At 62.5% G+C, this 55,376-nt stretch carries 50 protein-coding genes, 4 tRNA genes, 1 pseudogene and 1 riboswitch (1 of these 56 running past the window's edge); of the genes and pseudogenes, 27 read left to right on the top strand and 28 right to left on the bottom strand.

Annotated features, from left to right (window positions below; translation table 11 throughout):
• A protein-coding gene (gene ribA / locus BN1120_RS14445) for a GTP cyclohydrolase II (RefSeq protein ID WP_010675003.1) crosses the window boundary here: on the bottom strand, positions 1-451 show its 5' portion. It extends 143 nt beyond the left edge of the window; only the first 451 of its 594 coding nucleotides appear in the window; it begins with the start codon at positions 449-451; its stop codon lies beyond the left edge, outside the window.
• A gap of 263 nt (positions 452-714) precedes the next feature.
• Between ribA and cmk the strand changes: the two genes are divergently transcribed.
• The 6 genes from cmk to pyrF all read left to right on the top strand — a co-directional run bounded on the left by cmk (position 715) and on the right by pyrF (position 5,985).
• Positions 715-1,407, top strand: coding sequence for a (d)CMP kinase (cmk, locus tag BN1120_RS14440; RefSeq protein WP_042016625.1), 693 nt, complete (start codon positions 715-717; stop codon positions 1,405-1,407).
• Positions 1,408-1,500: 93 nt separating this feature from the next.
• On the top strand, positions 1,501-3,171 hold the full coding sequence (gene rpsA, locus BN1120_RS14435) for a 30S ribosomal protein S1 (protein WP_010675001.1): 1,671 nt from the start codon (positions 1,501-1,503) through the stop codon (positions 3,169-3,171).
• Positions 3,172-3,263: 92 nt separating this feature from the next.
• Positions 3,264-3,548: an integration host factor subunit beta gene (gene ihfB, locus BN1120_RS14430; RefSeq protein ID WP_005299934.1), complete on the top strand. Its 285-nt coding sequence runs from the start codon at positions 3,264-3,266 to the stop codon at positions 3,546-3,548.
• A gap of 156 nt (positions 3,549-3,704) precedes the next feature.
• Entirely contained in the window at positions 3,705-3,989 is a 285-nt protein-coding gene (locus tag BN1120_RS14425; RefSeq protein WP_042016623.1) for a LapA family protein, read from the top strand.
• Positions 3,990-3,998: 9 nt separating this feature from the next.
• A complete protein-coding gene (gene lapB, locus BN1120_RS14420; protein ID WP_010674999.1) occupies positions 3,999-5,165 on the top strand; it encodes a lipopolysaccharide assembly protein LapB in 1,167 nt (388 codons plus the stop codon).
• Positions 5,166-5,286: 121 nt separating this feature from the next.
• The gene (pyrF, locus tag BN1120_RS14415; protein WP_042016621.1) at positions 5,287-5,985 is read left to right on the top strand and encodes an orotidine-5'-phosphate decarboxylase; all 699 of its coding nucleotides are present in this window, start codon (positions 5,287-5,289) and stop codon (positions 5,983-5,985) included.
• Between the two features lie 86 nt (positions 5,986-6,071).
• Here pyrF and rrtA read toward each other — a convergent pair whose 3' ends face one another.
• The gene (gene rrtA, locus BN1120_RS14410) at positions 6,072-6,650 is read right to left on the bottom strand and encodes a rhombosortase (protein WP_225159972.1); all 579 of its coding nucleotides are present in this window, start codon (positions 6,648-6,650) and stop codon (positions 6,072-6,074) included.
• Here rrtA and BN1120_RS14405 point away from each other — a divergent pair.
• The 5 genes from BN1120_RS14405 (at position 6,616) to BN1120_RS14385 (ending at position 9,524) form a co-directional block, all read left to right on the top strand.
• The gene (locus BN1120_RS14405; RefSeq protein WP_197713275.1) at positions 6,616-7,269 is read left to right on the top strand and encodes a tRNA-uridine aminocarboxypropyltransferase; all 654 of its coding nucleotides are present in this window, start codon (positions 6,616-6,618) and stop codon (positions 7,267-7,269) included. The two genes, rrtA and BN1120_RS14405, sit on opposite strands and share 35 nt — an antisense overlap.
• Before the next feature lie 22 nt (positions 7,270-7,291).
• Complete coding sequence (gene queC / locus BN1120_RS14400; RefSeq protein ID WP_042016620.1) at positions 7,292-7,999, top strand: 7-cyano-7-deazaguanine synthase QueC; 708 nt, start codon at positions 7,292-7,294, stop codon at positions 7,997-7,999.
• 61 nt (positions 8,000-8,060) lie between these two features.
• On the top strand, positions 8,061-8,732 hold the full coding sequence (queE, locus tag BN1120_RS14395) for a 7-carboxy-7-deazaguanine synthase QueE (protein ID WP_042016667.1): 672 nt from the start codon (positions 8,061-8,063) through the stop codon (positions 8,730-8,732).
• 1 nt (position 8,733) lies between these two features.
• Positions 8,734-8,964 (top strand): DUF3820 family protein, encoded by a 231-nt coding sequence (locus tag BN1120_RS14390; protein ID WP_042016618.1) that lies wholly within the window; start codon positions 8,734-8,736, stop codon positions 8,962-8,964.
• Positions 8,961-9,524: a cob(I)yrinic acid a,c-diamide adenosyltransferase gene (locus BN1120_RS14385; RefSeq protein WP_041211547.1), complete on the top strand. Its 564-nt coding sequence runs from the start codon at positions 8,961-8,963 to the stop codon at positions 9,522-9,524. Before BN1120_RS14390 ends, BN1120_RS14385 begins: the two co-directional genes overlap by 4 nt.
• Before the next feature lie 79 nt (positions 9,525-9,603).
• Here the strand turns inward: BN1120_RS14385 and BN1120_RS14380 are convergent, their stop codons facing one another.
• A complete protein-coding gene (locus BN1120_RS14380) occupies positions 9,604-10,002 on the bottom strand; it encodes an H-NS family histone-like protein (protein WP_041215041.1) in 399 nt (132 codons plus the stop codon).
• A gap of 317 nt (positions 10,003-10,319) precedes the next feature.
• A riboswitch (Lysine riboswitch) is annotated at positions 10,320-10,491 on the top strand.
• An 87-nt stretch (positions 10,492-10,578) separates the two neighbouring features.
• On the opposite strand from BN1120_RS14380, the gene BN1120_RS14375 reads away from it, so the two are divergent.
• The gene (locus tag BN1120_RS14375; RefSeq protein WP_042016617.1) at positions 10,579-12,159 is read left to right on the top strand and encodes a Na+/H+ antiporter NhaC family protein; all 1,581 of its coding nucleotides are present in this window, start codon (positions 10,579-10,581) and stop codon (positions 12,157-12,159) included.
• Between the two features lie 85 nt (positions 12,160-12,244).
• Positions 12,245-12,826, top strand: coding sequence for a thymidine kinase (locus BN1120_RS14370; protein WP_010674989.1), 582 nt, complete (start codon positions 12,245-12,247; stop codon positions 12,824-12,826).
• A gap of 70 nt (positions 12,827-12,896) precedes the next feature.
• Here the strand turns inward: BN1120_RS14370 and BN1120_RS14365 are convergent, their stop codons facing one another.
• The gene (locus BN1120_RS14365) at positions 12,897-14,234 is read right to left on the bottom strand and encodes a flavohemoglobin expression-modulating QEGLA motif protein (RefSeq protein ID WP_010674988.1); all 1,338 of its coding nucleotides are present in this window, start codon (positions 14,232-14,234) and stop codon (positions 12,897-12,899) included.
• Between the two features lie 155 nt (positions 14,235-14,389).
• Here BN1120_RS14365 and BN1120_RS14360 point away from each other — a divergent pair, with 155 nt between their 5' ends.
• Positions 14,390-14,845, top strand: coding sequence for a type III secretion system chaperone family protein (locus BN1120_RS14360; RefSeq protein ID WP_160839247.1), 456 nt, complete (start codon positions 14,390-14,392; stop codon positions 14,843-14,845).
• Between the two features lie 248 nt (positions 14,846-15,093).
• Positions 15,094-15,181 (top strand) — tRNA-Ser (locus tag BN1120_RS14355).
• Positions 15,182-15,397: 216 nt separating this feature from the next.
• On the opposite strand, the gene BN1120_RS14350 is transcribed toward BN1120_RS14355, so the two are convergent.
• Positions 15,398-15,913, bottom strand: coding sequence for a phosphoribosyltransferase (locus BN1120_RS14350; RefSeq protein ID WP_042016615.1), 516 nt, complete (start codon positions 15,911-15,913; stop codon positions 15,398-15,400).
• Positions 15,910-16,236, bottom strand: coding sequence for a hypothetical protein (locus BN1120_RS14345; protein ID WP_042016614.1), 327 nt, complete (start codon positions 16,234-16,236; stop codon positions 15,910-15,912). Before BN1120_RS14345 ends, BN1120_RS14350 begins: the two co-directional genes overlap by 4 nt.
• 271 nt (positions 16,237-16,507) lie before the next feature.
• On the opposite strand from BN1120_RS14345, the gene BN1120_RS21610 reads away from it, so the two are divergent.
• The 3 genes and pseudogenes from BN1120_RS21610 (at position 16,508) to BN1120_RS14335 (ending at position 18,031) form a co-directional block, all read left to right on the top strand.
• Positions 16,508-16,987, top strand: coding sequence for a hypothetical protein (locus tag BN1120_RS21610; RefSeq protein ID WP_197713276.1), 480 nt, complete (start codon positions 16,508-16,510; stop codon positions 16,985-16,987).
• A gap of 9 nt (positions 16,988-16,996) precedes the next feature.
• A pseudogene (locus BN1120_RS21980) lies at positions 16,997-17,110 on the top strand (HAD hydrolase family protein); the annotation flags it as partial.
• A 156-nt stretch (positions 17,111-17,266) separates the two neighbouring features.
• Positions 17,267-18,031, top strand: coding sequence for a DeoR/GlpR family DNA-binding transcription regulator (locus tag BN1120_RS14335; RefSeq protein ID WP_042016613.1), 765 nt, complete (start codon positions 17,267-17,269; stop codon positions 18,029-18,031).
• A gap of 114 nt (positions 18,032-18,145) precedes the next feature.
• On the opposite strand, the gene katG is transcribed toward BN1120_RS14335, so the two are convergent.
• The 4 genes from katG to BN1120_RS14315 all read right to left on the bottom strand — a co-directional run bounded on the left by katG (position 18,146) and on the right by BN1120_RS14315 (position 21,153).
• Positions 18,146-20,320 carry a catalase/peroxidase HPI gene (gene katG / locus BN1120_RS14330; RefSeq protein ID WP_042016611.1) on the bottom strand — a complete coding sequence of 725 codons (2,175 nt, stop codon included), beginning with the start codon at positions 20,318-20,320 and terminating at the stop codon, positions 18,146-18,148.
• 521 nt (positions 20,321-20,841) lie between these two features.
• Positions 20,842-20,917, bottom strand: a tRNA-His gene (locus BN1120_RS14325).
• 46 nt (positions 20,918-20,963) lie between these two features.
• Positions 20,964-21,040 (bottom strand) — tRNA-Arg (locus BN1120_RS14320).
• Positions 21,041-21,076: 36 nt separating this feature from the next.
• Positions 21,077-21,153: transfer RNA gene (locus BN1120_RS14315), tRNA-Pro, on the bottom strand.
• Positions 21,154-21,356: 203 nt separating this feature from the next.
• Here BN1120_RS14315 and folD point away from each other — a divergent pair.
• On the top strand, positions 21,357-22,214 hold the full coding sequence (gene folD, locus BN1120_RS14310; RefSeq protein ID WP_010674955.1) for a bifunctional methylenetetrahydrofolate dehydrogenase/methenyltetrahydrofolate cyclohydrolase FolD: 858 nt from the start codon (positions 21,357-21,359) through the stop codon (positions 22,212-22,214).
• 84 nt (positions 22,215-22,298) lie between these two features.
• Here folD and BN1120_RS14305 read toward each other — a convergent pair whose 3' ends face one another.
• The 3 genes from BN1120_RS14305 to BN1120_RS14295 all read right to left on the bottom strand — a co-directional run bounded on the left by BN1120_RS14305 (position 22,299) and on the right by BN1120_RS14295 (position 25,563).
• Positions 22,299-23,462: a trans-sulfuration enzyme family protein gene (locus BN1120_RS14305; protein WP_042016610.1), complete on the bottom strand. Its 1,164-nt coding sequence runs from the start codon at positions 23,460-23,462 to the stop codon at positions 22,299-22,301.
• A 92-nt stretch (positions 23,463-23,554) separates the two neighbouring features.
• A complete protein-coding gene (locus tag BN1120_RS14300; protein ID WP_042016608.1) occupies positions 23,555-24,577 on the bottom strand; it encodes an isopenicillin N synthase family dioxygenase in 1,023 nt (340 codons plus the stop codon).
• A 347-nt stretch (positions 24,578-24,924) separates the two neighbouring features.
• Positions 24,925-25,563, bottom strand: a complete 639-nt coding sequence (locus BN1120_RS14295; RefSeq protein ID WP_041211536.1) for an NAD(P)-dependent oxidoreductase — start codon at positions 25,561-25,563, stop codon at positions 24,925-24,927.
• A 100-nt stretch (positions 25,564-25,663) separates the two neighbouring features.
• Here BN1120_RS14295 and BN1120_RS14290 point away from each other — a divergent pair, with 100 nt between their 5' ends.
• The gene (locus tag BN1120_RS14290) at positions 25,664-26,563 is read left to right on the top strand and encodes a LysR family transcriptional regulator (protein ID WP_042016607.1); all 900 of its coding nucleotides are present in this window, start codon (positions 25,664-25,666) and stop codon (positions 26,561-26,563) included.
• Between the two features lie 116 nt (positions 26,564-26,679).
• Positions 26,680-27,579, top strand: coding sequence for an AraC family transcriptional regulator (locus tag BN1120_RS14285; RefSeq protein ID WP_042016665.1), 900 nt, complete (start codon positions 26,680-26,682; stop codon positions 27,577-27,579).
• On the opposite strand, the gene BN1120_RS14280 is transcribed toward BN1120_RS14285, so the two are convergent.
• Both BN1120_RS14280 and BN1120_RS14275 read right to left on the bottom strand, forming a co-directional pair.
• Positions 27,576-29,144 carry an EAL domain-containing protein gene (locus BN1120_RS14280; protein WP_042016606.1) on the bottom strand — a complete coding sequence of 523 codons (1,569 nt, stop codon included), beginning with the start codon at positions 29,142-29,144 and terminating at the stop codon, positions 27,576-27,578. The genes BN1120_RS14285 and BN1120_RS14280 overlap by 4 nt on opposite strands.
• A complete protein-coding gene (locus tag BN1120_RS14275; protein WP_042016605.1) occupies positions 29,134-30,657 on the bottom strand; it encodes a GGDEF domain-containing protein in 1,524 nt (507 codons plus the stop codon). Before BN1120_RS14275 ends, BN1120_RS14280 begins: the two co-directional genes overlap by 11 nt.
• A 426-nt stretch (positions 30,658-31,083) precedes the next feature.
• On the opposite strand from BN1120_RS14275, the gene BN1120_RS14270 reads away from it, so the two are divergent.
• Both BN1120_RS14270 and BN1120_RS14265 read left to right on the top strand, forming a co-directional pair.
• The gene (locus BN1120_RS14270; protein ID WP_042016604.1) at positions 31,084-33,228 is read left to right on the top strand and encodes a TonB-dependent siderophore receptor; all 2,145 of its coding nucleotides are present in this window, start codon (positions 31,084-31,086) and stop codon (positions 33,226-33,228) included.
• Between the two features lie 38 nt (positions 33,229-33,266).
• The gene (locus BN1120_RS14265) at positions 33,267-34,079 is read left to right on the top strand and encodes a siderophore ferric iron reductase (protein WP_042016602.1); all 813 of its coding nucleotides are present in this window, start codon (positions 33,267-33,269) and stop codon (positions 34,077-34,079) included.
• Between the two features lie 73 nt (positions 34,080-34,152).
• Here the strand turns inward: BN1120_RS14265 and BN1120_RS14260 are convergent, their stop codons facing one another.
• Positions 34,153-35,088 carry a LysR substrate-binding domain-containing protein gene (locus tag BN1120_RS14260; protein WP_042016600.1) on the bottom strand — a complete coding sequence of 312 codons (936 nt, stop codon included), beginning with the start codon at positions 35,086-35,088 and terminating at the stop codon, positions 34,153-34,155.
• Positions 35,089-35,249: 161 nt separating this feature from the next.
• On the opposite strand from BN1120_RS14260, the gene metE reads away from it, so the two are divergent.
• Positions 35,250-37,514 carry a 5-methyltetrahydropteroyltriglutamate--homocysteine S-methyltransferase gene (gene metE, locus BN1120_RS14255; protein WP_042016599.1) on the top strand — a complete coding sequence of 755 codons (2,265 nt, stop codon included), beginning with the start codon at positions 35,250-35,252 and terminating at the stop codon, positions 37,512-37,514.
• Positions 37,515-37,607: 93 nt separating this feature from the next.
• Here metE and BN1120_RS14250 read toward each other — a convergent pair whose 3' ends face one another.
• The gene (locus BN1120_RS14250) at positions 37,608-38,708 is read right to left on the bottom strand and encodes a glycosyltransferase family 9 protein (protein WP_042016598.1); all 1,101 of its coding nucleotides are present in this window, start codon (positions 38,706-38,708) and stop codon (positions 37,608-37,610) included.
• A gap of 177 nt (positions 38,709-38,885) precedes the next feature.
• Here BN1120_RS14250 and BN1120_RS14245 point away from each other — a divergent pair, with 177 nt between their 5' ends.
• Complete coding sequence (locus BN1120_RS14245) at positions 38,886-40,010, top strand: HPP family protein (RefSeq protein WP_042016596.1); 1,125 nt, start codon at positions 38,886-38,888, stop codon at positions 40,008-40,010.
• Between the two features lie 75 nt (positions 40,011-40,085).
• Here BN1120_RS14245 and BN1120_RS14240 read toward each other — a convergent pair whose 3' ends face one another.
• From BN1120_RS14240 to nrfA, 11 genes are all read right to left on the bottom strand, one after another.
• Positions 40,086-41,339, bottom strand: coding sequence for a D-amino acid dehydrogenase (locus BN1120_RS14240; protein ID WP_042016595.1), 1,254 nt, complete (start codon positions 41,337-41,339; stop codon positions 40,086-40,088).
• 153 nt (positions 41,340-41,492) lie between these two features.
• Positions 41,493-43,013 carry a cryptochrome/photolyase family protein gene (locus BN1120_RS14235; RefSeq protein ID WP_042016594.1) on the bottom strand — a complete coding sequence of 507 codons (1,521 nt, stop codon included), beginning with the start codon at positions 43,011-43,013 and terminating at the stop codon, positions 41,493-41,495.
• Entirely contained in the window at positions 43,013-43,153 is a 141-nt protein-coding gene (locus BN1120_RS20900; RefSeq protein ID WP_080768040.1) for a DUF2256 domain-containing protein, read from the bottom strand. Before BN1120_RS20900 ends, BN1120_RS14235 begins: the two co-directional genes overlap by 1 nt.
• Before the next feature lie 160 nt (positions 43,154-43,313).
• Positions 43,314-44,234, bottom strand: coding sequence for a serine hydrolase (locus BN1120_RS14230; RefSeq protein ID WP_029314613.1), 921 nt, complete (start codon positions 44,232-44,234; stop codon positions 43,314-43,316).
• Positions 44,235-44,584: 350 nt separating this feature from the next.
• Positions 44,585-45,775: a heme lyase NrfEFG subunit NrfF gene (gene nrfF / locus BN1120_RS14225; protein ID WP_042016592.1), complete on the bottom strand. Its 1,191-nt coding sequence runs from the start codon at positions 45,773-45,775 to the stop codon at positions 44,585-44,587.
• Positions 45,772-46,371 (bottom strand): DsbE family thiol:disulfide interchange protein, encoded by a 600-nt coding sequence (locus tag BN1120_RS14220; protein ID WP_042016591.1) that lies wholly within the window; start codon positions 46,369-46,371, stop codon positions 45,772-45,774. Before BN1120_RS14220 ends, nrfF begins: the two co-directional genes overlap by 4 nt.
• Entirely contained in the window at positions 46,368-48,329 is a 1,962-nt protein-coding gene (nrfE, locus tag BN1120_RS14215) for a heme lyase NrfEFG subunit NrfE (protein ID WP_042016590.1), read from the bottom strand. Before nrfE ends, BN1120_RS14220 begins: the two co-directional genes overlap by 4 nt.
• Before the next feature lie 172 nt (positions 48,330-48,501).
• A complete protein-coding gene (gene nrfD / locus BN1120_RS14210) occupies positions 48,502-49,455 on the bottom strand; it encodes a cytochrome c nitrite reductase subunit NrfD (protein WP_042016589.1) in 954 nt (317 codons plus the stop codon).
• 87 nt (positions 49,456-49,542) lie between these two features.
• Positions 49,543-50,217, bottom strand: coding sequence for a 4Fe-4S dicluster domain-containing protein (locus BN1120_RS14205; RefSeq protein ID WP_042016587.1), 675 nt, complete (start codon positions 50,215-50,217; stop codon positions 49,543-49,545).
• On the bottom strand, positions 50,214-50,828 hold the full coding sequence (nrfB, locus tag BN1120_RS14200; RefSeq protein ID WP_042016586.1) for a cytochrome c nitrite reductase pentaheme subunit: 615 nt from the start codon (positions 50,826-50,828) through the stop codon (positions 50,214-50,216). Before nrfB ends, BN1120_RS14205 begins: the two co-directional genes overlap by 4 nt.
• Before the next feature lie 51 nt (positions 50,829-50,879).
• Positions 50,880-52,322, bottom strand: a complete 1,443-nt coding sequence (gene nrfA, locus BN1120_RS14195; protein WP_042016585.1) for an ammonia-forming nitrite reductase cytochrome c552 subunit — start codon at positions 52,320-52,322, stop codon at positions 50,880-50,882.
• Positions 52,323-52,608: 286 nt separating this feature from the next.
• On the opposite strand from nrfA, the gene BN1120_RS21370 reads away from it, so the two are divergent.
• Both BN1120_RS21370 and BN1120_RS14190 read left to right on the top strand, forming a co-directional pair.
• Positions 52,609-52,965, top strand: a complete 357-nt coding sequence (locus BN1120_RS21370; RefSeq protein WP_145983745.1) for a hypothetical protein — start codon at positions 52,609-52,611, stop codon at positions 52,963-52,965.
• 93 nt (positions 52,966-53,058) lie between these two features.
• Positions 53,059-55,376: retention module-containing protein (locus BN1120_RS14190; protein ID WP_042016584.1), on the top strand; the 2,318-nt coding region annotated here is incomplete at its 3' end.

The raw sequence follows: 55,376 nt of genomic DNA, 5'->3' as shown, positions 1-55,376 counted from the left end.
TGGTCATCAGGCGCAGGGACTTGACCTCGAGCGCCTTGAGCATGTCGGCACAGATGGTGTAGTCGCGCATGTCGGCGGCAAAGCCAAGCGCCACGTTGGCCTCCACGGTATCGGCCCCCTGATCCTGCAGATGATAGGCCCGGATCTTGTTGAGCAAGCCGATGCCTCGCCCTTCCTGACGGACATACAGCAGGACGCCGCGGCCCGCCTTGGCGATGTTTTCCAGCGCGGCCTGCAATTGGAAGCCGCAGTCACAACGCAGACTGAACAGGGCATCCCCGGTCAGACACTCGGAATGAATGCGTCCCAGCACGGGTTCGCCGTCTGCGATATCGCCCATCACCAGCGCGGCATGATCCTTGCCCGTGCCGGTTTCCTGAAAACCAACCAGCGTGAAAGTGCCCCAGGGGGTCGGCAACTTGGATTTGGCCACGAGGGTAACGCTGCTCATATGGTTGCTCCTGACTACAGCTGCTTAAAAAAGGGCGGCCAGTTTAGCGCGCATTGTTCGGAACAACCATAAGAACAAAACCTTGCGTGAGAAGTGGGTTAACCCGATTGGTCAGAATAGGTGCAATCGCGACGACTTTTGCGCAATTGTGTGCCCTGACAACTGCCAGCGACGGCGCATTCGGGTATAATCGGCGCCCATTACCCCATCCCGACAGGGATGTGTGCAACCAGTCAAGATGCCGAGTGCGCAGGAGAAACGTTATGGCTCAGATGGCCCCAGTGATGACTATTGATGGCCCAAGTGGAGCAGGAAAAGGCACCTTGTGCCAGTTGCTGGCTGAAAAACTGGGCTGGCACCTGCTCGATTCCGGTGCCATCTACCGGGTGCTCTCCCTGGCAGCCCTGCATCACGATGTGGAGCTCGATTCCGAAGCCGCATTGGTTCCCCTGGCCGCCAATCTGGATGTGCAATTCCAGGTAGAAGGGGAGCTGGTCAAGGTGATCCTCGAAGGGGAGGATGTTTCCCGCACCATTCGTACTGAAGAAGTGGGCAACGCGGCCAGCAAAATCGCGGCGTTTCCTCGGGTACGTGAAGCCCTGCTGCGTCGTCAGCGTGCATTTCGCCAAGCCCCCGGTCTCATCGCCGACGGTCGCGACATGGGTACAGTGGTTTTCCCCGAGGCGAATGTGAAGATTTTCCTCGACGCCAGCGCCGAGGAGCGGGCCCAGCGCCGCTATAAGCAGTTGCAAGATAAGGGCTTTGATGTTAACTTTGAGCGTCTTTTAACCGAGATTCGGGAACGTGACGATCGCGACAGAAATCGCGCCGTCGCTCCCCTGAAACCCGCGGAAGATGCTCTTGTTGTAGACTCAACGTCCATGACCATAGATGAAGTGCTGGCAACGGTGCTTGCCTATGCAGAGCAACAACTTGGTGATGTCAGCGCAAACTGATGTCAGTCGTCTGCACCAAGGATGGCGCAGATAATTTAAAACAACCCCGCTTGTGCCGGATTGCAAGTGGATGTTTCATTTGTGACATAAACAATGATCGAATCTTTTGCTCAACTCTTTGAAGAGTCCCTGAACGCCGTTGAAACCCGTCAAGGTTCCATCGTCAAGGGCACTGTCGTTGCTATCGAGAACGGTTTCGTACTGGTTGATGCCGGTCTGAAATCCGAGTCTGCTATCCCGGCTGAAGAATTCAAGAACGCCATGGGCGAGCTGGAAATCAACGTAGGTGACTCCGTTGACGTGGCTCTGGACTCTATCGAAGATGGTTTCGGCGAAACCAAGCTGTCCCGCGAAAAAGCCAAGCGCCACGAAGCCTGGCTGCAGCTTGAAAAAGCTTACGAAGAGCAAGCTACCGTTATCGGTATCATCAACGGCAAGGTCAAGGGTGGTTTCACCGTTGAGCTGAACGGCATCCGTGCCTTCCTGCCGGGTTCTCTGGTTGACGTGCGTCCGATCCGTGACACCGCTCACCTGGAAAACAAAGAACTCGAGTTCAAAGTCATCAAGCTGGACCAGAAGCGCAACAACGTTGTTGTGTCCCGTCGTGCCGTGATCGAGACCGAGAACACCTCCGAGCGTGAAAGCCTGCTGGCCAACCTGCAAGAAGGTCAAGAAGTTAAGGGTATCGTCAAGAACCTGACCGACTACGGTGCATTCGTAGATCTGGGCGGTGTTGACGGCCTGCTGCACATCACCGACATGGCGTGGAAGCGCGTTAAGCATCCTTCCGAAATCGTCAACGTTGGCGACGAGATCGCTGTCAAGGTTCTGAAGTTCGACCGCGAGCGTACCCGTGTATCCCTGGGCCTGAAGCAGCTGGGCGAAGATCCCTGGGTTGCTATCGCCAAGCGTTACCCGGAGACCACCCGTCTGTCTGGCCGCGTGACCAACCTGACCGACTACGGCTGCTTCGTTGAAATCGAAGAAGGCGTTGAAGGCCTGGTACACGTATCCGAGATGGATTGGACCAACAAGAACATCCACCCGTCCAAGGTTGTCAACGTTGGCGACGTGGTTGACGTGATGGTTCTGGACATCGACGAAGAGCGTCGTCGTATCTCCCTGGGTCTGAAGCAGTGCAAATCCAACCCGTGGCAGCTGTTTGCCGAAACTCACGCCAAGGGCGACCGTGTTTCCGGCAAGATCAAGTCCATCACTGACTTCGGTATCTTCATCGGTCTGGATGGCGGCATCGACGGCCTGGTTCACCTGTCTGACATCTCCTGGAACAACCAGGGCGAAGAAGCCGTGCGTGAATTCAAGAAGGGCGACGAGATCGAAGCCGTTGTTCTGCAAGTGGACCCGGAGCGTGAGCGCATCTCCCTGGGCGTCAAGCAGATCGAAGAAGACCCGTTCAATAAGTACCTGTCTGACAACAAGAAAGGTGCTATTGTGAAGGGCAAGGTTACCGAGGTTGATGCCAAGGGTGCCGTGATCGAACTGGCTGACGGCGTAGAAGGCTACCTGCGTGCCTCCGACGCTGCTCGTGACCGCGTAGAAGACGCCACTCTGGTGCTGTCTGTTGGTGACGAAGTTGAAGCCAAATTCATGGGCGTTGATCGCAAGAACCGCACCGTGAGCCTGTCTGTCCGTGCCAAGGACGAGGCTGACGAGCGTGTTGCCATCGACAGCCTGAACCAACAAGAAGAAGTTGTGTTCAGCAATGCCATGATGGAAGCGTTCAAAGCCGCCAAGGGTGAGTAATCCTTGATGCAAGAAAAGGGCGGCATTGCGCCGCCCTTTTTTATCTTGGCAAAATGATTATTGCATGTGATCGGGGAAGGAGATTTAACCTTATGACCAAATCAGATCTCATCGAACAACTGGCAGCCAGCCGCATGCATATGCCGGCCAAGGATGTCGAAGCCGCAATCAAGGAGATCCTTGAGCAGATGGCATCGACCTTGCAAAACGGCGACCGGATTGAAATCCGAGGATTTGGCAGTTTCTCGCTGCACTATCGTGCGCCCCGCGTGGGTCGCAACCCCAAGACCGGGGACAAGGTTGAACTGACCGGGAAATATGTCCCGCACTTCAAACCTGGCAAAGAGTTGCGCGAACGCGTCAACATCATCGAATAATGCAGAAAACGGCATACCTGAGTATGCCTTTTTCATTTTTATGGCCTGGAGTCTGCCCGTTGTCGGGTTTCTCACACTCTTTTCCCATTCGCGCTAGAGTCTGCCTGTGATTTTAAGGATAATCAGTCACTCATTCGCTACAGACAGGGAGCTCCCATGAAGCGTATCTTGGCCCTCATTCCACTGGTGCTGGTGTTTGTCCTGACCCTTGCCATCGGTTCTCAAAATGGTCAGCTGGTGCAGTTCAACTACCTGATTGCTCAGGGGGAGTTCTCGCTCTCCATGTTGCTGGGGTTCTTCTTCGCCGGCGGTTTTCTGCTGGGCTGGCTGGTATTTGGTCTGCTGTTCCTGCGTCTCAAACTGCAAAATCGCACCCTGAACCGAACCATGCGTCGTCAATCTCGCGAGTTGGAGCTTGCCCGGTCGACAGCCAAGGAATAATGTCCCTCGATGCTTGAACTGCTTTTCCTGCTGTTGCCCATCGCCGCCGGTTATGGCTGGTACATGGGCCGCAGGAGTGTTCGCCAGGACACCCAGCAACAGAGTAACCAGTTTTCCCGCCAGTACGTGGCGGGCCTCAACTATTTGCTCTCTGACGAGTCGGACAAGGCGGTGGATCTCTTTATCCAGCTGCTGGAAGTCGACAGCGAAACCATCGAAACCCACCTCTCCCTCGGCAACCTGTTCCGTCAACGGGGCGAGGTCGATCGCGCCATCAAGATCCACCAGAACCTGGTCGCCCGTCAGCTGACCCGTGAGCAGCGTCAGCTTGCCTTGCAGGAGCTGGCCCGTGACTTTCTGGCTGCCGGCTTGCTCGATCGGGCCGAAGCACTCTGGAAAGAGCTGTGTGATGACAGCGATTTCGAAGAGACGGCTCTGGCACAGCTCCTGATCATTCATCAGCAGTTGCGTGACTGGGACAATGCCATCGCCGTGGCGGTGCGTCTGCAGAAATTCCAGGGCAAGAAGCTGGCCGAGCCCATTTCCCACTTCTATTGCGAACAGGCGGAGAGTGCCTTGCGCGATGGCGACAAGCCTGCGGGCATCGCCAAGCTCAAGCGTGCGCTCGGTGCCCACCCGGCCTGTGCCCGCGCCAGCCTGCGGCTGGCGGATCTGGCGATGGAGGAGGGCAGGTTCGAGGATGCGGCCAAGGAGCTCCTGCGGGTGTTCGAGCAGGACATCGACTTTGCCTCCGAAGCCATGCCGAAACTGCTCGAATGCTATCGCCAGCTTGGTCGCAGCCAGGAGCTGATCCCGCTGCTTGAAAAAGCGGTAGAGGATCATGCGGGGGTCAGCGTGACCCTGGCGCTGGCCAATCTGGTGGAGGCCCGCGATGGGTTGAGCCAGGCCCGGGCCCTGGTGCTGCGCCAACTGCGTCGCCACCCCTCCATGAAGGGCTTCTATCAGCTGGTCGGTTTCCAGTTGGCCAGTGCCGAGGAGGGGCCTGCCAAGGAGAGCCTGGAGTTGCTGCAACAGCTGGTCGGTGAGCAGATCAAGATCAAGTCGACCCACAAGTGCCGTCAGTGCGGCTTTGCCACCCATTCGCTGTTCTGGCAATGCCCTTCCTGCCGACAGTGGGGCACCATCAAGCCGATCCGAGGGCTGGATGGAGAGTAAACGCCAGCGAGGCCAACACGCCCGGGCAAGTACGGATACCCAAGAATTTCAGATGCCAGCGTGCAACCGGGCCCCGGCTCTGCTGCGCCTGGCTGTGGCATAACAATCCATAGGAAGTGACATGCAAGACCCCAAAGTACTGGTCGCGCTGGATTATCAGCACGAAGCCGACGCCTTTGCCTTCATTGAGCAGATCTCACCGGCCCAGTGCCGCCTCAAGGTAGGCAAGGAGATGTTTACCCTGTTTGGTCCCCAGTTCGTTCGCCAACTGGTGGCCAAGGGGTTCGACGTCTTCCTGGATCTGAAATTTCACGATATTCCCAACACCGTCGCCAAGGCGGTGGCGGCCAGTGCGGAGCTGGGCGTCTGGATGGTGAATGTCCATGCCAGCGGTGGCGAACGCATGATGCGTGCCGCCAGAGAGGCGTTGCTGCCATACGGCGACAAGGCGCCCCTGCTCATCGGGGTAACCGTGCTGACCAGCATGGAGCAGTCCGACATGGTGCCCCTGGGTCTGGATGTGACGCCGGCAGAACAGGTGATCCGCCTGGCCACCCTTGCCAAGACGGCCGGGCTGGATGGTGTGGTCTGCTCCGCGGAAGAGGCGAGTGCGCTGAAGGGGCTGCTGGGAGCCGAATTCAAGCTGGTGACGCCGGGCATTCGTCCGAGCGGATCGGCTGCCGGTGATCAGCGCCGCGTCATGACGCCGCTGGCAGCGGTGGAGGCGGGGGCGGATTATCTGGTGATCGGTCGTCCTATCACCCAGTCCTCGGATCCCGCCGCCGTGCTTGGGGCTATCAATGCCGAGCTTTGCCGGTAACGGCGTCATGGGCGAATGAGCGCAGGCCGGATCCCAGATCCGGCCTGCTGCATTTTGGCCGTGGGCTGGCTTTGCCTATGGGGAGCTCAGGAGTGGACGGTCTGGGCGTCCAGACGAATGGGGAAGAGGCCTAGCAGCAGGCCGGCGAGAGCGCCGATGAAGTGTGACTCGATGTGTACCCGGGCACCGATCAAGGCGGAGACAGGGCTCTCGCCGGCACTGTAAAAGTCCACACCGAGCTTGATGGCGACGCCCGCCAGCATCAGCCAGCCGGAGTGACGGCGAAAGCGGATGTCCTGCATGGCACCCCATACGAACAAGCCGTGCAGCAGGCCGGAGAGTCCCATGTACCACTGGGTTTGCGGGCAGCCCCACCAGATGCCGAGTCCGACCGCCGTCCCCAGCAGCAGCAGCAGCACGGGCAGGCGCCATCCCGTCAGGTACTCCTGAAACAGGCTGTAGAGCACGGCCAGACCGCTCAGGTTGAGCAGCAGATGCCATCCATTGGTGTGTGCCAGATTGCCTGTTATGATGCGCCACCCTTCGCCCTGGGCGATCAGGTCGCGATCGAAGGCGAGCTGATGATTTGGCACGGTGAAAAAGAGCAAGGCAGTGACGAGCGAAAGCGCGATGACCCAGAGCAGACCCGATTTTCCTGACAACATGAAGCAGCCCAACGACAAAGAGAGCCGATACTGTACACGCTGTACCCGGGCCCTCAAAGCGTGCCTGTGCGATTATATTCAGCGTGTGCCGAACCTGGCTGCGCTCCATATCCTGCAACACCCTGCCGAAGTAGGTCACCCCAAGGGGACGGCTGCGTTGCTGGCGGCGTCCCTGTCCGATGTGCGCATCCATGTGGGGGAGGACTTTTCCGACGATGAAGGGCTCAATGCCCTGCTTGCTGACCCCGCTGTCCAGTGCTATTTGCTGTGGCCCGATGAGGAGGCCCTGACCCTGATAGAGGCAAGGGAGCATCTCCTGAGGAGTGGGCGCACCGTGCGAGCCCACTTCATCCTCCTCGATGGCACCTGGCGCAAAGCCTATCGCATGTTGCACAGCTCGCCTGCACTGCTCGGGTTGCCGCGGATCACCCTCGGCGCCATTGCCGGGCAATATTCCATTCGCAAGAAGCCCTTTGAGGAGGCACTGTCCACCCTGGAAGCGGGCTACCATCTGTTGTCCCGGTGGGAAGGAGAGCCTGAGCGCTTCGCCCCGCTGATGACCCTGTTTACCCATTTGAACCGGCAGTGGCATGACTTTGCACAAGGCCGCCGCCGTTGAGTTGCCCAGAGGAGTGAAAAACATGAAAAAAGCCGTCGTGGTCTTCAGTGGCGGGCAGGACAGCACCACCTGTCTGGTGCAGGCACAGGCCCGCTATGACGAAGTGCATGCCATCACCTTCGATTACGGCCAGCGCCATCGGGCGGAGATTGACACCGCCCGCCATCTGGCGACGGCGCTCGGGATCGCCGCCCACAAGGTAATGGATGTGACCATGCTCGGGGAGCTGGCCATCTCTGCGTTGACCCGGGACGACATACCGGTGAGCTTCGAGCTTCAGGAGAACGGCCTGCCCAACACCTTCGTGCCGGGACGCAACATCCTGTTCCTGACCCTGGCGGCCATCTATGCCTATCAGGTGGGCGCCGAGGCCGTGATCACCGGGGTGTGCGAGACCGACTTTTCCGGCTATCCCGATTGCCGCGACGACTTCGTCAAGGCGCTCAATCAGGCGGTCTCCCTGGGGCTGGATCGCCCCATCTGCTTCGAAACCCCCCTGATGTGGCTCGACAAGGCCGAAACCTGGGCGCTGGCGGATCATTACGGTCACCTCGATACCGTGCGTCACCAGACGCTCACTTGCTACAACGGTGTCCAGGGAGATGGTTGCGGGGCCTGTCCGGCCTGCGAGCTGCGTCGCCGTGGCCTGGATCACTATCTGGCTGACAAGACCGGCATCCGTGCCAGACTGTACGAGAAGAGCGGACTGGGCGAGAAAAGCGGATCCTGAGCCTGTGCCTAGCCCGGGTTTGGGGTATAATCCGCCCCTTTTGCAGCAAGTCGTGACCAAGATGCACTACCCAATCAACGAGATCTTCCAGACCATCCAGGGGGAGGGGGTATTTACCGGCCTGCCCGCCATCTTCGTTCGCCTTCAGGGCTGCCCGGTGGGCTGCCCCTGGTGCGATACCCGCCACACCTGGGTGGTGGACCCCGAGCGTGAGGTGGCCCCTGGCGAGGTGCTCGATCGTTCCAATGAGTCCGACGGCTGGAGCAAGATGAGCACGAAAGATATTCTGGCCAGCTTTACCCGGCTCGGTTACCGGGCCCGTCACGTGGTGTTGACCGGTGGTGAGCCCTGCCTCTACGACTTGCGCGAGCTCTCTTCGGCCCTGGTGGCATCGGGTTATCAGGTGCAGATCGAAACCAGCGGGACCAGCGAGGTGCTGACCCATGAGCAGACCTGGGTGACTGTTTCCCCCAAGATCGGCATGAAGGGTGGGTTGCCGGTGCTGGTCTCTGCCCTCGAGCGGGCCAACGAGATCAAGCACCCGGTGGCCACCGAGCACCATATCGAGGAGCTGGATGCCCTGCTGGCCACCGCCCGGCTGCGCCCCGATGTGATGATTGCGCTGCAACCCATCAGCCAGAAAGCCAGGGCCACGGAGCTGGCCATGGCAACCTGCATCGCCCGTAACTGGCGACTCTCCATCCAGACCCATAAATACCTGAATATCGATTGATATGGATGGACTCAGCGATGAGCGCATCTTGCTGACGCTGGCCAGCAAGATGCCTTACGGGAAATACAAGGGGCGGCGCATCATCGATATTCCCGAGCCCTATCTGGTATGGCTGGCGCGAAGCGGTTTTCCGGCCGGTACCCTGGGCCAGTCTCTGGCACTGGCCTACGAGATAAAGCTCAATGGACTCGAGTCCATGATTATTCCCATTATTAACAGGATGTCAGAATGAGAATATATACAAGGCAAGGGGACAAGGGGCTCACGCGACTGGCCGATGGCACTTCCCTGGCCAAAGACGATAAACGTGTCGAGACCTATGGCGCCATCGACGAGCTGAATTCCCAAATAGGCTTGTTGATGGCTGAAATACCCGCCGGGGAGACGACTCTCCTGGCCGATCTCATATTGTTGCAGCAGGAGCTGTTTGATCTGGGGGGGGAGCTGGCATTTTCCAGTGAATCACAAACGGATACGCTGTGGCAGGTGAACGAGGCTTGGACGAACAGGCTCGAGCAACAGATCGATGCCTACAGTGCCGGGTTGCCGGTGCTGCGCAATTTTATTTTGCCGAGCGGTTCGCGGGCGGCGGCCCAGGCACATGTGGTGCGTACCCTGACCCGTCGCTGCGAGCGCCTGCTGCTTGGGTTGAGCCGCGTAGAGCGGGTGAATCCGGCCGTTTTGCCCTACCTCAACCGGCTGAGCGACTGGTTTTTCACCATCGCCAGATACCTGCTGGTATCGTCGGGTACCCCGGAGATCCTCTGGGTCAAGGCGGCTGACAGAGGCTGACCACCGCACGAAGCAGCAATAAAAAAACCTCGCCTTGCGAGGTTTTTTTATTGCTGTGGAAAGGGGTCTGATATTGCTGTCAGATAGCAAAGGCTTCCACGGATTTGCCTTCAGCAACGGCCTTGGCAATGACCGAGGGCATGCGGCCCTGACCGGTCCAGGTTTTTTCCACACCATTGTCCAGATAACGATATTTGGCGGGGCGGGGCGCACGTTTGCTGACCTTGGTATTCTCGGGCACCACGGTGTTGACCAATTCGGCGGGATCGATCCCTGCGGCCTTCAGCATTTCGGCATATTCGGCAATTTTCTTTTGATGTTCTTCACGGGCCTGGCGTTCGGCGGATTCATCTTGCCGACGTTCATCGACGATGGCGGAGAGCTTTTCCAAGCCTTCTTCCAGTTGTTCCAGCGTCAAATCGCGGCAAGCTGCACGCAGGCTACGGATATTCAACAGCACTTTCAGAAATTCGTTCATATTGGCTACCACGCGAGCAAAATATTAAGGGAAGAACTGGTTTTTCGATAATTTATAGGGGTGATTGGCACCAAGTCAAGCCTGCCAAAATAATTAATTAGGCTGATAAATTAAGTCTTGAAATAGGTATGAAGGATATTTTTATCCGTTTGATGGGCCAACATCTTCGAATGGATTCATGTCAGATGAAAATATCGCCAGCGGAGTCTTTGATGAACCATTTGACTACCTTTACAGATATGGGGGCCACAGAAACCTTGAAATTTAATCAAAAAACTTGCTATCACCCGGCGGCTCGATAAAATGTGCCGCGAATACCTTTAAGTAGAGGCGCGCTGCCTATGAGTAACCGAGCGGAGGGTGATGCCTGCGATGCTCGATGAAAGGAGTCGGCGCCGAAGTGACCAGGCCATCATACCGGGTTGCTGGTTCTGCATCTAATAGGTGCAGGACTGCCATAGTCATCCACTATGGAGCGCTACCTGAAGGGGCTGAGGAGTATACCCTCCCCATGGGTTTTGTTTCTTTGATCCTCTCGGTAGATCTCCACCTGTTGTCTTTAGGTGCAAAGAGATCATGGACATCGTTCATTACGCCGACTCCGGTTGGTCCGTCGTTCCCCCCCTGCTGGCCGTTGCGCTGGCGATCATCACTCGCCGCGTCCTGGTGTCGCTGGGGGTGGGCATAGTCGCAGGCAGCCTGCTGCTCAACCAGTTCTCTCCCCTTGCGTCCCTGCATTACATGCTCGACACCGTGCTCAGGATCTTCTGGGTCGACGGTGCGCTCAACCGTGACAACGTCAACATGATCCTCTTCATGTTGCTGCTGGGCGGCCTCATCAGCCTGATGAGCGTCTCCGGTGCGACCCGGGCGTTTGCCGAGTGGGCGGAGCGCCGCGCCAAGACCCGCAAGGGTGCCAAGTCCCTGACCGGTCTGATGGTGTTCGCCTTCTTCATCGATGACTTCTTCCACAGCCTGTCGGTGGGGGCCATCTGCCGTCCGGTGACCGATCGCTTCCAGATCTCCCGCGCCAAGCTGGCTTATCTGCTGGACTCCACCGCCGCGCCGGTCTGCGTGCTGATGCCGATCTCCTCCTGGGGGGCCTACATCATCGCCCTCGTCGGCGGCATCATGGCGGCTCATGGTCTGACCGACCAGAGCCCCATCTCCGCCTTCGTCGAAATGATCCCCATGAACCTCTATGCGGTGTTCACCCTGATCATGGTGCTGGTGGTGATCGCCTTCCAGCTCGACATAGGCCCCATGCGTCAGCATGAGCAGTGGGCATTGGAGGGCAAGCTGTGGGACGAGTCCAAGGGGCGCCCCATCGGGCTCGACATGGAGAGCCCGGAGGAGAGCAATGGCGGCATGATTGACATGGTGCTGCCCATCCTGACCCTCACCCTGACCACCGTCTATTTCATGATTGACTCCGGGGCTGCGGTGCTGGCCGACAAGGGGCTGCCGTTCAGCGTGCTCGGCTCCTTCGAGAACACCAATGTCGGCTCCTCCCTGGTCTATGGCGCCCTGTGCAGCCTGGTGGTCTCCATCGGTCTGGCCATGCGCCTCAAGCTCGGTGCAAGCAACTGGATGAAGGCGGCTCCGCAGGGGATCATGGCCATGCTGCCCGCCATCAACATCCTGCTGTTCGCCTGGACCATCGGCGCCGTGGTGCGCGATGTGGAAACCGGTAAATACCTGGCCTCCCTGGCCAATGGCAATCTGCCGGTGGAAGTGCTGCCCGCCGTGGTCTTCGTGCTCTCCTGCGCCATGGCGTTTGCCACCGGCACCAGCTGGGGCACCTTCGGCATCATGCTGCCGCTCGCCGGCGACATGGCGGCCGCCAGCGACATCAGTCTGATGCTGCCCATGCTGGCCGCCGTACTGGCAGGGTCCGTGTTCGGAGATCACAGCTCCCCCATCTCCAGCACCAGCATCCTGTCTGCCACCGGGGCCGGTTGCCATCACATCGATCACGTGATGACCCAGCTGCCCTATGCCCTGGCCATCGCCTTTGGCGCTGCGCTCGGCTACCTGGTGATGGGGCTGATGCACTCCGCGCTGGCCGGTTTCACCGTGAGCGGGCTCTGGTTCCTGATCTTCTCCGGTTACCATTTGCGCAAAGCCCGGGCGTATAGCGCCGTGGCAGTCGCATAAGAGAACAAGGGGCCTGCGGGCCCCTTGGTTTTGGCAGGGGCTTTGGTTAGCATGCGCCCCATCACTCCCGTTTCGGAACCCCATCATGGCTTCACTGCACTACAAATTTGCCACCATGAACTCAGGCAAATCGACCCAGCTCATCCAGGCCCACTTCAACTATCTGGAGCGTGGCATGTATCCGCTGGCCATGACGCCCGCCATCGACGATCGCTTCGGTGCCGGCGTCATCAGTGCCAGGGTCGGTCTTGAGCTGAAAGTGGAGGTGTTCAGCGACAGCTGCGATCTCTTCGAGATGGTCAAGGCGCGCCACGCAAAGCGGCACATCGATGTCTTCATCGTTGACGAGGCGCAGTTCCTGACCCGTGAGCAGGTCTACCAGCTCGCCCGCATCGTCGACGAGCAGGACATTCCGGTGATTGCCTATGGTCTCAAGACCGATTTTCGTGGCGAGCTGTTCCCCGGCTCCTACCACCTGCTCTGTCTGGCGGACAAGTTCGAGGAGCTAAAAAGCATCTGCTGGTGCGGCAACAAGGCCCACATGAACTCGCGGGTCAACGAGGCGGGGCAGGTGATGCGCGACGGTGAGCAGGTGGAGATAGGCGGCAACGATCGCTATGTGTCGCTCTGCCGCAAGCACTATCTGGAAGGACGGGCCTTCAAGTAACCCGTGGCTGGCTCGTGCAGCCTGGACACCAAAGAGGGCGCCCATCTGGCGCCCTCTTTGTCTGTGGGGGTCAGTCGATCTCGATGTCGACGGGGGCGATGATGGGGTCGGCCGCCGGCAGGCGGTGGAAGAGCTGGCGAAAATGCTGTTGTACCCGGCCTATGTCCACCAGGGACATGCCGGAAGCGAAGCCGAACCAGACGTAGAGCCCGGTGAGGTCGCGAAACATGGGAGGGAGGTAGCGGGGAGCGTCGATGAGCCCCTCCAGATAGTGCTGATAGAGCACGGGAATGTCGTCCAGGGTCACCTTGCCGACGAACAGCATGGGCAGGATCTCCGGCACCCCCTCCAGCACGGCGCTGCGAATGAAGTTAACCGTCTCCACATAGCCCTTCACATAGGAGAGATCCTTGGTAAAGCAGGCGCCCCCCTCGACCATGCCACCGCGAAACACCCGCTGGGTGATCTTGTAGGCGTCGTGCTCGCTGGCCCCCTTGGCCACGAAGTGGCGGAACACCTCGATGAAATCGGCGCCACGCTCCGCCATGTCGATGGCCATGACCCGATCCGAGATGCGCTTGGCCCTGTCCGGGAAGGAGCTGAACGTGAGGGTCTCGATGAGCACTGCCAACCCCTCCTGACAGGCGGTGATGCGGGGAGAGCCGGCGCCGAGCCAGGTGGCGTAAGATTGCTGGCGGCCGTTGAGGGTGGTGCCGACGTGAACCCAGCCTTCGTGTACCTCCAGCACCTGCAGATCGAGCTCCGAGAAACGGGCGTGGGAGTTGAGCTTGATGTAATCCCCCCCGGCGGCGGCATCGGAGACGATGCCATCGCTGAGCTTGACCTGGACTGTGCCGTCGCTGAAGTAGCTAGACAGCTTGCCTTGCAACCTCGCCACCGCGGCTTCCCCCTCGAACTCCTTGGGGTAGGGGCGCACCAGATGGCGGGCGCCGGGCAGGGAGAAGATGTCGCACAATCTGGCCCCCAGCTCCTTCAGGGTCTTGCGATCCCCGCGCAGGTGATCGCTTGCCGAGCCGTAGAGCCGCTGACTGTAGCGCTGGAAGTCAGGCTGCCCGCGCTGGCGCAGCATCTCGATGACCACCATGTACTGATCCACCGTCTCTTGCAGGATCCGGCCGAGATCGTCCTGGGGGCCGAGGCGCCGGCGGATCCTGTCCCTCAGCTCCTTGAGCTCAAGGTACTTGTTGCGGGGATCGAACCCCAGGGGGAGGGATTCATAGAAGTGCCTGTCGATGGCGGGCAGTGCCTTGCCGCCACTTGCCAGAAAGTCGCTTTGCAGGTGACGGGGCCATTTGATGGCATCCAGGATGCGGATGGGTTTTTGCAGGGCGAGCAGTTCATCCGAGAGGGATTTGAGGTGCAGGCGATACTTTTCTTGGATGGTCATCGGGCTCTTTGGAGGCGAGTGCGCTACGAGAATGGCTGAGTATAGGCACAGGGCCTGTCAAAAAGAAGCGAGACGACGGGGATCCGGCCTGTGTGCTTTTGGTTGTCTGAAAATTGGTTTAGACTGCGCCCCTTGATCTCTACCGTGTCGTGAAAATGATGAATATCCCCAGCTCTGAAATGATAATGCGTTGGTTGCAACAGGCCCGGATCGAGCACTATGTGTGCGATCAGTGTCATGGCATCCACATGGTCTCCCTGCAGTCCGTCGAGGGCATCCAGGAGAGCCGGATCTTCGTGGAAGAGGAAGGGCTGCTGTTCTCATCCGAGCTGGAGGTGCGCCCCTCATCGCTGCTGCCCCTGGTGGCCGAACTGGGTCGTCTCAACATGCAATATCCGTCCCTCAAGGTGTTCCTCGACATCATCGATGACAACCTGCCACGCCTCGTCGTGGGTCACACCGTCTTTACCAAGGCGGGTCTCACCGTCGAGCAGTTCCTGCTGTTCGTTGAAAGCACCACGGCAGCCACCCATGAAGTGGTTTCCGAATGTGAACGCCTTGGCTTCCTCAATCTGCCGGAAATCCAGGTCGCACCGGAATCCGTGCACTGACCTCAGCACCGGAACTGTGCGTTTAATGTGCGAACGGTTCGCTGCGGCTAAAAAGCCGTTGACGGCGGCGGGGCTTTCCCCTAAATTACGCCCCGTTCCAGCGCAACGGCGCAGCGAACACCGTGTTGGCTGAACACGTTAAACCACAGACCGAAATTTGGTGCGGTATCCGAGAGGCTGCCCACCGACGAAGTCGGCAAGATGCACGCGCAGCGCGCTCCGAAAGCCACTTCAAGCAGTAAAAATTTGGTGAGGTGTCCGAGTGGCTGAAGGAGCACGCCTGGAAAGTGTGTATACGGCAACGTATCGAGGGTTCGAATCCCTCCCTCACCGCCAAATAAAACAAAAGGCCCCGTCGCAAGACGGGGCCTTTTGTTTTTCCGGTAACCGGCAATCTGGTCTCTACCCGGTATCGACAGGCGGGTGGACTAGCTCTGCTGGAGTGGCATAGGCCGTACACCGGGCGACACCGGGACATGGTCTGGTCAATGCCTCTCTTGCTGTCAGGTTTATCCTGATCGGTTTATCGCTCCCTAACCTTGCCCCGTCCCGTTATCTCTTCAACCTGGAGACATAGGGGATATTCCGGTACTTGTGCTCCCAGGGCAGGCCGTAGCCCACCAGCAGGTCATCGCTCGTCATCTCATAGGCATAAAACTGCTCGGCGGGGATCGCCACGCGCCCCGGTTTGACAAACAGGGTCGCGATGGACAGCGAGCGTGGCGCGAACGCCTGCAGGTGCGCGACCAGCCGCCTCATGGTACCGCCCGATTCGATGGCGTCGTCCATCAGGATGACGTCTCTGCCCTGGATGCCGACATTGTCGTGAAAGACGATGGGAGAGGCATTGTGGCGCTCCCCCGGAGTGTGGGGGCAGGAGATGTAATCCATGGCGACATCAAAGCGCAGCGCCCTGACGACATCGGCGGTAAACAGCATGCCGCCCGGCACCACGGTGATCACCACCGCCTCCGTGAATCGCTCGTTGAGCCGTTTGGCGATGACCTCGACGCCGAGCGCAATGTCCTCGGTTTTCAATACCACGTCGCCGAAAACAGGGTTTCTCATGGCAGCTCCTGACAGGTTGTAGAAAGAGGGATGGCCCGGGGTGCCAGCCCCACGCCTCTGCTGAGGAGCAGGGCCAGCACCATCAGCAAAACGACGCCGTGGAGGGCAGCCGGCAGACCGAAGGCGTCGGCGACAAAGCCGACCAGGGCGGGGCTGGAGAGCACCCCGACATAGCCTAGGGTGGCGTCGCTTATCTGGGCGTTCAGTTTGACGAAGGGGATGATGGAGGCCCAGGCCGCCGTGGCAAAGCCCGAGCAGAAGAAGGTGGCTCGGGTGGCGAGCCGCTCACCCCGGGGCCGCCGGCTGGAGAGTGTGGACAACATGGGGTCTCCTTGGATGACAATCGAAGGAGGGGCTGTGCCTGGGATCCTCCGAGCGAGGAGGTCATGCTATGATCATTTTGAGTTCATATGAACAAAAATGTTCTTGTATTTGTTTGTGTGTGTTCATTGTGGCGATATGATGACCGCGATCAGAATGCATACATCCGAGGTAACAGCATGATCAAACTCATCATCACGGACATGGACGGCACCTTCCTCATATAGCAGGGGGGATAACAACCGAGCCCTGTTCGCCGAGGTGGTTGCCGCCATGGCGCAGCAGGGGATACATTTTGCGCCCTGCACGGGAAAACAGGTCGATCGGGTCGAGGCGCGGCTGGGGGCGCAGAGCGCGAATTTCTGGATCCTGGGAGACAGCGCCACCCGCATCAAGCACCAGGGGCGCTACGTCTATCAGTCGCTGCTGGGTAATGCCCTGGGCCTGGCCATCATCCGTCGGTTGGCGCGTCTGCCGGGCGAGCATATCGTCATCGCCTGCACGGCGGCCTGTGCGGCGATCCGGGAGGCGGTGCAGGATCATCTGAAAGCCCTGGTGCGCCGCTCTTACACCCAGGTGCAGACGGTCGCCGATTTTGGCGACATCACCGCGGACGTTGTGAAGATCACCGTCTATGACAAGCAGGGCCGCTGCCTGGATCTGCGGGGCCAGCTTGGCGAGTGTGATAACGAAGCCTGCATAGTGGCGTCCGACAAGCAGTGGATAGACATCGCCAATGCCGGCGTGCACTAGGGGACAACGGTGGCCAGGTTGCAGCAGCTGGTCGGCGCCGGTCGCCATGAGACCCTGGTCTTTGGCGACGGGCTCAATGACATCGAGCTGATGGCGTGCGCCGACTTCAGTTTCGCCATGCGCAATGGCCACGACGGACCAAGGATGCCGCCCATTTCATCACCCGCTCGAACGATGAAGACGCCGTCATGCACACCATCTTGCAACTGCTCGCACTGCAGCGGCAGGGAGCGTGAGAGGGGACGGGCGGTGATCGCCCGGCCATTACAAGAGAACACCATGGACAAGTATTCACCGGAGGAGCGACGGCTCCTCATTCTGGATCTGCTGGCCGCGCACCACAAAGTGATGGCGGCGGAGCTGGCGGAGCCGCTGGGCACCACGGAGGCGACCATCAGGCGGGATCTGCGCTATCTGGCCGATGAGGGGCGCTGCAAGCGCATTCACGGTGGCGCCATCTCCCTGTCGCCCCAGACGGGGACCCTGACCGAACGCAGTACCCAGCATGTGGCGCAGAAGCAGGCCCTGGCCGTGGCCGCCCTGAGCCTGGTCAAACCGAACCAGCTGATCTTCCTGGATGCCAGCAGCACCCACCTGCTACTGGCCTCCCTCATGCCGGAACACCAGGGTCTGACGGTGGTGACCAACAGCCCGGCCATCGCCTGCCGGCTGCTGGAGAGACCCGGCATCAGGACCATCCTCATCGGTGGCGAGCAGGATCCGCTGGTCGGCGGGGCCGTCGACATCGCGGCGGCCGAGGGCATCAAAAAGTTCCGCTTCGACCTCGGCTTCCTGGGGGTCTGTGCCTGGTCCTCGGATCTCGGCTTCAGCGCCGTGCATTACCAGGACAGCGAGTTCAAGCGCCGGGTCGCGGAGCGTTGCGGCTCGCTGGCGGTGCTGTGCAATGACGACAAGCTGGAGTCCCTGGCCTCCTACCCCTTCCTGCACGCTGCGGATCTCGACTACCTGATCTGCACCCGGCAGGATCCGGTCCTGGTCAAGACGTTCGAAGGGGAGGGCTGCACCGTCATCACCGCCGGCTGACGCCGGGCAGGCTGCGCCGCCGCGAGAAGAGCGGGGAGAGGCCGGGGGCTGGAAGCAGCCCATAAAAAACGCCCCGTTCCCGGGGCGTCGGGAACGGGGCACCTGCCAGCGTCATCAGGCGAGATCGAAGCGATCTAGGTTCATCACCTTGGTCCAGGCCGCCACGAAGTCCTTCACGAACTTCTCCTTGGCATCCGCACTGGCGTAGACCTCTGCCAGGGCGCGCAGCTGGGAGTTGGAACCGAACACCAGATCGACCCGGGTTCCGGTCCACTTCACCTTGCCGCTCTGGCGATCACGGCCTTCATAGACTCCCTGGCTGCCCGCCGCCGGCTTCCACTCCGTGCCCATGTCGAGCAGGTTGACGAAGAAGTCGTTGGAGAGGGTGCCCGGGGCGGCGGTAAAGACCCCGTGGCAGTTGCCCGCGTTGGTGCCGAGCACCCGCATGCCGCCCACCAGTACCGTCATCTCGGGGGCACTTAGGGTGAGTAGCTGCGCCTTGTCGATCAGCATGGTCTCCGCGAAGCCCGCGCACTCGCCCGCGTAGTTGCGAAATCCATCTGCGAGGGGCTCGAGCACCGCGAAGGAGTCCACATCGGTCTGGGCCTGGGAGGCATCCATCCGGCCCGGAGTGAAGGGCACGGTCACGGCGACACCGGCTCTCTTCGCGGCCTGCTCGACCCCCACGCCGCCCGCTAGGACGATGAGATCGGCCAGGGATATCTTCTTGCCGCCGGTGGCGGAAGCGTTGAAGGTCTGCTGTATCCCGTCGAGGGCCTGAAGCACTTTCGCAAGCTGGGCAGGCTGGTTCACGGCCCAATCCTTTTGCGGGGCGAGCCGGATGCGGGCACCGTTGGCGCCACCGCGTTTGTCAGAGCCACGGAAGGTGGACGCGGAGGCCCAGGCGGTCGACACCAGCTCGGCCACGGACAGGGAGGTCGCCAGGATCTGCTCCTTGAGCAGGGCCACGTCCTTGTCATCGATCAGGGGATGATTGACGGCGGGGATGGGGTCTTGCCAGATCAGCTCCTCTTTGGGTACTTCCGGCCCCAGGTAGCGGGCGATGGGGCCCATGTCGCGGTGGGTCAGCTTGAACCAGGCGCGAGCAAAGGCATCGGCGAAGGCCTGCGGATCCTCGTAGAAGTGGCGGGAGATCTTGCCAAACTCGGGGTCAAAGCGCAGGGTCAGGTCGGTGGTGAGCATGGTCGGCTTGTGGAACTTGCCCGGGATGTGCGCATCGGGAATGATCTCCGGGGCATCCTTGGCCACCCACTGCTTGGCGCCGGCTGGCGATTTGGTCAGCTCCCACTCGTAGTTGAACAGATTTTCAAAGAAGTTGTTGCTCCACAGGGCCGGTGTCTTGGTCCAGGTCACTTCGAGCCCGCTCGAGACGGTGTCCTTGCCATGGCCGCTGCCGAAGTCGCTCATCCAGCCGAGGCCCTGGGCCTCCAGAGGCGCGGCTTCCGGCTCTGGCCCCTTGTGGGATTCGGGCGCGGCGCCGTGGGCCTTGCCGAAGGTGTGGCCGCCCGCGATAAGGGCGACCGTCTCTTCATCGTTCATGGCCATGCGACCGAAGGTGGAACGGATGTCCTTGGCCGCCTCCATGTAATCGCCGCTGGCGTTGGGCCCTTCCGGGTTGACGTAGATGAGGCCCATGTGGGTGGCACCGAAGGGGGCCGTAAGCTCGCGATCGCCCTTGACCCGATCGGGATCGACCCCGAGCCAGGCAATTTCATCCCCCCAGTTGACGTCCTGATCCGGCTCCCACACGTCGGGCCGCCCACCGCCAAAGCCGAAGGTGCGAAAACCCATGGTCTCCAGGGCGACGTTGCCGGCGAGGATCAGCAGATCGGCCCAGGAGATCTTGTTGCCGTATTTCTGCTTGATGGGCCAGAGCAGGCGACGGGACTTGTCGATGTTGACGTTGTCAGGCCAGCTGTTGAGGGGGGCGAAGCGCTGTTGGCCACGGCCGCCGCCACCGCGACCGTCGGTGGTGCGATAGGTGCCCGCAGCATGCCAGGTCATGCGGATGAACTGGGGGCCGTAGTGACCGAAGTCCGCCGGCCACCACTCCTGGGAATCCGTCATCAGCTTGACCAGATCTTTCTTGAGTGCCTTGTAATCCAGGCTCGCGAAGGCCTTGGCGTAGTCAAAGTCCTTGTCCATGGGATCGGCGCCGGGGGAATGCTGATGCAGCAGATCCAGCCGCAACTGGTTCGGCCACCAATCTCGATTGGTTCTGCCGACGCCGGCGGTGTGGTTGAAGGGGCATTTGCTTTCTTCACTCATCTCTGTCTCTCCTTGGCAGTCATGTGCAATGCAGACAACTCAGTATGGGAACTTTTCCTGCAACCGGCGGGGCATGTGACAGGCTGGGCCTTGGACCGGCATCGGGGGTTTATCAATAACTCCTTATATTTCAGCTAATTGATTAAGGATGGGATGACCGTATTACGAAAAGATGAATCGGTGCCATCGAATTTGGCTGCTCCTGGACAAGGGATAAGAGAAGGAAGGAGCGCCCTGGCAGCCGTGTTATCAATCTTTTTATCCATAACACGAGGGATCAGACCTGGACTTGCGCTGGGTCATGGCATGGGGAGGGCGTGTCTTGAGCGGGGTAGAAAACCCCATTTTTGTGACGGCGGTCCGGACTGCGTCCTGAGCGGGGCGCCGAGCGCCAGAGGATGGGGTGGGGGCGTTGCGCCAAAAAGCGGGCGGCGCAGAAACAAAAAGACCGGCCAGTGGCCGGTCCAAACAGACAGCGTGCTGCTGTCTCATCAGGCTGATCCCAGCCTGGAGGGGAATAATGGGGTGGCTGATGGGGCTCGAACCCACGACAACCGGAATCACAATCCGGGACTCTACCAACTGAGCTACAGCCACCACTGAAATCTGCCTTCGATACAGCAATCAAACTCATCTGTATCGATGGCGCGCCCTGCAGGATTCGAACCTGCGACCCACGGCTTAGAAGGCCGTTGCTCTATCCGACTGAGCTAAGGGCGCGTTGTATCAAGAAATCCGGGGATTTCCCGATGAACCTGGTCGGTGATAAAGGATTCGAACCTTTGACCCTCTGGTCCCAAACCAGATGCGCTACCGGGCTGCGCTAATCACCGAAAATTCGCCATCCAGCATACCTTCGGCGGCACCACTGGGCAACGGGCGGGCATCATACCCAAGCGCCAAAGTCAGCGTCAATGACTTTTTCCGCCAGTAAATTCAAGTGCCTACTTATTGCCCTCCCTGCGAGAGCCGCTAACACCCGCGCCAAAAAAATGCGACAATGCGCCGCAGTTGAACACATGGTGAGTGAAGAACGATGTCTGCCAAAATCATTGATGGAAAACAGGTTGCGCAAACGATTCGCAATCAGGTCGCCGCGCAAGTCCAACAGCGGTTGGCGCAGGGGAAACGGGCACCGGGTCTGGCGGTGATCCTGGTGGGGCTGGATCCGGCCTCCCAAGTCTATGTGGGCAGCAAACGTCGCGCTTGTGAAGAGGTGGGATTTGTCTCCCGCTCCTATGATCTCAGCGCCACGGCGACACAAGCGGAGCTGCTGTCCCTGATCGACCAGCTCAACGAGGATCCGGAAGTGGACGGCATCCTGGTGCAGTTGCCCTTGCCGGCTCACTGCGATACCACCCAGGTGCTGGAGCGCATTCGTCCCGACAAGGACGTTGATGGCTTCCATCCCTACAACGTGGGTCGTCTGGCCCAGCGGATCCCGGCGCTGCGACCCTGCACCCCCAAGGGGATCATGACCCTGATCGAGACCACCGGCGTCAAGACCCATGGTCTGCATGCGGTGGTGGTCGGGGCTTCCAACATCGTGGGGCGCCCCATGACGCTGGAGCTGCTGCTGGCCGGTTGCACCACCACCACCTGTCACCGCTTCACCCAGGATCTGGAGACCCAGGTGCGCCGGGCCGACTTGCTGGTGGTGGCGGTGGGCAAGCCCAACTTCATTCCGGGGGAGTGGGTCAAACCCGGTGCCCTGGTGATCGACGTGGGCATCAACCGCCTTGCGGACGGCTCCCTGGTGGGAGATGTGGAGTATGAGACCGCGCGCAATCACGCCGCCTTCATCACGCCGGTACCGGGGGGCGTGGGCCCCATGACGGTCGCCAGCCTGATGGAGAACACCCTGAGCGCCTGCCAGGATTACCACGACGCCTGATGAGGGCGACGGGCAGAAAAGAGAAAGGGAAGGCATTGTCTTCCCTTTTTTTATTGCGTCACTCCCCCGGATCGCCACTGGATATCAGAGAAGGGCCAGGGCGGCGGCCAGATCGGCAATCAGATCGTCGGTGTCTTCCACCCCGATGCTGAATCGAAGGAGATCGTCATTGACCCCGGCGGCGAGGCGGCTCGCCTCGTCCATGGCGGCGTGGGTGGTGCTGGCCGGATGGCAGGCGAGGCTCTCGAGATCGCCGAGGCTCACCGCCTGCACGAAGAGTTGCAGGTTGTCGAGCAGGGTAGCGCAGCGCTCAAACCCGCCCTCCAGCTCGATGCTCACCATGCCGCCAAAGCCGCTGGCGAAGGCGCCGAGGGCATCGTGGCCCGGATGGCTGGCAAGGCCCGGGTAGATCACCTTCTTCACCGCCGGGTGGGCATCCAGGAACTCGGCCACCTTCTGGGCGTTGTGCAGGTGGGCATCCATGCGCAGGGGTAGGGTCTTGACCCCCCGTTGCAGCAGGTAGGCCTCCTGGGGGCCGATGGGAGAGCCGATGTGCTTGAGGGCCACGGTGCGAATCGACTTCATCAGCGCGTGAGAGCCCGCCACCACCCCGGCGATGATGTCGCCGTGACCGCCCAGGTACTTGGTGCCGCTGTGCATGACGATGTCGATGCCAAGCTCCAGCGGGCGCAGCAGATAGGGGGTGAGGAAGGTGTTGTCACACACCGTGATGGCACCCACCTTGCGGGCCGCCTCCACCACCACCCGCGGATCCACCACCTTGAGGGTGGGGTTGGTAAGGGTTTCAAAGAGTACCACCTTGGTGGCGGGGCGGATGTTGGCCAGCAGCGCCTGATCGCTCTCGTAGGCGGTGATCTTGATGCCGGCGCGGCTGAAGGTCTGCTTGAGGAAGGCATCGGTGCCGCCGTAGAGGGGGCCGATATAGGCCACTTCATCACCGCTGTCGGCCAGGGCATACATGATGGCACTCACCGCCGCCATGCCGCTGGCCACCACCAGTGCCTCATCTGCACCTTCGAGGGCTGCCAGCTTCTGCTCCAGTTCGGCGGTGGTGGGGTTGCCAAAGCGGCTGTAGATGAAGCCGGGGGCTTGACCTGCGAAGCGCTCCTTGCCCGCCTGGGCGTTGAAGTAGCTGAAGGTGCTGCTCTGGTAGAGCGGGGTGGTGAGGGCTCCGGTCTGGGGGTCGATCCGCTGGCCGCTGTGTACGCTCATGGTCTTGAATTTCATTTTTGTACTCCGTCATTGTCAGGTCGTTGCCCGACTGCTTGTGTTATCCGGGGCGCCGTCGCGCCCCTTTTCTCATGTGGTGTAGCGGGTTGTCAGACTAGCGCTGGCTCGCGCTGCGGCTCGCCTGCATAGTGGCGGGCCGCCACATCCGGGTGGGAGCGCAGCCTCCCCTTGAGCACGTTCTCCCCCACCTGATAAAAGAGCGGGTTGGCGGGATCGCTCTGGGGCCCTTCGGCCAGCGCCGCCAGCTCGGGGGAGAGGCTAAGCAGTGGCACAGTCGTATCCAGCCTTGCCGCCATGAAGAAGGCGCAGGAGAGGCGCGATACCCCGGGAGGGGGGCTCACCACCCGGTGCAGGGTGGCCTTGAGGTAGCCGTCGGACGCGAGCTCCAGCAGCTCACCGATGTTGACCACCAGGGCGCCCGGCAAGGGGGGCGCGGGGATCCAGCGATCCGCCGTCTCCACCTCGAGCCCGGAGTGATCGTCCTGCATCACCAGGGTCAGGTAGCCGGGATCCTTGTGGGCACCTACCCCCTGACCACTGCTGCCTTCGGGTTGTCTGGGGTAGTGAATGAGCTTCATGTGCTGGTAGGGGGCACCGCGAATGCTCTCGTCAAATACGCCGGCGGGCTGCCCCAGCACCTCTGCGAAAGCGTCCAGCAGGGTGAGGGTGATGTCGCTCAGTCGATCCTGCCATGCCAGCAGACGTGTTTTCATCTCGGGCAGGGCGGCGGGCCACTGATTGGGGCCGATGAGGCGCTGCCAGGGTTCACGAATGTGCGCCACAGGCAGGGCCTGGGCCTCGTTCATGATATCGAACTGCTCCCGCAGATCCGGCCGTGCCCGGGTGAGCTCTGCCCCCACCTGGTTGTAGCCGCGAAAGTGGGGGGAGTGGACCATCTGCACCGCCAGTTTTTCTTCAAGTGGCAGGGCGAAGAAGCGGGCGGCGAGCGCCAGGGTCTCCTGGCGCGCCGATTCGCTCAGATCATGGCCCACCAGATAGAAAAAGCCCACTTCGCGGGCGGCCTGGCCAAGCTGCGTCAGCATCTGGCTGCGTGCAGCCGGGGTGCCCTTGAGGGCGGCGAGATCGATGATCGGCAATGATGGGGTGGTCATGGGCATCTCCTCACTTTCCGTGAACGGGGTCTGCGTGCCCCGGCGTGCGGGGTGTTGCGAAACCGGGGCGCACTCTTCTTGAGTGGCGCCGTTTGGGTTGAGGGTGATGCTACTGTTCGAGGTTATAAGGTGGAAGCAATAAAATATTCTTAGTTATATACAAAATTCGAAATGGAATTCGGACTTGAGCGAATGGAACGAGCAACGGGCGGCTCAGGCGGCGATCTGCCGTACCGGGTGAGAGCGACATTGGCGTGACGGGATAGACGCGGGAGAGAAAAGGCGGAGGGAGGCATCCGCCTCCCTCCGTGTGACTGTCATGGGAAGGGTTGCTGGCGCGCCTTTCCTCAATAACCCAGGGTGAAACGCTGGCGCAGGTGAGCCGGTGCTTGCGCCTCGTTCAGCACCCCGTCCGCCAGATCGCCGACCGTGATCCCGGCGGGCTGCTCGCCGCTGAACAGCACCTGATCCGTGCCAAGGCGGTAACCGCCGCGCTTCTCGCCGGGTTCGAGGAACACGGGTGGGGAGACGAAACGCCAGTCGAGGGTGGTTTCCCGGCGAAGGGCGGTGAGACCATCCCGGGCCGCGAGGGCCCCTTGCTTCCACTCTGCCGGGAACTCCGGGGTGTCCACCAGCTGCACGCCCGGGGCGATTTCCAGACTGCCGGCACCGCCGACCACCAGCAGCCAGCTGTTGGCTGCGACGGCGGCGGCTACGATGGCGCTGGCCCCCTTGAGGTACTGATCGTAGATGTCCGGGGCACTCCAGCCCGGGTTGTAGGCACTGATCACCCGATCGTGCCCCTTGAGCACCCTGGCCAGTGCCTGGCTGTCCTGGGCGTCCACCGCCACGGCGGTGACTTGCGGGTGAGCGGCGACCTTGCTCACGTCACGCACGATGGCGGTGACCTGATGACCGCGGCTGACGGCCTCCTGGAGGATGGCTGAACCGACAAAACCGCTGGCACCGATGAGGGCAATCTTCATGGGAATTCTCCTTCACTGTGGGAATGGGGCTATCCTACGCCCCCGAGTATGATTTAATAATCCACTTAAAATTGCATTCACTTGTAAGCAGGGCTTCATAATGGATCAGCTCAGACGCTACGCCATCTTCGCCGCCGTGGTGGAGGCGGGCAGCATGACCGGCGCCGCCAAGGCCCTCGGCATGACCCCGTCCGCCGTCAGCCAGCATATCAGTCAACTGGAGAGCCAGCTCGGTCTGCCCCTGCTGCACCGCTCCACCCGCCGCCTCAGCCTGACCGAGGCGGGGGAGGTGGTGTGGCAGGGCTGCCAGTCGTTGCAGCAGACCCTGAACGACACCGAGCTGCGCCTCTCGGAGGTGCGCGACAGCCTGCTCGGAGAAGTGCGGATCACCGCGCCGGTGGGGATGGCCGGCCAGCCCCTGGCGCGGGCTCTCTCGCCGCTGCTGCAGGCTCACCCCGGCCTGGGCATCCAGATCATTGCCGACGACGAGAAGCGGGATCTCATCAAGGATCGCATCGACGTGGCGCTGCGGGTCGGCACGCTTGAAGATTCCACCCTGGTTGCCCGCAGGCTGGGTCAGACCCGGATGCTGCTGTGTGCCTCGCCCGCCTATCTGGCACGCAAGGGCACGCCACGCAGCCCGGCAGATCTGCTGGCCCACGACTGGCTGGCCTCGGACATGCTGGGGGGCGGGATACTGCTGCTGGACGAGAAGGGGGAGGCCCACAAGATCAAGCCCAAGCCCAGGGTGCTGTGCAACAACGTCTTGCCCCTGCGCCAGTTCACCCTGGCAGGGCAGGGGATTTCGCTGCAACCGGAAGGTGAAATAGAAGAAGATCTCGCCACCGGTCGGTTGCTCGTGCTGCTGCCGGGCTTTTTGGCCCCTCCCATGGAGATCCATGCCATCACCCCCCAGCGGGAGATCCCGGAGAAGGTGCGGCGGGTGATCAGCGCCCTTCGCAGCCACTTCGCCGAGCATGGCCAGAGCCGTCTACCCTGAGCGGGGCGGGATGAATAGCCAGGCGGTGCGCCGGCCTTGCGGTCGGCGCGACACCCCTGTTTAATGTGGCCCTCCCGGGCCAGAGCGCCCTCTGCTGGCGTGGTCTCAAGCGCATCATGACACCGACTTCTCCCCACCCACTCCGTGAGCCGGCACCCGAGGCGCGCACCCACCTCACCCGCATCGAGCGAGTGCTCGACTACATCCATGCCAATCTGGATCAGCCGCTCTCCCTGGAGGCGCTGGCCCGGCAGAGCTGTTGGTCCCGCTGGCAGTTGCAACGGGTATTCCTGCATGAGACGGGTCAGACGGTGGCTCACTATGTGCGCGAGCTGAAGCTGAGCATGGCGGCGGAGGCGCTGCTCTCCACCCGGCTGCGGGTGCTGGATGTGGCGCTGGATCACGGGTTTGGCTCGGAAGTGAGTTTCAGCCGCGCCTTCAAGCAGCAATTTGGCTGCTCGCCGCTAGCGTATCGCAAGCGGGCCCTGCGGCTGGGGTTGCGCACGCCCCTGGTGCGGGCGGCGGTCCCCCGCTCTGCCTCTCCCAACCTGGTGCAGGTGCGCATAGAGAGCCTGCCGGCGTTCACCTTGTTGGGGGTCAGGGGCACGATTCGGGGGTTGTTCGATGCCTCACCGGATTTTCAGCAGACGGTGCCCGCCATCTGGCGAGCGCTGCGCGAGACGGGGGCGCTGGGCTTGTCGAGGGAGTGGCTGGGGGTGGTGGATGTGTCGGGGGCAGGGGAGCGGCTGCCTTACTGGGCCGGAGTGGCCACGACGGCGCCTACGCCCCCCGGCCTGTCGAGTCTCAACGTGCCGGCTCAGGAGTATGCCGTGCTCACCCACAAAGGACCCATTGCCCAGCTGGGGGAGAGCCTGCACTGGTTCATCCTGCACTGGCTGCCGGAGTCGGCATACCGGGGGCTGGACGGTTTCGAACTGGAGCGCTATGCCCCCGGCTTTGACGGCCAGCAGCCCGACGCCACCATGGAGTACTGGCTGCCCGTCGCCCCCCGTTAGGGAAGGAGGCTCATTTCGGCATGGCGCCGGGATGGCTCCGGGCGTGTGGCGCTGGCCAGGAGATCAGTGAACTGGGCCGGTGGCAGCGGCTTGGCGAAGTAGAAGCCCTGCAGGTAGTCGATGCCATAGTGGCGTGCCATCTCGACCTGCTCCTGGGTCTCCACCCCCTCGGCGACCAGAGCCAGCCCCATGCGATGGGCGAGATCCAGGATGTTTTCGACGATATGGCGGGAGGGGCCTTCCTCTTTCATTCCCTTGATAAAGCTGCGATCGATTTTGATGATGTCCACATGGAACATCTGCAGATAGCAGAGGCTGGAGTGGCCGGTGCCAAAGTCATCGATGGCGATGAGCACGCCCAGCTCGTCCAGGGCATCGAAGATGGCGCGGGTCTGCTCGTCCGCATCCACCATCTCCCGCTCCGTCACCTCGAGCACCAGGCGCAGATCCTGGCCCGGGAAGGCGCGAAGAAAGTCGCGGCACTCGGCGACGATGTCCCGGTTTTTGAAGTGCTGGGCGCAGACATTGACGGCGACGTGAAAGCCGGGGGGCAGCCTGTCGGCCACCCCGACCAGATAATCCCGGGTCTGGGCCATCAACTGGCGGGTCATGGGTACTATGTAGCCGCACTCCTCCGCGAGGGGAATGAAGTGGTTGGGGGCAATCATCCCTTGTGTGGGATGACGCCAGCGCATCAGCACTTCACAACCGCGCAGGCGCCCCTGCCTGTCCATCACGGGTTGCAGGTGGGGGATGAACTCCCGGGCCGCCATGGCTCTGGCAAGCTCGCTGCGGGGGGAGCCGCTGCGCCCCCTCAGATAGAAGGTGAGCAGCCCCAGCAACAGCGCCAGCACAGGGGCGGCAAGCAGGTTCTCCTGGTTGTACGCCCAGGCAAACGCCAGCACTTCCTTGTAACCGTTGAGCGCCACCAGGCGATAGGGATGAGCGGTGGGCTCGCTCTGTTGCAGACGTTGTCCCCCTTCCAGCAGGCGGGCTGCGGGCAGGGTCCTGCCATGGCCATCGAGGGCCTGGTCCCCGAGGAGGAAGAAGAGGTTGTCCTCTCCCATCACGGCCTGCAAGGCGCCGAAGATGTGGAAGCCGTCCAGCTCCACCAGCAGGGTGCGATCGCCGGATGGCTGACGGTAGAGGATGGCGGTCTGCCCGGTGATGGGGCTGTGTCTGGCGAGGATCAGCGTCTGGTTGCCCGCCGGGCCGCGAGGAATATCCCGGGTGAGGATGGGCCTGTGCAGGGTGGTACAGCGCAGTTGCTGCCCCTCCAGCACATAGAGTGCCCGCGCATAAGGGGAGGCGGTGATGAGGTCGCGCAGGGCCAGTTGCTCATCCTGACAGCGGCCCATGGCGAGGGGGCGGGCGGCCTCGACCAGGGACTGACTGTCGTTGATGGCGCTCTCTATCATGGCCCGGGCATGGTTCAGGCTGCGCGCGTTGTCCTTGCGAAGGCCGCTGGCCGCCTGCAGGAGGTTGAGGGCGGTGAGGCCGACCAGCAAGAGGAACCCGAGCACGATGGCCAGACGCAGACGCTGTGCCAGGGGATCAGTCGGCATGGTGCACCCGATTCTTGCCGGCATCCTTGGCCTGATAGAGCGCCTGATCGACCCGCGTCAGCAGTTGCTCGGCGGACTCCTGTCGCCACAGTCCCAGCCCGGCAGAGAAGGTCACCACCAGGTCCGGTTCGCGCCATGGTCGCTGTGCCACCTGGGTGCGCCACTGCTCGAGCATCGTCAGTGCTCTGGTGCTGTCATCCCCGGGAATGATGATGGCCAGCTCCTCGCCGCCGTAGCGGTAGAGGGTGGCCTCCTGGCCTGCAATCTGCCGCCCTTCCCGGGCCACCGCCCGCAGGACGTCGTCACCGACCGGGTGGCCGTGGGTGTCATTGATGGATTTGAAGTTGTCCAGATCGATCAACCCCAGGCAGAAAGGGCGGCCGGCGATCAGCTGGTCGTCGAGTGCCTTGTCAAAGCAGCGGCGATTGCACAGACCCGTCAGGGCATCCGTGTTGGACGCCTCCACGGCTTCCAGCATCTGGCGATGGCCGCTCTGGATCTCCTGGCGCAACTGATCCCCTGGTTTGCCCGGGTGGATGCGTCCGGCGCGCATCAGGGCGATGATCTCGAAAATCATCTTGCTGAGCACATGACGCAAGGACCACCAGCAGAGCAGGCAGATCAGCATGCAGCCCACCAGGGTGATCTGGAGCTGGTGGGACTCGCTGCTGCTTACCTCCTTGAACCTGGCATCGCTGACGGCATAGATGACGAACCAGTCCGGGTTGGAGAAGGAGTGGTAGTAGAGGTGGGTCTGGCGCTTTGCATCGAAGAGGTGGTCGGCGCCGTTGGTCATCTGCTCGATGAGCCGGCGGTCCACGCGATGGCGAAACAGGTTCCCCACATCCGAATGCAGCAGGATGTCGCCCGCCCGATCGACCAGGTAGAACTCCCCCTTGAGAGGGCTCATGAGCTGACGCAGGGGATAGCTCATCTGCTCGAGATCCACGTTCATGGCCAGGGTACCGAGGAAGAACCCCTCCCTGTCGAGCAGGGGGCGGGAGACGGAGACGCTGCGGCTCTTGTCATCGAACTTGCTGGTGTAGTGGTCGGTGTAGTGCACGAAGAGGGTTCGTACGGCGGCCGCGAGAAACCAGGGGCGCTCCCTGGCATCAAAGTGCTCCCCGACCGGCAGATGAGGGACTGAGTTGAACCGCCCCTGCGGATCGGCGAGCAGGATGCTCTTCACATAGGGGGTGAGCGCCAACGTTTGCATCAGGGAGAGGCCAAGGGGCGTGTGATCCTCATTGAGGAAGGCATCCAGGCCTGATTCATCGATGACACTGCCCGTTTCGTTGAGGACATGCTCCAGTGACTTGAACTGTGGCTCGATGGACTGGGTCGCCATGTTGTGCACGAACATGGCCGCCACCTTGTGGTATTTGCGCTCGGCAGAGGTCCGGATGCTGACACTGACGGCCATCAGGGCGATAAGCAGGGTCAGGATGATGACTCCGAAGGTGACGTTGAGCTGGGTATCGCAGTGCAGATTTTGGTGGGCGGTCTCATTCATAGGCGTGTGCTGATGGCTTGGTATTGTCTCAATCAGGGCTGATAAAAGGGTGGGCATGCTATCGCCTCCTTTATCAATAGCGATTGACCAGGATCAACAAGGGGAGGGAGAACGCGACCATACTTGTCTGATGAGTGTGAATATGGGGGTGAAAATGCCGCCATGTTCTGAATATGTGATGGTTACTTGCCGATTGGCTGTGAAAGTGAAGGCGGTGACCTTCATCAGGCGGCCATGATGGACCCTCTCAGAGAGCCTCGACGACGTTGCCATGTTGCCTCCGATAGGAGATGGCATGCCTGCCACCCTCGCTTTTCCCGCTTCCCCGCCAACATGCCCCAAATTGTTAATATCGGGGCAAAATAGAACAATAAAATGCAAATGATATTTGTTACTATTCACATGCAGTAAGTAATCGAGGATCAGATGCAGCTTGTTCACCCCCCTTTGACCCTGGTCGCCGTGACCATCTCCACCCTGCTTGCAGGCTCTGTACAGGCCGCCGCGTCCGACAGCCAGGATACGGCCACCGCCGACGAGACCCTGACCGTGCTCGGCCAGACCTATCGCAACACCGCGACCAAGACCCGGCTCGACCCCATCGAGACGCCCCAGGCCATCTCGGTGGTGGATGGGGAGACCCTGTCGTTGCGCGGCGTCAGCTCGGTGAGCGAGGCGCTGCGCTACGTGCCCGGCGTCAACACCGAGCTGCGGGGCGGGGCGGTCAACCGGCTGGATCTGTTCAACATCCGTGGCTTTGACAACTACCAGAACTTCTATGACGGCCTGCTGCTCCAGTACAACGACTGGAACCTGCAACCCCAGATAGATCCGGTGGCCATCGAGCAGCTGGAGGTGTTCAAGGGGCCGACATCGGTGCTCTATGGCAGCATGCCCCCCGGCGGCATGGTCAACCTCATCGCCAAGCGCCCCCAGCGGGAGAGCAAGCACAACGTGAGCGTGGCGACCGGCACGGGCACCCTCAAGGAGATGACCCTCGACAGCACCGGTGCCATCAACGAGCAGCTTGCCTATCGGCTGGTGGGACTGGCCCGGGAGAAGGATGGCCAGGCGGTGACCTCGAAGGAGGAGCGCTACGTCTTTGCGCCGTCCCTGGACTGGCAGCTCGGCGAGCGCACCCTGCTGAACCTCAACCTTTACTACCAGAAGGATCCCGAGGCCGGCATCTACACCACTGTGCCCGCCAGCGGCTCGGCCAAGTCCAACCCCCTGGGGCAGCTTGGCAGCGACACCTTCCTTGGTGACGAGAACTGGAACGAGTACAACCGGGATGTGACCCTGCTGGGCTACAAGCTGAGCCACGACTTCAACGAGCGCTGGCAGGTGCTGCAAAATGCCCGCTACATGGATGCGTCCGCCTATCAGCGCAACACCTACAACGCGGCCCTGGCGGCGGACAACCGCACCCTGGCCCGCAACGCCTATCTCACCGATGAAGAGTCCCGGGGCGTTGTCATCGACAACCAGCTGGCGGGCAAGGTGCAGACGGGCTCTGCCCAGCACAACCTGCTGCTCGGGGTCGATTACCAGTACCTGGATGCCCATATCCTCTACCGGGATACCCTCGACTACTCGGCGCCCAGCATCGACATTTTCAACCCGAACCATAGCCAGATAGTCCCAGAGGCACTCACTTTCAACTACCAGGATAAAAAGGTGATCCGTCAGTCCCAGACCGGCGTCTATCTGCAGGATCAGGTGCGCCTCGATCGGCTGGTGGCCATCGGCGGCGCCCGCTACGACCGCTACCGGATGGACACCGACAGCCGGACCCTCTATCAGGGGGCGGACAGCCAGTCCCTGGCCCACCTCGATCAGGACAACCTCTCCTTCCGCGTCGGCGCCCTCTATGAGCTGGATGGCGGCTTCTCCCCCTATGCGAGCTATGCCGAGAGTTTCGAGCCGGTGCCGGGGGCGGACAAGCAGGGCCAGGCGTTCAAACCGGCAACCGGTCATCAGTGGGAAGGGGGCGTCAAGTTCCTCTCCGACGACATGAGCAAGACGGCGACCCTGTCGGCGTTCCACATCACCAAGAAGAATGCCCTGGTGACGGACCCGGACAATGTCTACGGGCCCAAGCTGCAGACCGGGGAGACGGTCTCCAGGGGCATCGAGCTTGAGGGGAGAGCCGATCTCACCAGCCAGCTGGATCTGGCCCTCAACTACACCCTGATGGACATGGAGATCACGCGCGACACCACCACGCTGCAGGGCAAGACGCCGGTCTGGGTCCCCAGACAGATGGCGTCGCTGTGGAGCAACTACTACCCCGGCGGCAACCTCGAGGGGATGCGGGTGGGCGCCGGCCTGCGCTACGTGGGGGAGGCCGAGATGGATGCCGCCAACACCGACAAGGTACCGGACTACCTCCTGATGGACATGTCCGCCTCCTACGATCTCGCCGCCCTCAGCGCAAGCCTGAAGGGGGTAGGTGTATCGCTTGGCGCCAGCAACCTGTTCAACAAGACCTACTACTCCTGCTACGACCAGAACAACTGCTGGTTCGGGGCCGAACGAAGCGTGGAGGCGCGACTCAAATACGCATTCTGACCTTGCGCCCCGGCACGCGCCCGGGGCCCTTTCAACGAATGGGCGAGGAGAGGGCACGCGGTGTACCGCGCAGCCTTGGCCGGGAGAAAGCGGACGCGGAACGCGCCCTCGTCTCGGATCACCAGGCCCTGTTCGCGGCGGCGGCCAGCCTGATCCCGTCCCTCAAGGGGAACCTGGTGGCGGCCGGTGACGTGCGCCCGCCACTGGCGGATGCCACCGGGGCGACGTCGGCCGAGGTGGCCGCAGCCCTCCATGCGCACTGGCAGCAGGCACACCCGGAGGCGGGGCCCGCCTACTGGCTCACCCGCAGCTGGGGCATGCTCTGCTGGCAATCCATCTATCTCGCCATGGTGGCCGTCTATCGCCATCAGGCCGTGCCTGCCCTCGACAGGCTGGGACAGGGGCATGAGGCCGGCGTGGTGTCGGGCTTTACCCTGCCGGCCGAGCCCATGATCAGAGGGGAGGCCGGCGTGTTGATCAAGACGGCAGGAGAGCGACTCCAGGCGCACTGGCAGGGGTTGTTCACCCTCCTTGGGACGGCGCAGCGGCTGCGCCCCGGTTTCGTGCGCCCGCTCCTGGCGGACGATCTGCTGGCGGCCCTGGTGCGGGTGCCCGATTTCTTCGGGGAGGTGAGTCGGGAGGAGGTGAGGGCCCATGCCCCCCTCTGGCTTGAATCCTGTGGCCTGCCGTCGGCACATCTGACGGGTTGGCGCGAGGCGGGCCTGCCCCGGGACGAGGCCTTCCCGGGCTATGTGCGCCAGCGCTGCTGCCTGCACTACAAGCGCCGGGATGGGGAACTGTGTGGCAACTGCCCGCGAAGGCAGGGTGGGGCGAGGGGTGACGAGTGCTGATGCCCGACTCTTCGTCTGCGCGGGCAACCCGTGATGAAAGCCGCCTGATCCTGGCGGCTTTTTTGTGTCCGGCTTACTGGGCCGCCATCCGGGTGCGGATGCGCTCGAACAGGCTCTGCAGGCAGGCCTGATCTTTGTCGGCGGCGCGCACGGCGCCATACATGTGGCGGCGAATGCCCTCCCCGAGAGGGCGCGCCTCAAGCAGGCCCTGGCGCACGAACTCCTCGCTGGCCCAGCGGGGCAGGGCGGCGAGCCCGAGCCCGGCGGCGGCCATCTGCAGCATGACCGAGGTGTTGTCCACCGGTTTGCAACGGGCGGGCTCCACCCCGGCCGGTTGCAGGAAACGGCTGAACACGTCCATGCGCGCCCGCTCCACCGGGTAGACCAGCAGCACCTCCGGCCGCAGATCGTCCGGTGCGATGCGCCGCTGCTGGCAGAGGGGGTGATCCGGCGCCATCACCAGGGTGAGATCGAAGGCGAACAGCGGCTCGAAATGAAGATCCCCGCGGGCCTGCACATCCGAGGTGAGCAGCAGGTCGAGCTGGCCGCCAAGCAGGGCATTGATGGCATCGAAACCCGGCACCGACTCCACCTCCAGATCCACGCCGGGCCACTGGCGGCGAAAGTCCGGCAACAGCGGGAGCAGCCACTGGATGCAGCTGTGGCAATCGAGGGCCAGATGCAGCCTGCCCGCCTCGCCGCTGTGCAGGGCGAACAGCTGGCGCTCGGTCTGGGCCAGGGCGGGCAGCACCTGACGGGCCAGGGCCAGCAGATGCTGGCCTGCCGCCGTCAGCACCAGAGGGCGGCTTTTTCGAAGAAACAGCTCCAGATTGAGGCGGGTCTCCAGCTCCTTGAGCTGGTGGGAGAGGGCGGACTGGGTGAGGTTGAGGGTGAGTGCGGCCCCGGCCAGGGACCCTTGCTCGGCCAGGGCGCTGATGGTCTTCAGGTGTTTGAGATCGATGCCCAGATTGCTGCTCTGAGGGGGGCTGGATGGGGTGGGCGCGACCATGGCACTGCTCCTTTGTGCGTCAGTTGAGAAATTCTTGAGAGCCAGTTGAAGAGGATTCAATAGCCAAGGCCACCTTATCTTGTCATTTTGGATGTGTAAACATCTGGATGGCCAAACAATCCAGATCCTCATCAGATAAACGAGCATAAGGAATGGAACCTATGACCTACGCACACACCCTGGGCTTTCCCCGTATCGGCGCCAAGCGCGAACTGAAATTTGCTCTCGAATCCTACTGGCGTGGCGAAACCACCCAGGCCGAGCTGGTCGCCGTGGGCAAGAGCCTGCGTGAGCGCCACTGGCAGGCCCAGCGTACCGCCGGGGTCAACCTGCTGCCGGTGGGGGATTTTGCCTGGTACGATCAGGTGCTGGGTACCAGCCTGCTGGTAGACGCCGTGCCTGCCCGTCACCGCCACGGCGACACCGACCTCGACACCCTGTTCCGGGTGGCCCGTGGCCGTGCGCCGACCGGCCCGGCGGCGGCCGCTGCCGAGATGACCAAGTGGTTCAACACCAACTACCACTACCTGGTGCCGGAATTTTACCGTGACCAGCGCTTCAAGCTGGGCTGGAGCCAGCTCTTTGACGAGGTGGAAGAGGCCAAGGCCCTGGGGCTGCCGGTCAAGGCGGTGTTGCTGGGCCCCGTCTCGTACCTGTGGCTTGGCAAGGAGAAAGAGAGCGGCTTCTCCCGCCTCGAACTGCTGGATCGCCTGCTGATCGTCTACCAGGAGATCCTGGCCAAACTGGCGGCCCAGGGGGTGGAGTGGGTACAAATCGACGAGCCGGCCCTGGCGCTGGACCTGCCGGACGAGTGGCGCCTGGCCTACCTCAAGGCGTATGAGCGCCTGAGCGGCCCCTGCAAGCTGCTGCTCACCACCTACTTCGGGTCCGTGGCCCATCAGCGGGACATCATCACCAGTCTGAAGGTGGACGGCCTGCACCTGGATCTGGTGGCTGCCCCCGAGCAGCTGGAGACCCTGGTCCCGCACCTGCCGGCCCAGTGGGTACTCTCGGCGGGTGTCATCAACGGCCGCAACGTCTGGCGTGCCAACCTGGCCAAGCTGGCGCCGACCCTCAAGGCCTTGAAAGAAAAGCTTGGCGAGCGCCTCTGGGTGGCCTCCTCCTGTTCTTTGCTGCACAGCCCGGTGGATTTGACCCTGGAGCACGAGCTGGATCCCCAGACCCGCAGCTGGTTCGCCTTCGCCCTGCAAAAGTGCTATGAGCTGGGGCTGCTGTCCGACTACCTGGACGGTGGCGCCCTGGACAAGATCGAGGCTTACAGCCAGCCCATCGTGGATCGGGAGTCCGACAGCCGGGTTCACAAGAAGGCGGTGCAGTCACGACTCGCCAGCCTGACCAACAGTGACTTCGATCGCCAGAGCGCCTACCCGGTGCGTGCCGACGCGCAGCGCTCGGATCTGAAACTGCCGCTCCTGCCCACCACCACCATCGGCTCCTTCCCGCAGACCTCGGAAATCCGGGTGCTGCGCCAGGATTGGCGTGCCGGGCGCATCGATGACCAGGCCTACGAGGCGGGCATCCAGGCCCAGATCAAGGACGCCATCGAGCGCCAGGAGGCCATCGGGCTCGACGTGCTGGTGCACGGTGAAGCGGAACGCAACGACATGGTGGAGTATTTCGGGGAACTGCTGGACGGCTTTGCCATCACCCGCTTTGGCTGGGTACAGAGCTATGGCTCCCGCTGCGTCAAGCCGCCGGTGATCACCCGTGACATCGACCGCCCGACCCCCATGACCCTTGAGTGGACGAAGTTTGCCCAGAGCCTGACCGACAAGCCGGTGAAGGGCATGCTGACCGGCCCCGTGACCATTCTCTGCTGGTCCTTCCCGCGGGAAGACGTGAGCCGCGAGCAGTCCGCCCTGCAGATTGGCCTGGCCATTCGCGACGAGGTGGCTGACTTGGAGGCCGCCGGCATCAAGATCATCCAGATCGACGAGCCGGCGATCCGCGAAGGGCTGCCCCTGCGCAAGCAGGATCACCAGGCCTATCTGGACTGGGCGGTGCGCGCCTTCCGCCTGAGCGCAAGCCCGGTGGTGGACAGCACCCAGATCCACACCCACATGTGTTACAGCGACTTCAACCTCATCATCGAGGCGGTGGCGGCGCTGGACGCGGATGTGATCACCATCGAGACGAGCCGCAGCCAGATGCAGTTGCTCGAAGCGTTCGAGCGCTTCAACTACCCCAACGAGATCGGCCCGGGCGTCTACGACATCCACTCGCCGAACGTACCGAGCCAGGGCTGGATTGAAGACCTCATCCGCAAGGCTGCGCAACAAATCCCGGCAGACCGGCTCTGGGTGAACCCGGACTGCGGCCTCAAGACCCGCGGCTGGGAAGAGACCACCGCCGCCCTCAAGGTGATGGTCGATGCCACCCGGGCGCTGCGCGCCGAGCTGGCCTGAGGGCTTCCATTCACCCGGACGAGCGCCCGGTGAGTGTCACCAAGACGAGAGAGGGAAGGCGACAGCCTTCCCTCTTTTTTGCATGGCCGCCCCCTAGAGGGGGATCAGGGCGGGCCGGTAGCGGGTGGGAGAAACCGACATCGTCACCGGGTGAGGGGCGCTTGCGAGCGCCTCGGCCAGCCACTGGTGGTCGAGGGGAATGGCATTGCGATCCTCGATCACCAGATTGAGGTGCTGGGCGCCCAGGCACCCGTAGCGGGCGGGGTCGGTCTGGGTAAAGAGGCCAAGACAGGGCACACCGCTGGCGGCAGCCAGGTGCAGGGGACCGGTGTCGGCGCTGACGAAGAGGGAGAGGCCGCCCGTGAAGCGGGCCAGCTCCCCCATGTTGCCAAGGGAAACGTGCACGTCCCCGAGCAGGTGCTCGGGGGCGGCGGGATCCGCGAGCTGGACCAGCAGGGCATCCGGGCTGTGACGGCGCAGATCCCCAAGCAACCGTTGCCACTGGGGCAGGGAGAGCCCCTTGCCCTTGCGGGCGCCGGTGAAAAAGCCGATCAGGGGACGGCCAGGATGGGCTCGTCGCAGCGCACTCAAGGCCGGGCTTGGCCCCTGCAACAGGCTGCCAAGGGGGATGGGTTCGGCCGGATTGCCCGGTATGCCGAGCAGTTGCAGGGGCTGGTGGGCGTAGTGGCACTCACTGTCCGCAGCCCGCGGACGCTGGAAGATGAGATCCCCATGGCCATCGTCGAAGCCGCATTTCTCACGGGCCTGTACCCAGGCGGCGATGAAGTGATCCGTACTGGAGGCGAAGGGGACGTAGACCCTGTCGTAGTGCTGGCGGCGCAGACGCGAGAGTGCCGAGAGGGCGCCCGGCAGGTGTCTGCCCTGCAACCGGATCTGATGAATGCGCCGCAGGGGCAGATCGGCCAGGAAGGGGATCAGGGTGGTGGGGCTGCACACCAGCTCCAGCTCGGCGTGGGGATGGGCGCGATGAAGCTGGTGCAGGAAGGGTAGCAGGAAGAGGTTGTTGCCGATGCGGTTGGTGCTGCGAATGACCAGGATCCGGCGGGGTGCCTGCGAAGAGGGCGGCAATGCGCTGCGACTGGCAAGCCAGCCGAGCAGGGTTCGCTCCAGTCCCGCCGTCCAGACCCGGCGTTGGCCGTCGAAGCGGCGCAGGGCATCGTTGAGGTGAGTCATACCGTTGGGCTCCAGTGTTGGGATGGCGTAAAGGGTGCCAGCGGACTCTTAAGACAATGTTAAGAAGGGAAAAAGCGTGCGGATGATGGCCATGGCGGAGCGGGGTGCTGGTGCGGGACGGGAGAAAGTGGCTAGAATTGCGCATTTGAAATAAATGTTATTGTCTGCGGGAGCACCATGCAGTTCAGGGATTTTTTGCCGGTATCGACCAATACCAGCGTCAAAGAGAGTTGTTACGGCGCCCTTGGCGCCCTCATCGGCTTGCTCGGCACCGCCTTGCTGTGCCGCTGGGGGCTGGGGCTCGAGGTGCACTGGCTCATCGCCCCCATGGGGGCCTCCGCCGTGCTGCTGTTTGCCGCCCCGGCCAGCCCCCTGGCCCAGCCCTGGTCCATCCTTGTGGGCAACGGGGTGTCGGCCCTGATGGGGGTATTGAGTGCGAGCCTGGTGCCGGACATGGCTATCGCCTCGGCCCTGGCGGTGATGCTGGCCATCGCCGCCATGTTCCTCACCCGCAGCCTGCACCCGCCCGGCGGCGCCGTGGCCCTGACCGCCGTCATCGGCGGCGAGGGGATCCGGGCGCTCGGGGTCGGCTACGTGCTGCTGCCGGTGCTGCTCAACTCCCTGTTGCTACTGAGTCTGGGCTTGCTCTACAACCGCGCCCTGGGGCGTCGTTATCCCCATGGCGGCAAGGCGGCGCCCAATCGCCACCAGACGGCGGATCCCCAGCCGAGTGCCCGGCTCGCCACCCAGGACATCGACTTTGCCCTGCAAAAACACGGGGAGCTGCTGGACATCAGCCGCCAGGATCTGCAGGAGCTGCTGCAGGAGGCCCAGCTTCACGCCCTGCGGGGGCGAGTGGGGACGGTACGGTGCCAGGATGTGATGTCGCGGGATCTCGTCGTGACGACGCCACAGGCGCTCGCCATGGAAGCGTGGCATCTGCTCTCCCACCACCAGATCAAGGCGCTGCCGGTGGTGGATGAGGGGGAGAGGCTGGTCGGCATCATCACCCTGCACGACCTGATGATCGACCGGGCGGGTCACCAGCCGAGGGCGAAGGAGGCCCTCGAGCAGCAGCAGGTCGCGGATCTGATGACCCGGGAGGTGCAGACGGCGCGGCGCTACCAGCCTCTCTATGATCTGGTGGAGGCCTTCTCCGACGGGGGGCTGCACCACATGCCGGTGGTGGAGGGGGAGCAGCTGGTGGGCATCATCACTCAGTCCGACATGGTGGCGGCGCTCTTCACGTTGGCCCTGAAACCCGGACTGACGAGCGAGGAGGCGACCCCGGTGTCGTCGTAGCCAGGGGCAAGAATAAAGAGGGCGTGCCAGGCACGCCCTCTTTTTTCGCAGACTTGCACAGACGGTGGCCAATGCCTAGCCGTAGCGGGCCAGGGTGAGCCCCTCGTCGCTGATATCCGGGGTATTGCCCGAGATGAGATCGCTGAGCAACTGGCCCGATCCGGCCGCCATGGTCCAGCCCAGGGTACCGTGGCCGGTATTGAGCCAGAGCCCGGGGATGGGGCTTGGGCCCACCAGGGGCGTGCCGTCCGGCGTCATGGGGCGCAGCCCGGTCCAGAAGGTGGCCTGCTCCAGATCCCCCCCCTGGGGGAAGAGATCCCTCACCACCATGGCCAGGGTATCGTGGCGCCTCGGGTTGAGCGCCAGGTTGAAGCCCGACAGCTCGGCCATGCCCCCCACCCGGATCCGCTCGTCGAAGCGGGTGATGGCGACCTTGTAGGTTTCGTCCAGCACGGTGCTGCGTGGGGCACCCTTGGCATCCGTCATCGGCAGGGTGAGGGAGTACCCCTTGACCGGGTAGACGGGGAGCTCAATTCCGAGGGGGCGCAGGAAGCCGGTGCCATAACTGCCGAGGGCACAGACGATGGCGTCGGCCTGGAAGCGCTGCTCGCCGGCACGGACCGCTACGGCGCGTCCCTTCGCGATCTCGACCTCGTCGATGGCGCAGTTGAAGACGAAGCTCACCCCGAGCTTGCGGGCCTCGTCAGCTAGGGCTTGGGTGAAGCGGAAGCAATCCCCCGTCTCGTCCCCCGGCAGGCGCAGGCCCCCCACCACCTTGCCACGCACCCTTGCCAGGGCGGGCTCGACCTCCTCGCAGCCGTCGGCATTCAGAGACTGATAGGGGACGCCGTACTCCTCGAGCACGGCGATATCGCGCTGGCTGGCATCGAGCTGGGCCTGACTGCGAAACAGTTGCAGGGTGCCGAGCTGGCGCCCTTCGTAGTCGAGCGCCAGCTCGCCCCGCAACTGCTTCATGCAGTCGCGGCTGTACTCGGCCAGCCGCACCATGCGCCCCTTGTTGACTGCATAGGCTGCCGGCGTGCAGTTGGCGAACATCTTCAGCATCCAGCGCAGCTGGAAGGGGTCCGAGGTGGGTCGCACCGTGAAGGGGGCGTGCTTTTGCAGCAGCCATTTGGCGGCCTTGAGGGGAATGCCGGGGGCAGCCCAGGGGGAAGCATAACCCGGGGAGATCTGACCCGCGTTGGCATGGCTGGTTTCAAGGGCCACCCCGTCACGCCGCTCCAGCAGGGTCACTTTGTGACCGGCCTTGGCCAGATACCAGGCGCTGGTCACACCGACCACGCCACCACCGAGTACCACTATGTCCATCTTGTCTCTCCTTGACTGGGGCCTCCACCTTAATCAGCCGCCACAGGATATTCAACTGGTGTCGATGTCATTGGTGGTTATCGCTATTCACATTTTGTTAACTGGCTCTCAATGTTGTCATTTGCTCACTTTCTGGCATGAAATCCGGTCGATTCAGAGCCGTTCCAGGTGGAGCAGATGATGCTCTGCCGTCGTCAGGATCGCTTGTTGCTGTTCTGTGGTTTGGCCATCCCAGTTGGCATAGGGCAGGGCGAGGCGAGGGTTGTTGCCAAGTTTGTCCCGGTTACGCCAGAGAAAGTGCCAATAGAGGCTGTTGAAGGGGCAGCTGTCCGGCCCGCTGCGGGCCTTCACCTGATAGTGGCACCCCTTGCAGTAGTGGCCCATCCGCTCGAGATAGGCGCCGCTGCTGGCGTAGGGCTTGCTGCCTATCAGACCGCCATCGGCAAACTGGCTCATGCCGCGGGTGTTGGGCAGCTCCACCCACTCGATGGCATCCACATAGATACCCAGATACCAGGCATCCACCTCGTCAGGGTGGATCCCCGCCAGCAGGGCGAAGTTGCCGGTCACCATCAGCCGCTGGATATGGTGGGCATAGGCGTGCTCCAGAGACTGTCGAATGGCGTGACGTACGCAGGCCATGCTGGTTTCTCCATTCCAGAAAAAACCGGGCAGGGGTCGCTCGGCCCCGAGAAAGTTGGTGCGCCGATACTCGGGCATCTTTTCCCAGTAGAGGGCGCGGACAAACTCGCGCCAGCCGAGGATCTGGCGGATGAACCCCTCCACCTGCGCCAGGGAAATGGTGGCCTGATTGGCCTGCCAGTGAGCTTGCGCAGCGCGGATCACCTCGAGGGGATGGAGCATCTTGCTGTTCATGGAAAACGACAAGCGGCTGTGGAACAAGCTCCAGCCCCGCTCGCTCAGGGCGTCCTGATAGCGACCGAAGTGGGGCAGGCAGTGTGCAAGGAAGTGTTCAAGCAGTGCGCGGCTCTGGCGCCGGGTGACGGGCCAGGGCAGGGCGTCGGCATCGGCACTGCCAATGGTGGCGACGCCGTGGCGGGTCAGCATGGCATCGATGTCGCTCACCTCGTTGGCAAAGGTGAGGGGCGCCGGGATGGGTTGGCTCGCCGGCAATTTGGCGCGATTCTCGGCATCGAAGTTCCAGCGCCCCCCAAGGGGTTGGCCGCGCTCATCGAGCAACACCCGGTACTGCTTTCGCAGGGCGCGGTAGAAGAACTCCATCCGGCTGTGGGGGTAGCGTCGCCAGCCATCGCGGGGGGTGAGAAAATGTTCGCTGTCCACCTCAGCGGTCGGGATGGCAAGGCCTGAGGCCCACTGGGTCAGCTGGCTTGCAAGGCGCCACTCGTCCGGGCTCTGCCAGGCGAAGCGCTCGGCCTGATGCGCTTCGAGCTGGGCCGCCAGCAAGCTCGGCAAATCGGGCCAGGTGGCGCTCTCATCGAGAGTCAGGTAGCAGACCCGGTGGCCCGCCTTGGTGAGGGCGGCGGCGAAGGCGCGCATGGCGGCAAAGAAGGCGAGCACCTTCTGGCGATGGTGGCGGCAGTAGTCCGTCTCCTGGCGCAGCTCCGCCATCAGGTAGCAGACAGCGGCATCCGGCGTGCGAAACCAGCTGTGACCTGCGTTCAGTTGATCCCCGAGAATGAGGCGCAGCTCCATCAGGGGTGCTCCTTCCGACGACGGCAGCGTTCGCTGCAATAGCGCACTTCCTGCCAGCAGCGGGCCCACTTGCGCCGCCAGGCAAAAGGACGAAGGCAGACGGGACAGATCTTCTCGGGTAGATGGGGTTTGAGGTGCATGTGGCGGCCCTGTTGATGCCCTTGGTTTCTCTCTGCCTCCTTAACGAAGCACCATACGGTCGGGATCACCGGGGGAGCAGAAAGAGGCAATAGGGGGGGATTGCCACTCATGAAAAAGGCCCCCGCACCTGCCGGTTGGGGGCCCTTGTTCTCGTAGCCGTTACTGGCTGCTGAAGAGCCTGGGCTGGGGAGTGGACTGCGCCGTCAGGGTCATGCGGCCCGAGGTTTCCAGCCAGCTCTTGATCTTTCTGGCATCGGCGACCCGTTCATCCGTGGTGTTGGCGTGAAGCAGCACCATGACCACGGGCTCGTTGTTGACCCGGGTTCCCATGACCAGGCAGCGCCCCGCCTCGCGGATATAACCGGTCTTGGAGACCAGAATGGGCCAGCTTCCTTCCCGTACCAGGCGGTTGGAGTTGAGGTAGTGCAACTGGCGCTTGCCGTTGCGTACCAGACGCTGCTCGGAGGCGGTGTACTGGCGGATCAGCGGGTAGGTGGATGCGGCAGCAGCCAGTTTGGCGAGATCGTGTGCGGTGGAGACGTTGCGGGGGTTGAGCCCGGTGCTGTCGGCGAAATGAGTGCTCCACATGCCGAGCATGCGGGCCTTGGCATTCATTGCCTCGATAAAGGCTTTGCGGCCACCCGGGTAGTGCCGTCCCAAGGCGGAGGCTGCGCGGTTCTCAGAGGACATCAGTGCGATGTGCAGCATGTCGGCGCGGCTCAGGCGCGAGCCCACCGCGAGGCGCGACCCCGTGCCCTTGAGTCTGTCCACGTCATCCATGGTGACGGTGAGGGTCTCGTTGAGGCGCTGATTGCCATCCAGTACCACCAGCGCTGTCATCAGCTTGGTGATGGAGGCGATGGACATCACCCGGTTGGCGTTGCGCTCTGCCAGTGTCTCGCCGGTTTTCGGGTTGACGACCACGTAGGCATCGGATCTCAGCGGCAGGTTGCTGCGGGGTTCGAGCAGGCTGTTGGTGGAAGAAGAGGTCGCAGAAAACGGGTTGGCATGGGCGCTTTCCATGCTGGCGGGAAGGAGGAAGGCGCCGAGCAGCAAGGGAAGAAAAGGACGAAGGTTCATGATTTGACTCTACTACGACTCACAGGGACATTTGGCTAAGTTATATGACGGTAATTGACGCTTCACAACGTCTGGTGGCCGGATATTTCCATTTTATGGGCCAGCGCACCTTGAAATCCCCCACATCGGGGCTATTGGGCCCGATAAAGGGAGTCATAGAGGCCTGTCAAGCCATGGCAGACACGCCACTACGGGGGCGCACTATATGCTGGCGAGGGGCTAGATGACGACTCTTTTTGCACCTTTCGGCGCCTTGGGATGATGAAGGGGTCGTTAATGGCGACCATGGCGATAAAAACGGCGCCCGGCAGGGAAGATGGTCCGCTGCATTATCGCTGTTTTGCCCCGCGTCATCCTCCCATCATCCGCGCGGTCTGAATGGCCTGGATCAGCGCGGTCCGGTTGATGCGAGGGCGCTCCTCGTCCAGCAACTGCTGCCAGAGGGCGATGGCCTGGCTGTAGCGGCCGTGCAGGAAGTGATCAGAGGCAAGCAGCATCAGGGCGCTCACCTCGCCTTTGTCCTGCTTGAGGGCGCTATCAAGCAGGCGGGTTGCCTCGGGAGTCAGCTGCTGGCCCGCCTGGTAGTAGAGCACGGTGGCCTGGGCGGCCTGGGTCGCCGCGCTGGCGCCCCCTTCTTGCAGGGCGAGGCGCTGGTAGGCGAGCAGGGCGTTGTCGTACTCGTCCCGATAGAGATAGAGCTGGCCGAGCGCCGCCCAGCCGTCGAGATCGGCGGGGTTGGCTTGCAGGCGCTGGTGCAGGGCGCCCAGCTCCTTGTCCTGCAGATCCCGCGTGCTCAATCCCGCCAGCGGATCGGGGCGCGACTGATACGCCTGCCACGCCTGATAGCGGCCGGTGCCGGCATAAATACCGGCCATCAGCGCCAGCAGCAGGCCCCCAAGCAGCATCCAGGAGCGCAGCCAGGGCAGCGGACGGGCGGTGCGATCTCTTACCAGCCGCTCGCGCAGGGCCTGTTCGGCAAGTGGGGTGGCGTTTGCGAGGCGGGCCAGTTCCAGCTCCCGGTAGAGGCGGCAGTGGGGGGCAAGCCCCGCCTGCTGCTCGGCCGTGATCAGCCGGTTCAGCTCGGCCCTGGGGTCGTGGGCGAGCGCCCCCTCGGCTCTATCGCCGACAAGCGGCACCCGCGTCGGTTGCCGGCGATGCAGGCTCCTGCGCAGGCGATTGAGGGCCAGCAACAGCAAGAGGGCGGGGCCGCCCCACAGCAGCGCCGTGCTGCGCTTGAAGGGGGGATCGTAGCGCACGAAATCGCCGAAGCGCTCCGTCATGCGGGCGATCACCTGCTCATCAGACTGCCCCTCGTCCACCCAGCGGTAGACCTCGAGCCGCAGATCCCGGGCGATGGGGGAGTTGGACTCCACCAGGTTCTGGTTCTGACACTGGGGGCAGCGCAGGGCACGGGCCAGCTCCTGAGCGCGGGTCTGCTGCTCGGGGTGGCGAAACTCATAGGTGTCGACCCCGCTGGCAAGGGCCCCGAGGCTCAAGGCCAGCAAGAGCGGCGCTATCAGGGCGTGGCCGAGACGTCTCATGGCTTGCTCTCCTGCACTTGTCTCTTTACTTCTCTCTCCACTTCTCTTTCCACTTCGGGCTGGCCGGCGGTGTTGCTGCGGGCCTTTGCAAGCAGGGGGGCAAACTGGCGTTGCCAGATCTCCTGGGTAAGCAGGCCGGTATGACGGGTCAGCAGGGTGCCGTCACCGGCGAAGAGATAGGTCTCCGGCGTGCCATAGACGCCGAGCTCCAGTGCGAGTCGGCCGTCGGGGTCGGCCAGCACGGCGCGATAGGGGTTACCCGCCTCGGTGAGCCAGGCGCGGGCGGCATCGCCCTTGTCCCGGTAGTTGAGGCCATAGAGGGGCACGGCGCTGGCCAGCTCACCCAGCAGCGGATGCTCGGCGCGGCAGTTGGGGCACCAGCTGGCCCAGACGTTGAGCACGAAGGGCTCCCCCTTGAGCGCCGCGGTGTGGATGGGGGGGCCACCAAACAGATCGTCACTCTGCCACGCAGGCAGGGTGCGCCCTGCGACGGCCTCATCCTGGCTGTAGGGGTTGTTGCCAAGGCCGAGCCAGAGCAGGGCACCGAGCCCCAGACTGAGCATGAGTGGCACAAACAGGCGCAAACGGGCGTTCATAAGGACTCCTGTTCAAGCCGAGGGTAGGAGGCGGCAGTTGGCGCAGGATGGCTAGCCAGCAGCGGCCGGCGGGCGAGCAGGCGCAGGGCACCGCCCGCCATCATCAACAGGCCACCGAGCCAGATCCAGCGCACCAGCGGCTTGTAGTGCAGGCGCATGGCATAGGCGCCGGGCCCCATTTTCTCACCCAGCACCACGTAGAGATCGCCGAGCATTCCCCACGCGATGCCCGGTTCGTTCATGTTCATGGTGCGCACGCTGTAGTGGCGCCGCTCCGGCGTCAGCCGTGCCACCTCTTTACCGCTCTTATGCACGCTGAGAGTGATGCGCTCGGCGGTATAGTTGGGGCCGATGATGGGCTCGCTCCCCTCATAGCGAAACTCGAAGGCGCCGAGCCGATAGGGCTGGCCTGCGGCGAGTACGGCGCCCCCCTCCTGACTGTGGTGACTCACCTGCGCGATGCCGAGGGCACACACCGCTACCCCGAGATGGGCCAGCAGGCTGCCGAGCCGATTGAGGGCGAGCTCGCGCAGGGCGACCGGTTGCAAGAGCGGGAGCAGCAGGCTGGTCATCAGCCAGAGGCTCAGCACGTTGGCCGCGAGCCCCAGCCAGCCGCCCCGCAGCGGCTCGGGATAGGCGAGGCTCAGCAAGGCTCCTCCCAGCAGGCCAAACAGGCATGGGAGCAGCACCTTGATGCGGCGCTGGGCTGCCAGATGCTGCCAGCGCAGGCGCGGCAGCTGGGTCATCAGCGCCATCAGGCAAAGGGCCAGCGGCACGAAGATGGTATTGAAATAGGGGGCGCCCACCGAGAGCGAGCCCAGATGGAGCGACTGGAACACCATGGGGTAGAAGGTGCCGAGCAGCACGCTGGCGCAGGCCACGCAAAGCAGCAAGATGGCGGCGCCGAGCAGCCCCTCTTTCGACAGCAAGCCAAAGCGGGCATAGGGGGCGCGAATGTCCGCCCGCAGGGCAAACAGGGTGAGGGCGCAGGTCAATAGCAAACCGAGCAGCAACAAGAGGGTGAGGCCACGGCTGGGGTCGACCGCAAAGGCGTGCACCGAGGTGAGTACCCCGGAGCGCACCACGAAGGTACCGAGCAGGCTTAAGGCAAAGGTAAATATGGAGAGCAGCAGCACGGCGTGGCCGTAAGCCCCGCGCTTCTCGCACACAACCAGGGCGTGCAGCAGGGCGGTGCCCAGCAGCCAGGGCAAGAGGGAGGCATTTTCCACCGGATCCCAGAACCACCAGCCCCCCCAGCCGAGCTCGTAATAGGCCCACCAGGAGCCCAGCACGATGCCGGCGGTGAGAAACACCCAGGAGCCGAGCGCCCAGGGGCGGCTCCAGTGGGCCACGGCGCCATCGAGCCGACCCGAGTGCAGCGCCGCCATGGCGAAGGCGAAGTTGACCGCAAAACCGACGTAACCGAGATAGAGCAGGGGCGGGTGGATGATGAGGCCGATATCCTGCAGCATGGGGTTGAGATCGCGCCCCTCCAGCGGCCCCGGGAACTGGCGGTCAAACGGGCTGGAGAAGATCAGGGTATAGAGGCTGAACAGCCCGACGATCAGCCCCATGATGGCCAGTACCCGGGTTGTAATCAGCGGATCGACCCGCCTGGAGCAAAGGGCCACCAGGGCGCCCCACAGCCCCAGCGCAAAGACGAAAAAGAGCATGGAGCCTTCATGGCCGCCCCACACGGCTGCCAGCTTGAAGCCAAGGGGCAGGGCGCTGTTGGCGTGCTGGGCCACATAGACCAGGGTGAAGTCATCCTGGGCAAAGCAGCTGGCGAGCAGCAGCAGGGCGGCCAACAGCAGGAGCGCGACCAGGAGGGCCAGCGGTGTTGCGCAGCCCAGCAGCGGGCGTGAGGCGAGCCGCAATCCCAGCCAAGGCAGCAGCCCTTGCAGCAGGGCGAGCCCGGTCGCCAGCAACAGTGAGAGATAGCCGAGCTCTGCCAGCACACAACCTCCGGTTCAATCTTTGATGTCATTCATGTCATGACACACACGCCGCGTCGTCTCCCTTTGCGGAGAACATTGCCAAGCAACGGGTCTGGCATCACCAGAAATACATTGGGCCAGCAACAAACCAGCGCCAGTCACCCGAGGGTGGCTGGCGCTGGTGATCATACCGTTATACGACAGTCATTTGACCGGCATAGAGCACGAAGTAGCGCAGCAGCAGGATCCCCACCAGGGTCAGGCTGCAGACCAGCACCAGATAGCCGTTTTTGGCCCGCAGTGGCGCCGGGGCCAGCAGGGCCAGCAACTGGGGCAGCAGCATGCCGATGCCCACCACCCCGAGCCAGAACACCTGAGCCCAGAAGCCGCTGCCGATGGCTGCCCACATGGCTGCCTCCTTCTGGCCGCCACCGAAGTAGAGGCCGGTAAAGAAGCAGACCAGCAGCAACACCTCCACCGCCAGCACCGGCCGCTCGAAGCGGTGGACAAAGCTCACCCCCTGGCTGTGATGGTTCTCCTTGAACAGGGTGACCGCCAGCAAGATGGTGGAGGCGATGCCGGAGCTGACGCCGGAGATGAGGAACAGCACCGGCAGCACCGGGTTGTTCAAGAGCGGATAGGTCTTGAGCGCCGACAACAGAAAGCCGGTGTAGGCCCCCAACAGCACGGCAAGCAGCAGCAAGAGCGGCGCCAGCAGCCGCTCGATGCGGGCAAGCCAAGCGATGAGATCATCCACAAAGGCGAACTTCTCTTGCAGCAGGTGACGGCGCAAGGTCTCGATCTCGGCCCGAAATACCACCGCCAGCCAGGCGAACAGCACCGCCATATAGACCTGAAACAGCATGACCCCCATCGACATCACGGAGTCGAACTGGTAGTGGAACATCAGCTTCCAGAAGGTCCAGGGGCGGGCCAGGTGGAAGATGAGGATCAGTAACCCCAGCACCACGCTCACCGGCGCCAGAATGGCGGTCGCCTTGATGATGCCGCTCTCGCTGCCGGCTCCCTTGCGGCGCAGCAGCACCGAGAGGGTGGTGGCCCCGGCGGAGATGCCGAGCAGAAAGAGATAGATGGCGATTGGCCAGTCCCAGACCAGTGAAGGGAAGTGAAATGCGTCATGCAACATGATCCATTCCTCCTTCTGTTACTGCGGTAGATGGCGATCGGACAAATCCCCACACGAGGGAAGGGAAGTGAAACGCCTCTTGCATCGTCATGACTTTATCTCCCCTTCGGGCACGCGGTACATCTTGGGCGAGGTGCCGAGTGCCTGCTTGTAGCGATAGGTGGTCTCCTTCACCAGCCGTTTGGCGATGGGGCTGTCCGGGTCATCCAGATTGCCGAACACCAGCGCCTTGGTGGGGCAGGATTCCACGCAGGCCGGCTCCTTGCCCGCCGCCAGGTTGGTCTTGCGGCAAAAGTCGCACTTGTCGGCCACCTTGGTCACAGGGTTGATGAAACGCACCTGATAGGGGCAGGCGGCCAGACAGTACATGCAGCCGACGCAGAGATCCGGGTTGACGTCGACGATGCCATCCTCCTTGCGGATATGGGAGGCACCGGTGGGGCAGACGTGCACGCAGGGGGCGTTGTCGCAGTGCTGACAGGACTTGCGAAAGAAGTGGTACTCGGCATCGGGGAAGGTGCCGATGGGGCCGGAGCGGATGATCTCGAGGCGCGAGACTCCCTCTGGCACCTGATTCACCTCCCGGCAGGCATCCATGCAGGCGGTACAGCCGATGCAGGCCGTCTCGTCGTGGAGCATGCCAAAGCGTACCCCGTCGATGGTCTGGCTGTGGGCGAGGGTGGTGGCACGAGCAGCCCCCGTCATCATGATGAGGGCCCCCGCGCTCATCCCCGCCATGAAGTGACGGCGAGAGCAGCTCATTGTGCCTCCTTGCCCGAGGTGGTGTTCGCCTTGGCCGCCTTGACGGCCTCATGCTGCTTGCTGTGGCAGTCGACGCAGAGCTTGATGCGGGACTTCTCCGGGATCGCCACCATGGGCTCCTTGGCTGGGTGCAACTGGTGGCAGCTGGTGCAGGTGAGCTTGGTGGCGTGCACGTCGTGGGCCCAGAGCGCCTCGCGCAGCACTTTGGGCTCGTGACAGCTCATGCAGACCCCGTTCTGCTCGGCGATGGGGTAGCGCTCGGTGCTCTGTTTGTCCTTGAAGCTGTCGCTAAAGCGCATCACGTCCTTGACCCCTTCCCGGTGTTGGGGGGAGGGCTGGCCGTGGCAGTTGGTGCAGGTGACCGGCGCCAGGTTGTTGGGGTTGGTCGCCTGGCCGTGCTTGCCGTGCATGCCGTATGCCTGCTCCTTGTGGCAGTCGGTACAGGCGGCATCGGGATTGCGCAAAAACTCCACCTCATGTGTGGCAGAGACTGCTGTGGCAGAGAGGGCCGCAGGGGCGTTCGCCGCATCGGCGGCCTGGCCCTGAAGGCTGGTCAGCAGCATGGCTGCCATCAGCATCAGTCGTAAGAAATCCATTGTTAAATCACCCATAGGAAGCTTCCATCCGGCTGCGGGCCCGACACTGCGGGCCCGCATGCCTCGTCATTGTGCGAGCCGTCCGGCCGCTTTGGCCTCGGCATCCCAGGCGGGGACTGTGGTCTTGAGGAACTGGGCCTTGTCGCTGTTCATCTGCTTCATGTCCATGCCAAGAGCGGCCTGGGCCTTCTCCTTGCTGGAGATGTCAGGAATGGCGATCTCGTGGCTGATCCCCTTGGCGGCCAGCAGGCGTGCCAGCTTGGTGCGGGCGTCGGCGGCCTTGTCCAGGGCGGTTCCCAGCATGCGCAGCGCCACTTCCGGGGCGTGCATCTGCACCCCGTGGGAGGCGATGGAGAAGTCCCAGCGCCATTGGGCGTGACGGATGTCCTGCAGAATGTCCTTCATCTCGGTCTCGGTGGCGCCGGCATCCCAGGCGGCCTTGGCTTCAAAGTGGGCGTGCACCAGCTGCTTCTCGACTTTGAGTTTGATCTCGGTGACGGCATCCTTGCGTTGCTTGACCACCCCTTGCAGCATCTCTTTGCTCTGGGTGTGGCAGTTGCGGCAGGTCTGATCGAAGCGATCGAAGGGGTTGCCTACCTTGTGATCGGTGTAGACCTTGCCCTGTTCGTTCTGCACCTTGGGCATGTGGCAGTCGACGCAGGCGACGTTGTTCTGGCCGTGAATGCCGGCGCGCCAGGTCTCGTACTCGGGGTGCTGGGCTTTGAGCATGGGGGTCTTGGAGAGGGCGTGGGTCCAGTCGGCAAAGCCTATTTCATCGTAATACTGCTCCATCTGCTCAACTGTGGTGCCCTTGTCCCAGGGGAATTTCACCGCCTTGGTGGGGCCGCTGAAGTAGTACTCCACGTGGCACTGGCCGCACACCTGGGACTGCTGATCGAAGCGCCCCTGCTCCTTGAACGGCTTGCCGATGGCGGTCATGGCCCGGTCGGCATAGGGACGGGAGAGGTGCAGGGCGGGTTTCCCTTCCTTGAACTCTTTCGAGGCGGTGTCGTGGCAGTCGGCGCAGCCGATGGTGTTGACGATCTCGGGTCCGCCTTTTGCCCACATCCCCTTGAAGTAACCATCCTCACCCTTCTCATCGATGACGCGGGCCACGTCCGGGCCTTTGCAGCTCCAGCAGGCCATGGGCAGCGGACCGTCTTCGGCTGTCTTGGGGGCGCCGGTGCGCAGGGTTTCCCGCACGTCGGTCAGCGCATAGAAGTGGCCGCGCGGCTTGTTGTAATCCTTGGAGAAGGGGTAGCCGGCCCAGAGCACCACCATCTGCGGATCTTCCGCCAGGGCATCGGTGCGCTCGCGGCTCTCGCTGGTGCCTTTCCAGCTGGTGAACTGATCGGCGTGATCCTTGGCGAACAGCTCGCTGCGCGCCTCAATCTTCCCTTTGGGGGCACTGTCGTCTGCCTGTGCCAGACTGCCTGCACCCAGCAGGACGGTCAGCAGCAGGGCCGCCAGCCCTGGTCGAAATAGCTTGTCATATGAACCCACGGTCATCACTCCCAGATAAAAAGTCCATATCGGGCCTGACCGTTCCATCTTGGTGTGGACATCTGTGCTCATCATCGACGGGCATGGCAGGCCGATCCATTGTTATGGCTGCATATAAATCGGTGTTTATGCAATTGCTCGGGGGAATAATACCAAATGGGTAAAATGGATAATCATTTATCCCCGTGGGAGTTGCGCTAGATCAATTGAGGGGGATGAGGGATGCTAAAAGTGCGATCCAGGTGGAATTATTGAACCTCATCCGAGGGTTATTTCCACCCGTTCTCTTTTGATGAAAATAGGTAAAAACGATGTTCATCATGCTGGCGAGGGGGGAAGGGCGAGAGGCGGCGGGCAGATACAGCGTATGACGGGAGAGAGTGAGCCGATTTTATTGAATTTAAATTCAATTTTTGGCTTGAAAAAGGAGGGGCGATGCTTCGGTTTTCCATCCCCATGGCCCCTGTCAAGGGACTTTGTGACAGAAGCTGTCGTAGAAATGGGTGCCAAGAGAGCCATCTATTTTTATAAAAGAGACATTAAGGGCTTTATTCCAGCATATTCGCGGCCTGGTAGCGTGTTATTGAATTTAATAGGATGGTTGGCGGCATTTACTTTCGATATTTTCGAAAATGACGAAGGGTTATAGGGGGTGATTGACGGTAAAATAGCCGCCTGTCACGGAGACTTTCCCTTTACGCTTCATGTGCTGGGAAGTCTGTGTTTACCCGTTGGAGGATATATGGCCGAGCTGCGAATCGATAAACCGACTCTTATTGCCAAGGTGGAGGGCGCTGTGTTTGTGATGGATGCGGACGGCTCTTTGCGCCGTGCGACCCCTGGCATGCAACTGGAGCCCGGGATGCGCCTGCTCACCGAATCCGACGGACAGGTGGAGCTGGCGGAGGCGGGCAGCGAACGCCCCGAGCCCACCCAGCCCGAGGCGGCACTGCCCGCCGGTGCCGATGCCGAGCTGGCGAGCCTCCAGGAGGCGATCCGCCAGGGGGCAGACCCGACCAAATTGTTTGAAGAGACGGCGGCGGGCAACGCCGGGGCCGGTACCACTGGTGGCGTGGTCGGCTCCAGCGCCGGCGGTTTCGTGGTGGTGGATCTCAACAGTGAGTACACCCTGGCCGAGGCGGGGTTTGACACCGGTCATGAGGCGCGTCAGCCGGGCGACGAGCTGCTCTATGCCGAAGATCAGGATCTGCTGGCGGCCATCACCATCACAGAGCCCCAGACCGACGACAACATCATCAATGCCGACGAGGCGACCGGCGTCATCATCCGCGGCTTTGTCGAGGATGTGGAAGTCGGCCAGACCGTCACCGTCACCCTGATAGATCAGGATGGCAACCGCCTGACCACCACCACAGTGGTGCTGCCCGGCTTCGTCTGGGAGGCAAACTTCGGCGACGTCACCGGCAAGCTGGTGGACGGCCCCCTGACCATCCAGGCCGATACCCAGGACGCGGCTGGCAACCGGGCCAGCGACACCGGTCAGACCCTGCTCGACACCATCACCACCATTACCCTGGATTTGGCGGACGAGAGCGACACCGGCACCAGCCAGACCGATGATCTGACCCGCGACACCACGCCGCTGCTGCAAGGGAAGGGGGAGCCTGGCGCTACCGTTACCCTGACCCTGGAAGGCAAGGTGATGGCCGTGCTCACCGTGGATGGCAACGGCAACTGGCAATATCAGATCCCCGATACCCTGGCCGATGGCGCCCATGATTTTCGCGTCGATGCGGTGGACATCGCGGGCAACCGGGCCAGCGACACCCTGACGGTGACGGTGGATACCCGTGCCGCCATCGACATCGACGATCTCGATACCGACAGCATTCTCGGCCATGACAAGGTCACCCTGAGCGGCAGTACCACGGACGTGGAGGCGGGGCAGCGGGTGACCATCACCCTGATTGGCCAGAATGGCCAGACCCTCTTCAACGGCAGTGCCCTGGTGGGCAGTGACGGCCGCTGGCAACTGGGAGGCCTGGATCTCTCCAGCATCCAGGGCCCCTACGAGGTTCGCGCCGAGGTGACGGATCTGGCGGGCAACCGGGTTATTGACGGGGCTCCCCTCATCGGTCAGAGCGATACCCTGACCCTCTCCGAGGCGGATCTCGCCAAGGGGCCGGTGAGCGCCACCGGATCCCTGCACACCGGAGCCGGGCTTGATGGCAACCTGCAGGTGAGTTTTGCCGCCGATCAAGGTGCCCTCAATCAGCTTGGCCTGACCAGCCACGGGACGGCGCTCGCCTACCAGGTCAGCGGCCAGACCCTCACCGCCAGCGCGGGGGGCGCGACCGTCTTCACCCTGACCCTGGCCAACGATGGCAGCTATCGCATCGTCTGGAACCAGAGCCTGGATCACGGCCAGGATAGCCTGAGCCTGCCCTTTGCCCTGGAGTACCGCGACAGCGACGGGGATCGGGTGAGCGCCAATCTCACCATCAACCTGGTGGACAGCACACCGCCTGACTTCACCATCGCCCCCATCAGCCTCACGGAGGATGATTTCACCAATCCGGCGGCGGTGGTGGGACAGAGCCAGTTCGTGGTGGGCCATCAGTCCGATCCCTTGGTGGCAACAAGTGCCGTCTTCGCGGATCAGAGTGCAACCCTGGCCCGTCTCAACGGCAGCGGCATCAGCAGCGACGGCCACGCCTTGACCTTCGAATTCACCGGCGATCGCCTGCTGACGGGGTATTACCTGGATGGCAATGGCAAGCGGGTCGAGGTGCTGAAGGCCGAGCTGACCGCCAGCCAACATGGCAGTGATATCGACGGCAATGTCACCGTCTCCCTCAATGGGCCTCTGGACCATCAGGGCAGCGACCAGCTCTCCCTCGGGCTCACCGTTTCCGCCAAGGAGATCGACGGCGACGAGACCCGCGCCGATCTGGTTGTCTCCATCAGTGACGGTGTGGATCCCCGCCTTGGCATCGACAGCGGGGTAACCTTGCAGGAAGGGGCCTCTGGCCAGACCCTGGATGGCCAGTTGCCGGTCAATGTGGGCAGTGATCGCCTCGTGTCGCTCAACTTCGAGGC

The sequence above is a fragment of the Aeromonas caviae genome, from assembly GCF_000819785.1.
Lineage (GTDB): Bacteria > Pseudomonadota > Gammaproteobacteria > Enterobacterales > Aeromonadaceae > Aeromonas > Aeromonas caviae.
The sequence above is the reverse complement of the archived record's forward strand: the minus strand, read 5'-3'. Positions and strand labels throughout refer to the sequence as shown.

What these genes read in the sequence shown, in the direction of transcription:
- rrtA (WP_225159972.1), bottom strand. Translation starts at nt 6,650, where the DNA reads ATGTTGTCAGGAAAATCGGGTCTGCTCTGGGTCATCGCGCTTTCGCTC.
- BN1120_RS14235 (WP_042016594.1), bottom strand. Translation starts at nt 43,013, where the DNA reads ATGGAGCTGCGCCTCATTCTCGGGGATCAACTGAACGCAGGTCACAGC.
- BN1120_RS14275 (WP_042016605.1), bottom strand. Translation starts at nt 30,657, where the DNA reads ATGAATGAGACCGCCCACCAAAATCTGCACTGCGATACCCAGCTCAAC.
- queC (WP_042016620.1), top strand. Translation starts at nt 7,292, where the DNA reads ATGAAAAAAGCCGTCGTGGTCTTCAGTGGCGGGCAGGACAGCACCACC.
- lapB (WP_010674999.1), top strand. Translation starts at nt 3,999, where the DNA reads ATGCTTGAACTGCTTTTCCTGCTGTTGCCCATCGCCGCCGGTTATGGC.
- BN1120_RS14385 (WP_041211547.1), top strand. Translation starts at nt 8,961, where the DNA reads ATGAGAATATATACAAGGCAAGGGGACAAGGGGCTCACGCGACTGGCC.
- nrfA (WP_042016585.1), bottom strand. Translation starts at nt 52,322, where the DNA reads ATGACCGTGGGTTCATATGACAAGCTATTTCGACCAGGGCTGGCGGCC.
- rpsA (WP_010675001.1), top strand. Translation starts at nt 1,501, where the DNA reads ATGATCGAATCTTTTGCTCAACTCTTTGAAGAGTCCCTGAACGCCGTT.
- BN1120_RS14405 (WP_197713275.1), top strand. Translation starts at nt 6,616, where the DNA reads ATGACCCAGAGCAGACCCGATTTTCCTGACAACATGAAGCAGCCCAAC.
- BN1120_RS14295 (WP_041211536.1), bottom strand. Translation starts at nt 25,563, where the DNA reads ATGAAGATTGCCCTCATCGGTGCCAGCGGTTTTGTCGGTTCAGCCATC.
- BN1120_RS14390 (WP_042016618.1), top strand. Translation starts at nt 8,734, where the DNA reads ATGGATGGACTCAGCGATGAGCGCATCTTGCTGACGCTGGCCAGCAAG.
- BN1120_RS21610 (WP_197713276.1), top strand. Translation starts at nt 16,508, where the DNA reads ATGGCGCAGCAGGGGATACATTTTGCGCCCTGCACGGGAAAACAGGTC.
- BN1120_RS14240 (WP_042016595.1), bottom strand. Translation starts at nt 41,339, where the DNA reads ATGGACATAGTGGTACTCGGTGGTGGCGTGGTCGGTGTGACCAGCGCC.
- folD (WP_010674955.1), top strand. Translation starts at nt 21,357, where the DNA reads ATGTCTGCCAAAATCATTGATGGAAAACAGGTTGCGCAAACGATTCGC.
- BN1120_RS14265 (WP_042016602.1), top strand. Translation starts at nt 33,267, where the DNA reads ATGGGCGAGGAGAGGGCACGCGGTGTACCGCGCAGCCTTGGCCGGGAG.
- BN1120_RS14300 (WP_042016608.1), bottom strand. Translation starts at nt 24,577, where the DNA reads ATGACCACCCCATCATTGCCGATCATCGATCTCGCCGCCCTCAAGGGC.
- BN1120_RS14425 (WP_042016623.1), top strand. Translation starts at nt 3,705, where the DNA reads ATGAAGCGTATCTTGGCCCTCATTCCACTGGTGCTGGTGTTTGTCCTG.
- BN1120_RS14270 (WP_042016604.1), top strand. Translation starts at nt 31,084, where the DNA reads ATGCAGCTTGTTCACCCCCCTTTGACCCTGGTCGCCGTGACCATCTCC.
- BN1120_RS14375 (WP_042016617.1), top strand. Translation starts at nt 10,579, where the DNA reads ATGGACATCGTTCATTACGCCGACTCCGGTTGGTCCGTCGTTCCCCCC.
- BN1120_RS14280 (WP_042016606.1), bottom strand. Translation starts at nt 29,144, where the DNA reads ATGCCGACTGATCCCCTGGCACAGCGTCTGCGTCTGGCCATCGTGCTC.
- nrfD (WP_042016589.1), bottom strand. Translation starts at nt 49,455, where the DNA reads ATGTTGCATGACGCATTTCACTTCCCTTCACTGGTCTGGGACTGGCCA.
- BN1120_RS14220 (WP_042016591.1), bottom strand. Translation starts at nt 46,371, where the DNA reads ATGAACGCCCGTTTGCGCCTGTTTGTGCCACTCATGCTCAGTCTGGGG.
- nrfF (WP_042016592.1), bottom strand. Translation starts at nt 45,775, where the DNA reads ATGAGACGTCTCGGCCACGCCCTGATAGCGCCGCTCTTGCTGGCCTTG.
- BN1120_RS14365 (WP_010674988.1), bottom strand. Translation starts at nt 14,234, where the DNA reads ATGACCATCCAAGAAAAGTATCGCCTGCACCTCAAATCCCTCTCGGAT.
- nrfB (WP_042016586.1), bottom strand. Translation starts at nt 50,828, where the DNA reads ATGGGTGATTTAACAATGGATTTCTTACGACTGATGCTGATGGCAGCC.
- BN1120_RS14380 (WP_041215041.1), bottom strand. Translation starts at nt 10,002, where the DNA reads ATGAACGAATTTCTGAAAGTGCTGTTGAATATCCGTAGCCTGCGTGCA.
- BN1120_RS14260 (WP_042016600.1), bottom strand. Translation starts at nt 35,088, where the DNA reads ATGGTCGCGCCCACCCCATCCAGCCCCCCTCAGAGCAGCAATCTGGGC.
- pyrF (WP_042016621.1), top strand. Translation starts at nt 5,287, where the DNA reads ATGCAAGACCCCAAAGTACTGGTCGCGCTGGATTATCAGCACGAAGCC.
- BN1120_RS14205 (WP_042016587.1), bottom strand. Translation starts at nt 50,217, where the DNA reads ATGAGCTGCTCTCGCCGTCACTTCATGGCGGGGATGAGCGCGGGGGCC.
- katG (WP_042016611.1), bottom strand. Translation starts at nt 20,320, where the DNA reads ATGAGTGAAGAAAGCAAATGCCCCTTCAACCACACCGCCGGCGTCGGC.
- cmk (WP_042016625.1), top strand. Translation starts at nt 715, where the DNA reads ATGGCTCAGATGGCCCCAGTGATGACTATTGATGGCCCAAGTGGAGCA.
- BN1120_RS14290 (WP_042016607.1), top strand. Translation starts at nt 25,664, where the DNA reads ATGGATCAGCTCAGACGCTACGCCATCTTCGCCGCCGTGGTGGAGGCG.
- BN1120_RS21370 (WP_145983745.1), top strand. Translation starts at nt 52,609, where the DNA reads ATGAAAATAGGTAAAAACGATGTTCATCATGCTGGCGAGGGGGGAAGG.
- BN1120_RS14305 (WP_042016610.1), bottom strand. Translation starts at nt 23,462, where the DNA reads ATGAAATTCAAGACCATGAGCGTACACAGCGGCCAGCGGATCGACCCC.
- BN1120_RS14345 (WP_042016614.1), bottom strand. Translation starts at nt 16,236, where the DNA reads ATGTTGTCCACACTCTCCAGCCGGCGGCCCCGGGGTGAGCGGCTCGCC.
- queE (WP_042016667.1), top strand. Translation starts at nt 8,061, where the DNA reads ATGCACTACCCAATCAACGAGATCTTCCAGACCATCCAGGGGGAGGGG.
- BN1120_RS14370 (WP_010674989.1), top strand. Translation starts at nt 12,245, where the DNA reads ATGGCTTCACTGCACTACAAATTTGCCACCATGAACTCAGGCAAATCG.
- BN1120_RS14285 (WP_042016665.1), top strand. Translation starts at nt 26,680, where the DNA reads ATGACACCGACTTCTCCCCACCCACTCCGTGAGCCGGCACCCGAGGCG.
- BN1120_RS14350 (WP_042016615.1), bottom strand. Translation starts at nt 15,913, where the DNA reads ATGAGAAACCCTGTTTTCGGCGACGTGGTATTGAAAACCGAGGACATT.
- BN1120_RS14360 (WP_160839247.1), top strand. Translation starts at nt 14,390, where the DNA reads ATGATGAATATCCCCAGCTCTGAAATGATAATGCGTTGGTTGCAACAG.
- metE (WP_042016599.1), top strand. Translation starts at nt 35,250, where the DNA reads ATGACCTACGCACACACCCTGGGCTTTCCCCGTATCGGCGCCAAGCGC.
- BN1120_RS14335 (WP_042016613.1), top strand. Translation starts at nt 17,267, where the DNA reads ATGGACAAGTATTCACCGGAGGAGCGACGGCTCCTCATTCTGGATCTG.
- BN1120_RS14245 (WP_042016596.1), top strand. Translation starts at nt 38,886, where the DNA reads ATGCAGTTCAGGGATTTTTTGCCGGTATCGACCAATACCAGCGTCAAA.
- ihfB (WP_005299934.1), top strand. Translation starts at nt 3,264, where the DNA reads ATGACCAAATCAGATCTCATCGAACAACTGGCAGCCAGCCGCATGCAT.
- BN1120_RS14230 (WP_029314613.1), bottom strand. Translation starts at nt 44,234, where the DNA reads ATGAACCTTCGTCCTTTTCTTCCCTTGCTGCTCGGCGCCTTCCTCCTT.
- BN1120_RS20900 (WP_080768040.1), bottom strand. Translation starts at nt 43,153, where the DNA reads ATGCACCTCAAACCCCATCTACCCGAGAAGATCTGTCCCGTCTGCCTT.
- BN1120_RS14250 (WP_042016598.1), bottom strand. Translation starts at nt 38,708, where the DNA reads ATGACTCACCTCAACGATGCCCTGCGCCGCTTCGACGGCCAACGCCGG.